Source organism: Flavobacterium enshiense DK69 (assembly GCF_000498495.1).
In the GTDB taxonomy this organism is placed as follows: Bacteria; Bacteroidota; Bacteroidia; order Flavobacteriales; family Flavobacteriaceae; genus Flavobacterium; species Flavobacterium enshiense.
The window spans coordinates 1-57,671 of sequence record NZ_AVCS01000002.1 but is presented as its reverse complement, the minus strand read 5'-3'; the positions used below and the strand labels follow the sequence as shown (position 1 = coordinate 57,671).

The 57,671-nt window shown below is 37.5% G+C and carries 57 protein-coding genes (1 of these 57 running past the window's edge); 36 read left to right on the top strand and 21 right to left on the bottom strand.

What is annotated here, in order from left to right:
• The 7 genes from FEDK69T_RS00450 to FEDK69T_RS00420 all read left to right on the top strand — a co-directional run.
• On the top strand, positions 1-179 hold the final stretch of the coding sequence (locus tag FEDK69T_RS00450; protein WP_023572157.1) for an acyl-CoA reductase. 880 nt of this gene lie to the left of the window's left edge; the window shows 179 of its 1,059 coding nt (coding positions 881-1,059); its start codon lies beyond the left edge, outside the window; it ends in the stop codon at positions 177-179.
• A 102-nt stretch (positions 180-281) separates the two neighbouring features.
• Positions 282-683 carry an LNS2 domain-containing protein gene (locus FEDK69T_RS00445; RefSeq protein WP_023572156.1) on the top strand — a complete coding sequence of 134 codons (402 nt, stop codon included), beginning with the start codon at positions 282-284 and terminating at the stop codon, positions 681-683.
• A gap of 3 nt (positions 684-686) precedes the next feature.
• Positions 687-1,760, top strand: a complete 1,074-nt coding sequence (serC, locus tag FEDK69T_RS00440; RefSeq protein WP_023572155.1) for a 3-phosphoserine/phosphohydroxythreonine transaminase — start codon at positions 687-689, stop codon at positions 1,758-1,760.
• An 89-nt stretch (positions 1,761-1,849) separates the two neighbouring features.
• Positions 1,850-2,806 (top strand): D-2-hydroxyacid dehydrogenase, encoded by a 957-nt coding sequence (locus FEDK69T_RS00435; protein WP_023572154.1) that lies wholly within the window; start codon positions 1,850-1,852, stop codon positions 2,804-2,806.
• Between the two features lie 58 nt (positions 2,807-2,864).
• A complete protein-coding gene (locus FEDK69T_RS00430; RefSeq protein WP_023572153.1) occupies positions 2,865-3,416 on the top strand; it encodes a hypothetical protein in 552 nt (183 codons plus the stop codon).
• Between the two features lie 103 nt (positions 3,417-3,519).
• Positions 3,520-3,987 carry a DUF6146 family protein gene (locus FEDK69T_RS00425; protein WP_023572152.1) on the top strand — a complete coding sequence of 156 codons (468 nt, stop codon included), beginning with the start codon at positions 3,520-3,522 and terminating at the stop codon, positions 3,985-3,987.
• Positions 3,988-4,015: 28 nt separating this feature from the next.
• Positions 4,016-4,345 carry a DUF6787 family protein gene (locus FEDK69T_RS00420; RefSeq protein ID WP_035629898.1) on the top strand — a complete coding sequence of 110 codons (330 nt, stop codon included), beginning with the start codon at positions 4,016-4,018 and terminating at the stop codon, positions 4,343-4,345.
• Positions 4,346-4,357: 12 nt separating this feature from the next.
• On the opposite strand, the gene FEDK69T_RS00415 is transcribed toward FEDK69T_RS00420, so the two are convergent.
• A complete protein-coding gene (locus tag FEDK69T_RS00415; RefSeq protein ID WP_023572150.1) occupies positions 4,358-4,657 on the bottom strand; it encodes a hypothetical protein in 300 nt (99 codons plus the stop codon).
• Positions 4,658-4,755: 98 nt separating this feature from the next.
• Complete coding sequence (msrA, locus tag FEDK69T_RS00410; RefSeq protein WP_035629951.1) at positions 4,756-5,298, bottom strand: peptide-methionine (S)-S-oxide reductase MsrA; 543 nt, start codon at positions 5,296-5,298, stop codon at positions 4,756-4,758.
• A gap of 251 nt (positions 5,299-5,549) precedes the next feature.
• Here msrA and FEDK69T_RS00405 point away from each other — a divergent pair, with 251 nt between their 5' ends.
• The 11 genes from FEDK69T_RS00405 to FEDK69T_RS00355 all read left to right on the top strand — a co-directional run bounded on the left by FEDK69T_RS00405 (position 5,550) and on the right by FEDK69T_RS00355 (position 17,215).
• On the top strand, positions 5,550-6,233 hold the full coding sequence (locus tag FEDK69T_RS00405) for an ABC transporter ATP-binding protein (protein ID WP_023572148.1): 684 nt from the start codon (positions 5,550-5,552) through the stop codon (positions 6,231-6,233).
• A 73-nt stretch (positions 6,234-6,306) separates the two neighbouring features.
• On the top strand, positions 6,307-7,071 hold the full coding sequence (locus FEDK69T_RS00400) for a TIGR02757 family protein (RefSeq protein ID WP_023572147.1): 765 nt from the start codon (positions 6,307-6,309) through the stop codon (positions 7,069-7,071).
• Positions 7,072-7,204: 133 nt separating this feature from the next.
• Entirely contained in the window at positions 7,205-8,419 is a 1,215-nt protein-coding gene (locus tag FEDK69T_RS00395; protein ID WP_023572146.1) for a HEAT repeat domain-containing protein, read from the top strand.
• Positions 8,416-9,849, top strand: a complete 1,434-nt coding sequence (locus FEDK69T_RS00390) for a glycosyltransferase family 2 protein (RefSeq protein WP_035629899.1) — start codon at positions 8,416-8,418, stop codon at positions 9,847-9,849. The genes FEDK69T_RS00395 and FEDK69T_RS00390 overlap by 4 nt, the downstream gene beginning before the upstream one ends.
• The gene (locus tag FEDK69T_RS00385; protein WP_035629900.1) at positions 9,846-11,099 is read left to right on the top strand and encodes a YaiO family outer membrane beta-barrel protein; all 1,254 of its coding nucleotides are present in this window, start codon (positions 9,846-9,848) and stop codon (positions 11,097-11,099) included. The genes FEDK69T_RS00390 and FEDK69T_RS00385 overlap by 4 nt, the downstream gene beginning before the upstream one ends.
• A gap of 18 nt (positions 11,100-11,117) precedes the next feature.
• A complete protein-coding gene (locus tag FEDK69T_RS00380; protein WP_023572143.1) occupies positions 11,118-11,489 on the top strand; it encodes a response regulator transcription factor in 372 nt (123 codons plus the stop codon).
• A 119-nt stretch (positions 11,490-11,608) separates the two neighbouring features.
• Positions 11,609-12,955, top strand: a complete 1,347-nt coding sequence (locus tag FEDK69T_RS00375; RefSeq protein WP_023572142.1) for a DEAD/DEAH box helicase — start codon at positions 11,609-11,611, stop codon at positions 12,953-12,955.
• A gap of 100 nt (positions 12,956-13,055) precedes the next feature.
• Positions 13,056-14,984, top strand: a complete 1,929-nt coding sequence (locus FEDK69T_RS00370) for a vWA domain-containing protein (RefSeq protein WP_035629901.1) — start codon at positions 13,056-13,058, stop codon at positions 14,982-14,984.
• Positions 14,981-16,234 carry a dihydroorotase gene (locus tag FEDK69T_RS00365; protein ID WP_023572141.1) on the top strand — a complete coding sequence of 418 codons (1,254 nt, stop codon included), beginning with the start codon at positions 14,981-14,983 and terminating at the stop codon, positions 16,232-16,234. Before FEDK69T_RS00370 ends, FEDK69T_RS00365 begins: the two co-directional genes overlap by 4 nt.
• 5 nt (positions 16,235-16,239) lie before the next feature.
• Positions 16,240-16,569 carry a DUF4870 domain-containing protein gene (locus FEDK69T_RS00360; protein WP_023572140.1) on the top strand — a complete coding sequence of 110 codons (330 nt, stop codon included), beginning with the start codon at positions 16,240-16,242 and terminating at the stop codon, positions 16,567-16,569.
• Between the two features lies 1 nt (position 16,570).
• The gene (locus FEDK69T_RS00355) at positions 16,571-17,215 is read left to right on the top strand and encodes an alpha/beta hydrolase (RefSeq protein ID WP_023572139.1); all 645 of its coding nucleotides are present in this window, start codon (positions 16,571-16,573) and stop codon (positions 17,213-17,215) included.
• A gap of 32 nt (positions 17,216-17,247) precedes the next feature.
• Here the strand turns inward: FEDK69T_RS00355 and FEDK69T_RS00350 are convergent, their stop codons facing one another.
• Genes FEDK69T_RS00350 through FEDK69T_RS00340 form a run of 3 tightly spaced genes read right to left on the bottom strand, consistent with a single transcriptional unit; the run spans position 17,248 to position 19,061 of the window.
• Positions 17,248-17,751, bottom strand: a complete 504-nt coding sequence (locus tag FEDK69T_RS00350; RefSeq protein ID WP_051385039.1) for a hypothetical protein — start codon at positions 17,749-17,751, stop codon at positions 17,248-17,250.
• Positions 17,752-17,790: 39 nt separating this feature from the next.
• A complete protein-coding gene (locus FEDK69T_RS00345; protein ID WP_023572137.1) occupies positions 17,791-18,294 on the bottom strand; it encodes a C2 domain-containing protein in 504 nt (167 codons plus the stop codon).
• A 2-nt stretch (positions 18,295-18,296) separates the two neighbouring features.
• Positions 18,297-19,061, bottom strand: a complete 765-nt coding sequence (locus tag FEDK69T_RS00340) for an MBL fold metallo-hydrolase (protein WP_023572136.1) — start codon at positions 19,059-19,061, stop codon at positions 18,297-18,299.
• Positions 19,062-19,150: 89 nt separating this feature from the next.
• Between FEDK69T_RS00340 and FEDK69T_RS00335 the strand changes: the two genes are divergently transcribed.
• Positions 19,151-20,623: a hypothetical protein gene (locus FEDK69T_RS00335; protein ID WP_023572135.1), complete on the top strand. Its 1,473-nt coding sequence runs from the start codon at positions 19,151-19,153 to the stop codon at positions 20,621-20,623.
• A 54-nt stretch (positions 20,624-20,677) separates the two neighbouring features.
• Here FEDK69T_RS00335 and bcp read toward each other — a convergent pair whose 3' ends face one another.
• A complete protein-coding gene (bcp, locus tag FEDK69T_RS00330; protein WP_023572134.1) occupies positions 20,678-21,130 on the bottom strand; it encodes a thioredoxin-dependent thiol peroxidase in 453 nt (150 codons plus the stop codon).
• A 34-nt stretch (positions 21,131-21,164) separates the two neighbouring features.
• Here bcp and FEDK69T_RS00325 point away from each other — a divergent pair, with 34 nt between their 5' ends.
• Entirely contained in the window at positions 21,165-21,818 is a 654-nt protein-coding gene (locus FEDK69T_RS00325; RefSeq protein ID WP_035629902.1) for an endonuclease III domain-containing protein, read from the top strand.
• A gap of 36 nt (positions 21,819-21,854) precedes the next feature.
• Here the strand turns inward: FEDK69T_RS00325 and FEDK69T_RS16000 are convergent, their stop codons facing one another.
• Entirely contained in the window at positions 21,855-21,998 is a 144-nt protein-coding gene (locus FEDK69T_RS16000) for a hypothetical protein (RefSeq protein ID WP_023572132.1), read from the bottom strand.
• A 51-nt stretch (positions 21,999-22,049) separates the two neighbouring features.
• Positions 22,050-22,634, bottom strand: coding sequence for an RNA polymerase sigma factor (locus tag FEDK69T_RS00320; RefSeq protein ID WP_023572131.1), 585 nt, complete (start codon positions 22,632-22,634; stop codon positions 22,050-22,052).
• Between the two features lie 308 nt (positions 22,635-22,942).
• Here FEDK69T_RS00320 and uvrA point away from each other — a divergent pair, with 308 nt between their 5' ends.
• Both uvrA and FEDK69T_RS00310 read left to right on the top strand, forming a co-directional pair.
• Positions 22,943-25,729, top strand: coding sequence for an excinuclease ABC subunit UvrA (uvrA, locus tag FEDK69T_RS00315; RefSeq protein ID WP_023572130.1), 2,787 nt, complete (start codon positions 22,943-22,945; stop codon positions 25,727-25,729).
• Positions 25,730-25,993: 264 nt separating this feature from the next.
• A complete protein-coding gene (locus FEDK69T_RS00310; protein ID WP_023572128.1) occupies positions 25,994-26,614 on the top strand; it encodes a porin family protein in 621 nt (206 codons plus the stop codon).
• A gap of 142 nt (positions 26,615-26,756) precedes the next feature.
• On the opposite strand, the gene FEDK69T_RS00305 is transcribed toward FEDK69T_RS00310, so the two are convergent.
• Positions 26,757-27,944 carry a M28 family peptidase gene (locus FEDK69T_RS00305; protein ID WP_023572127.1) on the bottom strand — a complete coding sequence of 396 codons (1,188 nt, stop codon included), beginning with the start codon at positions 27,942-27,944 and terminating at the stop codon, positions 26,757-26,759.
• A gap of 348 nt (positions 27,945-28,292) precedes the next feature.
• On the opposite strand from FEDK69T_RS00305, the gene FEDK69T_RS00300 reads away from it, so the two are divergent.
• Positions 28,293-28,997: a hypothetical protein gene (locus tag FEDK69T_RS00300; RefSeq protein ID WP_023572126.1), complete on the top strand. Its 705-nt coding sequence runs from the start codon at positions 28,293-28,295 to the stop codon at positions 28,995-28,997.
• A 67-nt stretch (positions 28,998-29,064) separates the two neighbouring features.
• Here the strand turns inward: FEDK69T_RS00300 and FEDK69T_RS00295 are convergent, their stop codons facing one another.
• The 4 genes from FEDK69T_RS00295 to FEDK69T_RS00280 all read right to left on the bottom strand — a co-directional run bounded on the left by FEDK69T_RS00295 (position 29,065) and on the right by FEDK69T_RS00280 (position 33,529).
• Positions 29,065-30,342 carry a glycosyltransferase family 4 protein gene (locus FEDK69T_RS00295; RefSeq protein ID WP_023572125.1) on the bottom strand — a complete coding sequence of 426 codons (1,278 nt, stop codon included), beginning with the start codon at positions 30,340-30,342 and terminating at the stop codon, positions 29,065-29,067.
• 1 nt (position 30,343) lies between these two features.
• Complete coding sequence (crcB, locus tag FEDK69T_RS00290) at positions 30,344-30,715, bottom strand: fluoride efflux transporter CrcB (protein ID WP_035629903.1); 372 nt, start codon at positions 30,713-30,715, stop codon at positions 30,344-30,346.
• Positions 30,716-30,732: 17 nt separating this feature from the next.
• A complete protein-coding gene (locus FEDK69T_RS00285) occupies positions 30,733-33,162 on the bottom strand; it encodes a YfhO family protein (RefSeq protein ID WP_023572123.1) in 2,430 nt (809 codons plus the stop codon).
• A gap of 103 nt (positions 33,163-33,265) precedes the next feature.
• The gene (locus FEDK69T_RS00280) at positions 33,266-33,529 is read right to left on the bottom strand and encodes a DUF4834 family protein (RefSeq protein WP_035629904.1); all 264 of its coding nucleotides are present in this window, start codon (positions 33,527-33,529) and stop codon (positions 33,266-33,268) included.
• A 127-nt stretch (positions 33,530-33,656) separates the two neighbouring features.
• Between FEDK69T_RS00280 and FEDK69T_RS00275 the strand changes: the two genes are divergently transcribed.
• Entirely contained in the window at positions 33,657-34,607 is a 951-nt protein-coding gene (locus FEDK69T_RS00275) for a transporter (RefSeq protein ID WP_023572121.1), read from the top strand.
• A 3-nt stretch (positions 34,608-34,610) separates the two neighbouring features.
• Entirely contained in the window at positions 34,611-35,729 is a 1,119-nt protein-coding gene (locus FEDK69T_RS00270) for a hypothetical protein (RefSeq protein ID WP_023572120.1), read from the top strand.
• A gap of 318 nt (positions 35,730-36,047) precedes the next feature.
• Here the strand turns inward: FEDK69T_RS00270 and FEDK69T_RS00265 are convergent, their stop codons facing one another.
• The 7 genes from FEDK69T_RS00265 to FEDK69T_RS00235 form a co-directional block, all read right to left on the bottom strand.
• Positions 36,048-37,307, bottom strand: coding sequence for an aminotransferase class I/II-fold pyridoxal phosphate-dependent enzyme (locus FEDK69T_RS00265; RefSeq protein ID WP_023572119.1), 1,260 nt, complete (start codon positions 37,305-37,307; stop codon positions 36,048-36,050).
• 171 nt (positions 37,308-37,478) lie between these two features.
• Positions 37,479-38,123 carry a GTP cyclohydrolase I FolE gene (folE, locus tag FEDK69T_RS00260; protein WP_023572118.1) on the bottom strand — a complete coding sequence of 215 codons (645 nt, stop codon included), beginning with the start codon at positions 38,121-38,123 and terminating at the stop codon, positions 37,479-37,481.
• 1 nt (position 38,124) lies between these two features.
• Entirely contained in the window at positions 38,125-38,790 is a 666-nt protein-coding gene (locus tag FEDK69T_RS00255) for a sigma-70 family RNA polymerase sigma factor (RefSeq protein ID WP_023572117.1), read from the bottom strand.
• Between the two features lie 53 nt (positions 38,791-38,843).
• On the bottom strand, positions 38,844-39,221 hold the full coding sequence (locus FEDK69T_RS00250; RefSeq protein WP_023572116.1) for a hypothetical protein: 378 nt from the start codon (positions 39,219-39,221) through the stop codon (positions 38,844-38,846).
• Positions 39,222-39,535: 314 nt separating this feature from the next.
• Positions 39,536-41,080 (bottom strand): carbon-nitrogen hydrolase family protein, encoded by a 1,545-nt coding sequence (locus tag FEDK69T_RS00245; RefSeq protein WP_035629954.1) that lies wholly within the window; start codon positions 41,078-41,080, stop codon positions 39,536-39,538.
• A gap of 236 nt (positions 41,081-41,316) precedes the next feature.
• Positions 41,317-41,856 (bottom strand): hypothetical protein, encoded by a 540-nt coding sequence (locus FEDK69T_RS00240; RefSeq protein WP_131494745.1) that lies wholly within the window; start codon positions 41,854-41,856, stop codon positions 41,317-41,319.
• A 244-nt stretch (positions 41,857-42,100) separates the two neighbouring features.
• Positions 42,101-42,778 carry a hypothetical protein gene (locus tag FEDK69T_RS00235; RefSeq protein ID WP_023572112.1) on the bottom strand — a complete coding sequence of 226 codons (678 nt, stop codon included), beginning with the start codon at positions 42,776-42,778 and terminating at the stop codon, positions 42,101-42,103.
• A 118-nt stretch (positions 42,779-42,896) separates the two neighbouring features.
• Here FEDK69T_RS00235 and FEDK69T_RS00230 point away from each other — a divergent pair, with 118 nt between their 5' ends.
• The 3 genes from FEDK69T_RS00230 to FEDK69T_RS00220 all read left to right on the top strand — a co-directional run bounded on the left by FEDK69T_RS00230 (position 42,897) and on the right by FEDK69T_RS00220 (position 46,310).
• Positions 42,897-43,469, top strand: coding sequence for a non-canonical purine NTP diphosphatase (locus tag FEDK69T_RS00230; protein WP_035629955.1), 573 nt, complete (start codon positions 42,897-42,899; stop codon positions 43,467-43,469).
• A gap of 99 nt (positions 43,470-43,568) precedes the next feature.
• Positions 43,569-45,461 carry a DEAD/DEAH box helicase gene (locus FEDK69T_RS00225; RefSeq protein WP_023572110.1) on the top strand — a complete coding sequence of 631 codons (1,893 nt, stop codon included), beginning with the start codon at positions 43,569-43,571 and terminating at the stop codon, positions 45,459-45,461.
• A 78-nt stretch (positions 45,462-45,539) separates the two neighbouring features.
• Positions 45,540-46,310 (top strand): carboxypeptidase-like regulatory domain-containing protein, encoded by a 771-nt coding sequence (locus FEDK69T_RS00220; RefSeq protein WP_023572109.1) that lies wholly within the window; start codon positions 45,540-45,542, stop codon positions 46,308-46,310.
• A gap of 250 nt (positions 46,311-46,560) precedes the next feature.
• Here FEDK69T_RS00220 and FEDK69T_RS00215 read toward each other — a convergent pair whose 3' ends face one another.
• Positions 46,561-47,229 carry a TrmH family RNA methyltransferase gene (locus FEDK69T_RS00215; RefSeq protein ID WP_023572108.1) on the bottom strand — a complete coding sequence of 223 codons (669 nt, stop codon included), beginning with the start codon at positions 47,227-47,229 and terminating at the stop codon, positions 46,561-46,563.
• Positions 47,230-47,286: 57 nt separating this feature from the next.
• Between FEDK69T_RS00215 and FEDK69T_RS00210 the strand changes: the two genes are divergently transcribed.
• The 8 genes from FEDK69T_RS00210 to FEDK69T_RS16050 all read left to right on the top strand — a co-directional run.
• Complete coding sequence (locus tag FEDK69T_RS00210; RefSeq protein ID WP_023572107.1) at positions 47,287-47,817, top strand: RNA polymerase sigma factor; 531 nt, start codon at positions 47,287-47,289, stop codon at positions 47,815-47,817.
• Positions 47,817-48,620 carry an anti-sigma factor gene (locus FEDK69T_RS00205; protein WP_035629905.1) on the top strand — a complete coding sequence of 268 codons (804 nt, stop codon included), beginning with the start codon at positions 47,817-47,819 and terminating at the stop codon, positions 48,618-48,620. Before FEDK69T_RS00210 ends, FEDK69T_RS00205 begins: the two co-directional genes overlap by 1 nt.
• Positions 48,621-48,722: 102 nt before the next feature.
• On the top strand, positions 48,723-49,406 hold the full coding sequence (locus FEDK69T_RS00200; protein ID WP_035629957.1) for an SIR2 family NAD-dependent protein deacylase: 684 nt from the start codon (positions 48,723-48,725) through the stop codon (positions 49,404-49,406).
• Positions 49,407-49,532: 126 nt separating this feature from the next.
• On the top strand, positions 49,533-50,414 hold the full coding sequence (locus FEDK69T_RS00195) for a polysaccharide deacetylase family protein (protein ID WP_162147230.1): 882 nt from the start codon (positions 49,533-49,535) through the stop codon (positions 50,412-50,414).
• 111 nt (positions 50,415-50,525) lie between these two features.
• On the top strand, positions 50,526-51,869 hold the full coding sequence (gene purB, locus FEDK69T_RS00190) for an adenylosuccinate lyase (protein WP_035629906.1): 1,344 nt from the start codon (positions 50,526-50,528) through the stop codon (positions 51,867-51,869).
• Between the two features lie 360 nt (positions 51,870-52,229).
• Positions 52,230-52,769, top strand: coding sequence for a YybH family protein (locus FEDK69T_RS00185; RefSeq protein WP_023572102.1), 540 nt, complete (start codon positions 52,230-52,232; stop codon positions 52,767-52,769).
• A gap of 143 nt (positions 52,770-52,912) precedes the next feature.
• Positions 52,913-55,162: a cation:proton antiporter domain-containing protein gene (locus tag FEDK69T_RS00180; protein ID WP_023572101.1), complete on the top strand. Its 2,250-nt coding sequence runs from the start codon at positions 52,913-52,915 to the stop codon at positions 55,160-55,162.
• A gap of 659 nt (positions 55,163-55,821) precedes the next feature.
• A partial coding sequence (locus FEDK69T_RS16050) for an immunoglobulin domain-containing protein (protein WP_035656263.1) occupies positions 55,822-57,671 on the top strand: 1,850 nt, incomplete at its 3' end.

The following is a 57,671-nucleotide window of genomic DNA, read 5'->3' as shown; positions in this document are numbered from 1 at the left end:
AATATTACGACGATTTGGAAGCCATAAAAAGTAGACTGTTAGAAGATTCGGAAAAAATCCAATGCATTGTGTCAAATAATTTGATAAATCGCAGTATTTTGTTTGGAAAATCACAAAAACCAAAATTATGTGATTATGCTGATAATGTCGATACTATTTCATTTTTATTAAAAATATAGCATTTTAGTCCCGAAAATGATAATAATTATCCCATTTGTGTTTTTTTATAAATAAATTCGTTTTTTATTTTGAAATTTGCTTGCATTAAACACACAACGCTAATGCAACTACAACACAAAGACAACATTAGTCCAGTTTTACCAAACGGGATTAAGAACTACCTCATTGACATTGACGGTACAATTACGGAAGACGTTCCCAACGAACAACCCGAAAGAATGGCAACCTGCGAGCCATTTCCCGATGCCCTGGAAACCATCAACAAATGGTATGATGAAGGCCATCAGATTTGTTTCTTTACCTCAAGAACAGAAGAACACAGAGAAGTAACCACGCAATGGCTGAATAAACACGGATTCAGATTCCACAGTATTTTATTTGGTAAACCAAGAGGAGGAAACTATCACTGGATTGACAACCATCTGGTGAAAGCAACCCGTTTTAATGGTAAATTTACCGAATTGATAGAAAAAGAAGCAGTAATCCAGGTTTTTAACGACTAAATAATGAAAAAACATAATTTCAGCGCCGGGCCGTGTATTCTGCCTCAGGAAGTATTTGAAAAAGCATCACAAGCAGTATTAGATTTCAACGGTATGGGATTGTCCATCCTTGAAATTTCCCACAGAGACAAGGCTTTCGTGGCCGTAATGGAGGAAGCCAGAGCCTTGGCTTTAGAGCTTTTAGGCTTAACAGGAAAAGGTTATCAGGCAGTGTTTTTACAAGGTGGCGCGAGCATGGAATTCTTGCGAGTTCCTTATAACCTAATGAAAGTTGACGGAAAAGCAGCCTATCTTGACACCGGAACCTGGGCAAACAACGCCATCAAAGAAGCAAAACCTTTCGGCGAAACAGTCGTAGTTGCTTCTTCTAAATCAGACAATTACGTTTATATTCCAAAAGAATATTCTATTCCTTCGGATGCAGATTATTTCCACTGCACCAGCAACAACACTATTTTCGGAACACAAATGAGGAGCTTTCCGGAAACAAATGTTCCAATAGTTTGCGACATGAGTTCGGATATTTTTTCCAGAACTTTAGATTTTTCAAAATTCGATTTGATTTATGCCGGAGCCCAAAAAAACATGGGCCCTGCCGGAACAACGCTGATTGTTGTAAAAGAAGAAATTCTTGGCAAAACCGGAAGAGCGATTCCAAATATAATGAACTATCAGCAGCATATTGAAAAGGAAAGCATGTACAATACGCCTGCGGTTTTTGCAGTATATACGTCGCTTCTTACCTTACAATGGCTAAAAAACCTTGGCGGAATCGCAGCAATTGAAAAAGTCAACGAAGCTAAAGCAAAACTGCTTTACGAAGAAATAGACAGAAACCCGCTTTTCAGAGGAACTACCGTAAAAGAAGACCGTTCGAACATGAATGCGACCTTCGTATTGAATGATGAAAATCATAAGGAACTTTTCTATTCGATGTGGAAAGCAGCAGGAATTTCGGGAATCACAGGGCACCGTTCTGTAGGAGGTTACAGGGCTTCTATGTACAACGCATTGCCGATTGGTAGCGTTCAGGTTTTAGTTGACGTGATGAAAGAGTTAGAAAAAAGTATTCAGTAATTAGATAGCAGAAGGCAGAAGGCAGAAGAAGAAGTGGTATTTGAAAGATCTCTTTTCCCATCTACCTTCATAAATTAATAAAATAATAAATGAAAATATTAGCAAACGACGGTCTATCAGAAAGCGGTATCATCGCTCTTGAAAAAGCCGGATTTGAAGTTATAACAACCAAAGTAGCACAAGAACAGGTTGCCAATTATATCAACAACAATGACATTTCTGTACTCTTAGTTCGCAGTGCAACCAAAGTACGCAAAGATATTATAGACAATTGCCCCTCTTTAAAAATCATCGGTCGTGGCGGTGTTGGAATGGACAATATCGACGTAGATTATGCCGTTGAAAAAGGGATTCACGTAATCAATACGCCGGCTTCTTCTTCGGAATCTGTAGCCGAATTGGTTTTCGCGCACTTATTCTCGGGAGCTCGTTTTTTACATGATGCCAACAGAAACATGCCTTTGGAAGGCGATTCGCAATTCAACAATCTGAAAAAAGCCTATACGAACGGTATCGAACTTCGCGGAAAAACCATCGGAATTATCGGTTTTGGCCGTATCGGGCGTGAAGTAGCCAGAATGGCGCTTGGCTTTGGAATGAAAGTTCTGGCAACAGACAAACACGTTGACGAAGCGGTAATCAAAGTAGATTTCTATAACGGCCAGTTCATCAATGTAAACATCGAAACAGAACCTTTGGAAGATATTTTCAAACATTCTGATTTCATCACCGTTCATACCCCGGCAGTAGGTGACCATTTAATTGGAAGCAAAGAATTTGCAATGATGAAAAATGGCGTAGGTATAATCAATTGCGCCAGAGGTGGTGTTATCGATGAAGTGGCCCTTATTGACGCTTTAGATGAAGAAAAAGTACTTTTCGCAGGTTTGGATGTTTTTGAAGAAGAACCGACGCCGGCCATTCAGGTTTTGATGCATCCGAAGATTTCCATGACTCCGCATATTGGTGCCGCTACATTGGAAGCCCAAGATCGAATCGGAACAGAACTGGCAACGCAGATTATCAGTTTGTTAAAGAACGATTAACTCAAATTTGTAAATATTTTTTGCTAAATTTGATATCCAACCTTTAAAATTTATTTCAATGTTAGATCAGATATCAGAATTAGTAAAACAATTTGGTGGTGATGCCATTGTTAGAAATCCGTCAGTTCCAAACGAGCATAACGAGGCCGTAATGAACGAAACCGGGAACAGTATTTTGTTAGGGCTCCAAAATATGGTAGCGCAAGGCAATGTAAACGATATTGCAGGACTTTTAAATGGCGGAAATATTGATGCTTCAAATCCCGTTGTAAAACAGTTGACCGAACAGCTTTCGGGCAATTTGGGACAGAAATTTGGTTTAAGTTCTAATGCTGCATCTGATGTCGCCGGGAATATGATCCCGAACGTATTGGGTTCTTTAATAGGCAAGGCCAATGATCCTAATCAGCCTGGATTTAATGTTTCTGATATTGTTAACTCTATCGGAGGCGGATCGGGATTAATGGATGCCATCACTAAATACGGCGGCCAGTTTGGATTGGATCAAAACAGGGACGGAAAAGTAGACATCAATGATGCCACTGCAGCCGTTTCCGGAAAAAGTGGTGGTTTTTTAAGCGGAATTCTCAGCAAACTATTCGGAAAGTAAAATAAAGCATACAGCTAGAAGCCAGACATAAACGTCTGGCTTTTTGTTAATTAGATATTTCTTTTACCTGAGTTTTAGTAACTTTACAGTAAATTCCGAAGTGATGAAAACCTTGATTTACATACTTGTCGTAACCTTGGTTACTATAATGTTCGGATGTAATTCGACATCGAAGCCCGTGGCTGAAAATAACCCGAATGCGAAGACTGTTGCTGAAAACAAATCTAATAATACTACAAGCGACTCCCTTTGGATTAAAAACCCAGAAATTAAATATGAGATATTAATTATCGACGGCGGTTTTAATCCGTGGCTGCAATCAACAGCTAAACCACGTGGGGTTTATACACAAAAACAACTGGAAAGCCGTAATGCTCCATGGATAATCGAATGGAACAATAGAGTACGTTCACCAAAAACAAAACTAGATTCACAATTGTTCAATCTGCATATTGATTATGATACCGGAACAGATTACGGTTACGAAGTAAATTATCTGCTTTATAATTATCTGGTTTATTTTCAGTTAAAAAATAATATTCGCTTAGGAGGTTTTACGCCTCGACCATAATTTGTATTTTTGGGCATATTTTTTAAAAATGTCTAATTTAAAACAACGTTGGGGTATAAAAAGTAACTGGCAGATGACGATTATATTTATCGTTTTTGCCATTACCGGAACCACTGCTTCCTTTCTTTCGAAGCCCATCCTGACATGGTTAGGTATTACCAGGGATAATTTGCATCCGGTATTTTATTGGGCGCTTTATATCCTGATAATTTTACCTGTATATAAAGTTTTGCTTGTTCTTATCGGAACAATATTCGGGCAACATACTTTCTTTAAAAATTTTGTTTTCAAAATGTTGCGCGGAATGAAACTTGGATTTATCGCCGACGCGTTCGAAAATAAAAAAGGAGACCAATAAGCCTCCTTCTGTTTACTTTTCCTCTTTCTTTATCAGATAAGTATATATCCACGTTAACGTAAATGTCGGTATGAAATCCGTTCCTGGAATCAATTCTTCCAGAAATTCCAAAAGCCCTCCTACTCTTCCCACCGTTCCTTTATACATACGTGACAACACAAACCCCGCTATCGGAGCCCAAACCACATCTGTAATTTCAGCTAAAAAAGGAACTCCGTAAGAAGCATATCCAACCAAATCGAAAATAATGCCTAAAATCAGGTTTCGGTTTCGTGAACTCTTTTCTGTTTTTACTATTCCTGTTTCTGTCATTTACTTTTTTTTTTCACAAATCAGGCACAAATCCGATGCAAAAATTCCAGTCACATTGCTTTGCCTACCTCAAATAAACCTAACAAATCGGTTTAGCTTTATTTCAGTTTCGATTTGTAGTTTTTTTTCAGTTTATCCAATTTCGGACTGATAACTGCCATACAATATCCCTGATTTTTATTTCGGCTGTAATAATTCTGATGGTAATCTTCCGCCGGGTAAAATTCCTTGGCAGCAGAAACTTTGGTCACCACTTTTTTACCATAGAAATTTTGTTCGTTCAACAACTGAATAAAATTCTCGACTTCTTTTTTCTGTGCTTCCGAATGGTAAAATACTTCACTTCTGTATTGCGTACCAATATCAGCCCCTTGGCGGTTTAACGTTGTAGGATCGTGTGTCCCGAAAAAAACCTCCAATAAATCTTCGTAAGAAACCAAATCCGGATTATAAATAATTTCAATAGCTTCGGCATGACCGGTAGTTCCTGTACACACTTCTTCATAAGATGGATTTTTAACCGTTCCTCCGGTATATCCCGGCATCACTTTCTCCACTCCTTTCAATTCCAAAAAAAGCGCTTCCGTACACCAGAAACATCCGCCTGCAAATGTTGCTTTTTCATGCTTTTGATTATCCATAACCGCAATTTCGTTTTCTTTATTTACACTACCAGCCTTGTCTTTGTCTTTACCTTCGCAAGACATAAAAACAAGCGCAAAACAACTAAAAAATAAACTTTTCATAGTCTCAATTTTGTTTATCAAATATACCTATATAACTAAACATCAAAGTCTCTTTAACTAAACTTTATAAACACACTTACGAATTTTATAGCCGCTTGGATTTAATAGTTTGTCAAATCTTCGTTTCTTTGTACAAATTGAGAATGATGATCAAGGTAAAAAACATCCATAAATATTTCGATAAACTGCACGTCCTTAAAGGAGTAAACCTTCATATCAAAAAAGGAGAAGTCGTATCAATCGTTGGAGCTTCGGGAGCGGGAAAAACCACTTTGCTTCAAATTATGGGTACACTTGATAAACCGACTGCAGAGAAAGAAACCGAATTGTTCATCAACGGTGAAAATCTTCTGAAGATGAGCGACAAAGCCATCTCCAAATTCCGAAATCTAAAATTAGGATTCATTTTCCAGTTTCATCAGCTTTTACCTGAATTTACGGCGCTTGAGAACGTTTGCATTCCAGCATTCATCGCGGGAAAAGACAAAAAAGAAATCGAAGAGGAAGCAAAACGTTTATTGGATTATTTAGGATTATCACACCGATACGACCACAAACCTGGAGAACTTTCAGGAGGGGAGCAACAACGTGTTGCCGTTGCCAGAGCTTTAATAAATAAGCCTGCAGTTATTTTTGCCGACGAACCTTCAGGAAATTTAGATACGCATTCAGCCGAAAATCTGCATCAGCTGTTTTTCAAACTCAGAGACGAATTCGGGCAAACTTTCGTAATTGTGACGCATAACGAGGAGTTGGCAAACATGGCCGACAGAAAACTGATAATGGTCGATGGCAACATCCGAAATGAAGTAATCCGACCTTTACATTAGCAATGAGCTTTGGGATGAATTTCCCATATTCTCTATAAACTTACTATCTATTGCCTCTTTATTCTATCAACCTTTGGATCACTCTGAATTAAAATCCTTCCTCGACGAGAAAGTCGAACTGTACAATAATCCGAATTTTATCGAAAGTGACCCGATACAGATTCCGCATTCCTATACTTTGAAAGAAGATATTGAAATTGCCGGTTTTCTGGCTTCGGTTATTGCCTGGGGCAACCGTAAGATGATTATCCGAAATGCCCAAAAGAAAATGGATCTGATGGGGAATTCTCCTTTTGATTTCGTCATGAGCCATACTGAAAAAGACCTGGAACGCCTTGAAAATTTTGTACATCGAACATTCAACGGCCAGGATTTTATCGGATTCATCAAAAGCCTGCAAAACATTTACAAAAACCACGGCGGACTTGAAGCTGTTTTTGCATTGCATCAGGAAGAAAACTCTATGCAAAAAAGCATATCCGAATTCAAAAAAATATTCTTCGAAATCAATCACTTAACCCGAACTGAAAAACATTTACCCGATCCTTTGAGCGGTTCAGCCGCCAAAAGAATCAATATGTATCTGCGATGGATGTGCCGGAAAGACAATAAAGGTGTTGATTTCGGGATCTGGAAAAGCATAGCTCCTTCCAAACTTTCATGTCCTTTAGACGTTCATTCGGGAAACGTCGCACGCAAATTAGAATTGCTGACACGTAAACAAAACGATGCCAAAGCCCTTTTGGAATTAGACAAAAACCTGAGGCTACTTGACCCGACGGACCCCGTAAAATACGATTTTGCTCTTTTTGGATTAGGCGTTTTTGAAGATTTTTAGTCAAATACAACATTTAACAAACTAAAAACGAATTTTATCTCTATATTTGCCGCTAATTTTGATTTTTATTCAAACATATTCCCAAATCTGTTATATAAAAACCTAAATAACCGTGATTTTGTGATTATTTTGTATGTTTAATCTTATTTTTTTCTTCCTTAAAGACAAAAATCAAACCATTACCGCTAAAACAGGGGAATTAGATTTCAAACCAGCTTCAGATTTTTTTAACAGCCTAAATCTTATTGATTTAACTACCTGTAATTCAGCTGAATGCATTTTCTTACTTTTGAAATTCGTTCTGATTCCACTTTTTATAGTGCTTCTGACGGTATTGATTTTTTTCCTCATTACTAACCGATACCGATTTGAACATTTAGCTTCCAAGAAAAAGGAAATCGATTCTTTGGTAAATGATTTTTTAACAGACATTATTTTTTCAGTTTACGATTCAAAAGAACTGAAGAAAAAAATTGCTGAGTTTAAAACCGTAATCCCTTTTCAGAAAAAATGGTGCCAGTATATGGTGCTTAACAAACTGATCCATTTCAAACAAAACGTTCACGGATTCGATCAAAACAGGATCTTATTAATTTATAAATATTTCGGTTTACAAAGCCATAGCCAAAAACTAATCAAAGATAAAAGATGGTATTATAAATCCTTGGGTATTTTTCATTACCAGGTTTTGGACTATAAAATCAAAAAAGGTCAACTAAAATCACTTTTAAAAGACAAAAACAAATACCTGCGTTCAAATGCATTAATAGCTACCATAGCGCTTTCAGATGAAAAGTTTGGGATTTTGGACAATTACACCGAAAAGATCTCAATGGCGGATGAACTCAAAATCTTAGATATTATCTATCAGAAAAAATCCAAACTTCCAAAAAACATAACGAAATGGATTTCCCATGAGAATAATTCCATTGTAATTCTGGCTTTGAAGCTAATGATTCGATACAAAGAAGCATTGACCATACCGCAAATAAAGCAGCTATTACTTAACACTGATGTTTTGGTGAGAAAAGAAACATTATTAGCCATAAGGGAATTAACCATTTATGAAGCCAATGACATCCTTATAAATCACTATCCGAAAGAAACAAATAAACGAAATAAGATTTCCTGCCTGAAAACATTGGGAATTATCGGAAATCAAAAAACCGTTGAATTTGCATCGCAAATCCTGACTCAGGAAAACGATTTGGAAATCAAGTTTGAAATTGTAAGCTGTATCAATAAAATAGATCAATCCTACTTTAAAAACTTCACCTCCGGTGACAGTAACGAGGACTACATCATTGATAAAATTGTGTTACACGCCACTAATCCATATTTAAATTGAAAACGTTAGAATTCTTTGTAAATCAATACGAAATTTTTGCAGGTTATTTTTCGGTAAGCTATGTAATAATTTATTTGGTTTTGGCAATAATGTCTTATCTGGCCATCAAAAAATATTACAACTCGAAATACTATTTGCACAAAGACGTATTGATTAAATCCAACCATACCGTTGGGGTTTCCATAATTGCACCTGCATTCAATGAATCTGCAACCATTGTGTACAATGTCAAATCGTTACTTTCCCAAGAATATCCGAAATTTGAAGTAATTATTGTAAACGATGGCAGCACGGATAATTCTCTGGAATTGCTTATATCCGAATTCAGTTTGGTGAAAGTTGATTTTTTCTATCAGGAAAAGATTCACACACAACCGGTAAAAGGACATTACAAATCAACCAATCCGATATATTCAAAATTATTGGTTGTTGATAAATTTAACGGAAACAGCAAAGCCGATGCTACCAATGCCGGAATCAATTCGGCCAAATATTCTCTTTTCCTTTGCACCGATGTGGATTGCATTTTGCGAAAAGATACTGTAGCTATTTTAGTAAAACCCTTTATTGAGAATACAGAAAAAGTTATCGCTACCGGCGCCACGATACGAACATCTAACTCCTGTGAATTCAAAGACGGCGTACTATACAAATCACGTTATCCGAGTAAATTGTTTGTCGGATTTCAGGAATTGGAATACATCAGAGCCTTCATATTCGGAAGGATGGCCTGGAGCAGAATTAACAGTTTACTCTTAGTGTCTGGCGGATTAGGAATGTTTGACAAGGAAACGGTGATCAAAGTGGGAGGCTACTTTCATAAATCATTAGGAGAAGATCTTGAATTAATTACCCGCATGAGAAAATACATGCATGAGAAAAATGAAAAATTCCTGATCAAATACATTCCGGAAACACTTTGCTGGACTGAAGTTCCTGACACTATGGAATTGTTCATGAAACAACGCAAAAGATGGTCAAGAGGCTTAATTCAGGCATTGTATATGCACAGAAAACTGTTTCTGAACCCGAAATACGGAAAAACGGGATTACTCGCCTTTCCTTATTTTGTTTTCTTTGAATTTGCCGTACCTGTACTGGAAGTTATCGGATTGGCTGTTTTGTTACTGGACTTTCTTTATTTCGACATCAGCTATAATTTACTTTTTACAGCGAGTGTGTTCATTTACCTGTTCTATACGACGATAACACTGTTATCGGTTCTTTTGGATCAATTGCTTTACAAGCATTATTCCGATGTCAAGGAGATATTCAAATTGATCGTAATGGTTTTTTTAGAACCTTTCATCTATCATCCGGTGAACGTTTTCGCCTCATTAAACGGGTATTGGAATTATCTGATACGAAGAAAACAAAAATGGGGAATGATGTCGCGAAAAGGATTTATTAATTCAAAGCAGTTACAGTGAAAAAAATAATACTTATAATCATAATAAACCTGCTGTTTGTTTTCAATGTTCAGGCACAAAAAATTGATACAGACAGCCTTTTGATAAAAGCGGCATACGAGTTAAACACGAAAAAAGATTACTCAAAAGCTATTGAATTATCACGATTGGGAATTAAAAAAGCACCCAACTATCTGGATTTTCATCTTCTTTTGGGAAGAGCTCATTGGCTTACCCAACAAAAAGACAGCGCACGCTATTATTTCAACCATGTTATCAATCAGAATCCAAAATATAAAGATGCGTTCAGTTATCTTTCAAAATTGGAAATCGAAGAAAATAACAGTACAAATGCGGTTACTGTTTTAAATAAAGCTATCTCTTTTTATCCGGAAGAAAAAGAATTTTATCTGCTTAAAGCAGATGCCATAGCCCTGGAAAATGATGATGAAAAAACCATCGGCTACCTGAGTAATTTATCCGAAAAGTATCCTGACGATAAGCAATTACAAAACCGTTTGGCCGAATTGAGGCTGAAATCGGTTTCAGACCGTATTGGTTTAGGGTACAACTATACCACATTTAGCCGGGCAGGCGTTGGTCCGTGGCATTTGGTCGGATTACAATATGTCCGAGAGCGAAAAAAACTAACGCTTATCGGCCGTATTAATTATGCTGACCGACGTTCCTACGGAAGCAGCGTAAACTCCGGTTTCCAATATGAATTAGAAACCTATGCTGCACATGGCAAAAAAAGTTATTCGTTTGCCAATGCCGCGTTCAGTGATGATATAATATTTCCGAAACTGCGTCTCTCCTATTCTTATTTCCGAAATCTTGGCAAAGGCTGGGAAGGTGATTTAGGATTCCGTTATACAAATACAGCCGATGCCGATTTATATGCCGGCGTATTGGGAGTAGGAAAATATGTTGGCCCCTATTGGTTTAACGTAAAATCGTATTGGCAATGGGAGAAGGATAACAAAATGTATCCGGCTTTCACGGCAACGGCCAGATATTATTTCAATACAAAATTCGACTATGTTACGCTTTTAACCGGATACGGAACGTCACCGGATGAAAGGGTGACTTTGGGACAGATAGAGCAAAGGGTCCAGCTAAACTCCTTCAGGTTTGGAGCCGGTTATTACAAACTTCTATGGGAACACTATTGCTTAGGAATACAGAGTGTTCTCAACCATCAGGAATATACTTCTGATAAATACCAGAACGAATTAGATATATTTTTTTCAATTCAGTATAAATTCTAACTTAAAATTCGATTACGCATGAAAAAAGTTTTAATTATTGAAGATGATAGAATTATCATCAACATATTGAATTTTCTTCTTAAAAAAGAAGGTTTTGAAATATCATTTGCCCAAGATGGTATTGAAGGTATCGAAAAAATAAGTGCCATTCGTCCGGACCTAATCATTTCGGATATAATGATGCCTTATAAATCAGGCCGTGAAATCACGTTGTTTGCAAAAACCAATTTCCCGGAAATCCCTATAATCATGATTTCTTCATTAGGTAAAGAAGATCAAACGGTAATTGAAGTTGCCAATTTAGGAGTAGACGAATTCATTGCCAAACCTTTTGATCCGAAAGAACTGATTGAAAAAGTAAAAGCATTACTTCATCCAGTAGAAGCGTAACGCCTTCACCTAAATAACACACTCTAATTTGCCGTGAATTTTGCCCCAATTCACGACATTAACAACCAATTGGCAATAACTTGCTCAGAAATCGTATCTTTGCACAAAATATACGTTTTATGAGTACTTTCGAGCAATTCGGTCTTCCAAAATCCCTACAAAAAGCCATAGACGATTTAGGCATAACTACGCCTACGCCTATTCAGGTAAAATCTTTTCCTGTAATTATGTCGGGCCGTGATGTAATGGGAATTGCACAAACCGGTACCGGTAAAACGTATGCTTATTTACTTCCCATCCTAAAACAATGGAAATTTACTCCGACGCATACGCCCAAAGTGGTTATTATCGTTCCCACACGTGAACTGGTAGTACAGGTGGCGGAAGAAGTGGAAAAACTAACCAAATACATGTCGGTTCGTGTATTGGGAGTTTATGGTGGCGTAAACATCAACACACAAAAAACATCAGTATATCAAGGGGTTGACATCTTAGTGGGGACACCTGGACGTATGATGGACTTGGCCCTGGACAATGTGGTTCGTTTCGATGAAATGCAAAAATTAGTAATTGACGAGTTCGATGAAATCCTGAATTTAGGCTTCCGTTTCCAGATTACTTCCATCCTTTCGATGATGCGACCAAAACGCCAGAATATCTTATTTTCGGCAACCATGACAGATGAAGTTGATGAGATTTTGGAAGAATTTTTCGATTTTCCTGAAGAAGTATCCCTGGCACAATCCGGCACACCTTTGGAAAAAATCGAACAATTGGCCTACCATGTTCCCAATTTCCTTACAAAAGTCAACATACTAAAGCATTTGCTTTCAGAGAACGAAAGCATGGAGCGCCTTTTGGTGTTCGTCAACAATAAGAAAGTGGCTGATATTCTGATGGACCTGCTGGAAGAAGATTTCCCGGGGCAATTCGGGGTTATCCATTCCAATAAATCACAGAATTACCGTCTGAACACGATGGCGACTTTCCAGGCCGGAGAAATCCGTGGTATCGTGACAACCGATATCATGGCGCGTGGTTTGGACATTTCCGATATCACACACGTAATTAATATGCAGTTTTCGGAAGTTCCGGAACAGTACATTCACCGTATCGGTCGTACCGGTCGTGCAGACAAAGACGGTGTTGCCATCAGTTTGATTTCTCCTTCCGAAGAAGAATTCCAGATGGAAGCCGAACTTTTAATGGAAAAAGAATTGGAAATCCTTCCAATTCCGGAAGAAGTAACTATCGAAGAGAAACGATTGGAATTTGAAAAAGACAAGAAGAAAGTCAAATTCCTTATGAAAAAGGTAAAACTAGAAGGTGGCGCTGCATTCCATGAAAAATCGGAGAAAAATAAAAAAGTAAATCTTGGCGGACCCGGAAAAACAAAACCAAGAAAAACTGCACCGAGAAACAGAGCGGTTGAGAAAAAAAGAGCGCAGAAGAGAAAGAAAAAATAGTTGGCAGAATTCAGTGATCAGTCAGCAGAAAACCAACAACACTATTTACTGTTTACTGATTACTAAAAAATAGTTATCTTTGAAAAATCTTTAAAAATAAATGCAATTCAAACATCCCGAAATTCTGTATTTCCTTTTTTTATTGGTAATACCAATTTTGGTGCATTTGTTTCAATTACGACGCTTTAAAACCGAATATTTCACCAATGTTCGCTTCCTGAAAGAACTCAGCATTCAAACGCGAAAAAGTTCGAAAATCAAAAAATGGCTTTTATTGGCAACCCGTTTGCTCTTGTTGGCATGTTTGATTATTGCTTTCGCCCAACCTTTTTTTAAGGCGAAAGACAGTCAGCATTCCGGAAACGAAATGATCATCATCCTGGACAACTCCTTTTCCATGCAGGCCAAAGGAAGCCGTGGTGAATTATTAAAACGTTCTGTTCAGGAATTATTGGAAGACACGCCCGGAGACCAACGCTTTTCATTGGTAACCAACACCGAAACTTTTTGGGATACCGATATCAAATCGATCCAGAAAGACCTGCAAAACCTGCAATACAGCTCCACTCCTTTTCAACTGGATTTTCTGTTGACCAAAATCGAAACCAAAAAGCACAATGTGCCCAAAGATATTTTCATCATTACCGATGCCGTTAACGTGCAATCAAAGAATCTTGAAAAGCTTAGTGAGAACTCTCCGGTTTATTATTGGATTCCATCCGCAGAACACAAAAACAATGTGAGTATCGAAGGGGTTTCCATATCAGGCCAATCGGAAACATTTTATGAAATAAAGGTTGATGTAAAAGGATATGGCGAACTAGAAAACGATATTCCGATGTCCGTTTACAACGGAAAGAACCTGGTTGCCAAAACAGTGGTAAAACTGGAGGATAATAAGAAATCAGTTCAGTTTAATTTACCCAAAAAGGACTTTCACGGCTATGTAGCCATTGAGGATAACAGCCTGAACTACGACAATTCCTATTATTTCAGCATATCCAAGCCTGAAAAATCAAACGTTATTGTCATCGGCGAAAACCAGAAAAACAATTTCCTTTCCCGAATTTATACTTCCGATGAGTTCAATCTCACAACAACAGAACTCAACGGACTCGATTACAACACAATAGAAAAACAGGATGTTATCATCCTGAACGAAATCAAGGACATTCCGCAGGCATTAACCACTACGCTGAAAGCTTTTTATGAAAAAGGCGGTAACGTAGTTTTGATTCCATCTGCAGAAAGCACAACCCAAAACCTGAACGCTTTCTTAGGCAATTTCAGTGGTATTCAGTTCGGTTCTTTACAAAATCAGGAAAAACAGATTACGAAAATCGCATTCAGTCATCCGTTATACCAAACCGTATTCGAAAAGAGAACTGATAATTTTCAGTATCCGAAAGTAAACGCAGCCTTTAGCGTGAACAGTAATGCTTCTCCCGTTTTAAGTTATGCCGACCAATCATTTTTCCTGGGTTCGGCAACCAACAAAATAGGGAACTTATACGTTTTTTCGGCTCCGATAAACAAGACGAACAGTAATTTCCAGAATTCGCCATTGATTGTCCCTACTTTTTTCAACATGGGACAAAACAACCAGAAAACAGGCATTTCAGCATTTATCATTGGTGAAAATCAAAATTTAGTTTTAGATGCATTGCTATCTAAAGATGAAGTTGTTACCATTGCTAATGACGACTCGGATTTCATCCCAATGCAGCAAATCCTGAACAACAAAATCAAATTGACATTTGGGGATTATCCGGAGCAATCGGGTAATTTTTCGGTAATGAAAGGCAAAGAAGTGTTGAAAAAAATCAGTTTCAACCATCCCAGGACCGAAAGTAACCTGAGTTTGACAAACGACAATATATTTGATAATTTCACTTCCGTTACTTCTGTGGAATCGGTATTTAACGACATCCATTCGGCTCGAACCGGCAACGAAGTATGGAATTACTTTATACTCGCAACACTACTATTTTTAGTACTCGAACTACTGATACAAAAATTCGTAAAATGAACGTAATTTTAAAAAACACAACCATTATCGATAAAGAAAGTGCTTTTCACAATCAGAAAGCCGACATCAAAATTATCGACGGAATAATCGCAAAAATAGGACAAAACCTTTCCAATGAAGAGAACCTTGAAGTAATTGAATTAAATGACCTTCACGTTTCCCAAGGTTGGTTTGATGCATCGGTTTCCTTTGGCGAACCCGGATTTGAAGACCGTGAAACTATTGCGAACGGACTTTCAACTGCGGCAAAAAGCGGTTTTACCAATATCGCTTTACAGCCAAATTCTTTCCCTGTAATCGACAATCAATCGCAGGTGAGTTTCGTACTGAATAAAGCGAACGGATTCGCTACACAATTACACCCTATCGGAGCATTCACCAAAAACAGCGAAGGCACTGATTTGGCTGAAATGTTTGATATGAAAAATGCCGGAGCTGTTGCTTTTGGGGATTATAACAAGAATTCCGACAATGCCAATATATTGAAGATTGGCTTACAGTATGTTCAGGATTTCGATGGATTAGTAGTTGCCTACTGTCAGGATAAAACCATCAAAGGAAACGGCGTGGTTCATGAAGGTTTGGTAAGCACACGCTTAGGACTAAAAGGAATTCCGGCTTTGGCAGAAGAACTTGAAATTGCCAGAAACTTGTTTTTATTGGAGTATACAGGCGGCAAAATGCATATTCCGACTGTATCATCAGCTCAATCAGTAGCAATGATTAAAGCTGCAAAAGCTAAAGGATTGAATGTTTCCTGCAGCGTTGCGGTTCATAATTTAGTTTTGACCGATGAAGTCTTAACCGGATTTGACACAAGATATAAAGTAACGCCGCCTTTACGTGACGAAAACCACAGAAAAGCTTTAATTGAAGGTGTTTTAGACGGAACGATTGATATGATTACCTCCGACCATAATCCGTTAGATATCGAGCATAAGAAAATGGAATTTGACAATGCCAAAAACGGAACTATCGGTTTGGAAAGTGCTTTTGGGGCTCTGCAGACCGTGTTGCCTTTGGAAATCATTATTGATAAATTAACCAACGGGAAAAACGTTTTCGGTATCGAAAAAATCGCTGTTAAAGAAGGAAACAAAGCCTCACTTTCCTTATTCACTCCAAACGGAAATTGGGAATTCGGTAAAGAAAATATCCTTTCAAAATCGAAAAACTCGGCATTTTTAGGACAGGCCATGAAAGGAAGAGCATTCGGAATCTACAATAACAGCCAATTAATTTTAAACTAGTCGCCATGGAAAACAATTCTGTAAAAGAAGGAAAAACTACCGCCATAATAAGTTACATCACTATTTTGGGAAGTATTATTGCCATTTTCATGAATATGGAACCTAAAAATCCTTTTGCCGGTTTTCATATCCGTCAGGCATTCGGAATTAATATTACTTTTTACGTATTGGGTTATTTTGTAGGCAATTTTGACAGTTGGATGGTTTCCGGAGCATTTTATATTTTCTTTTCCGTACTTTGGATTTATGGTCTTATTGGAGCCATTCAGGGGGAAATGAAAGTCATTCCGTTATTAGGGGAGTATTTCCAAAAATGGTTTAAAAATTTAGCATAACATGAATTTATCATTATATCATCTCGTTAGAGAACCGAAAGTTAAAAAAGAGAAAAATCCATTACTGTTACTATTGCACGGCTACGGAAGCAATGAAGAAGATTTATTCTCTTTTGCAAGTGAATTACCAGAAGAGTACTTTGTGATTTCGGCAAGGGCACCTTACCCGCTTCCTCCTTATGGGAATGCGTGGTATGCGATTCATTTTGATGCGGATGAAAACAAATTTTCCGATAATGATGAAGCAAGGGCTTCCCGCGAATTAATTGCCGGATTTATAGACGAATTAGTAGCTAACTACCCTATAGATGCGGAAAATGTTACATTGATCGGATTCAGTCAGGGTACCATTTTAAGTTATTCGGTAGCACTTTCCTATCCGGAAAAAGTACAACGTGTAGTAGCCTTGAGCGGTTATCTGAATTTTGATATCCTGCAGGAAAACTATCAGGACAACAATATAGGAAAGCTGAAATTCTTTATTTCCCACGGAACTGCCGATCAGGTAATCCCTGTCGATTGGGCGAGAAAAGCACCGGAATATTTAAAGAGTCTGGGACTTGATGTTGTTTATAAAGAATATCCTGTTGGCCACGGTGTAGCTCCTCAGAATTTTTATGACTTTAAAAATTGGCTGGAACAATAAAAAAATAAAAAAAGCTCCTTACGGAGCTTTTTTTATTCACCGGTATCACTACCTGTTATTTTCTTTTCTATAGCCATAGCCGAAACATATTCTATCTGACTACCTTTTTTAAGGACGTAGCCTTTTTGGGCTTCCAGTTTCCAATCATCTTTCACATATGGTTCTCCTTCATTTTCACGTTGCAACAAAATGGATTTTTTAGAATCCGGTAAAAACAATTCCGCAATAGATTTCTCTTCATTAAAGATAACATAAGCGTTTAATGTCGCCTGTTCTCCATCAACATCTATTGTATCTGCAGAAGAATGATAGGGAGTCAATCGGAAACCTTCTTCAAAAACACGAATGCAATTGTTTTTGGTTTGCGACCAAACATAGCCTGCCGAAGTAACACAACCTTTTTCATCTTTATCTGTTCCAAGCACAACAGGCTTTGGTTCCACTAAAATCTCATCATCTTTGGAATGATCCTTAAGAATAAGATCGCAGGAAGTAAACAGCATAACTGCAAAGATTATTGATAAAGCTGATTTCATATCAAAAAATAATTAAGTAAGAGCTAATTTACTACAAATTTATTGGACAGGAGCAGTATTGCTATGTAAAATCGTTTCGATGGTTTCGAAATCGGTTGGTTTGTTTTCGTTTACGAAATATTTGATTAAAATTTCGCCGCGGATCTTTCCGGAATAAAAATCGGCAATAATCCAACGATGATTTAACAATTTTATTTTATTGATAATAAACTTATTACCACCTATCGGATCATATGGAATCAAAGGATTACCGTTTGGTTTTTCATTTAAAGTCAGTAATTCATTTTTCATTTTTTCAGTCAATTCCGGAATGCTGTAATTCTCAAAATAATTCATCGATTCGTCGTCCATTTCCAGAGAGAAATAATTAGCATCCAGCATCTGATTGTAAACAATATTGGACGAATCCCTTACCATTTTTGTTTTTGCCTTCGCGCTTTCAATTTCTTTGCTTTGCGTTTTAAGGATTTTTGTTGAATTCATGTACTGAAAAACATTGAACAACAAGGATAAAATAAATAAATATAAGACTGCTCTTTTCATTATTAAATAGTAATTTCTAAATTATCGTAGGCCAAAAACACGTTTTTAGGCAATTTTTTCTCCACTTCCGCATGGAAACCCAACAGGTGGCTAATGTGTGTTAAATAAGCGCGTTCCGGCTGTATCAAATCTATGAAATCCAAGGCTTCCTGCAAATTAAAATGTGTCGCGTGCGGTTCTTCCCTAAGCGCATTGATTACCAAAACCTTAACCCCTTTCAGCTTATCAATTTCGGGTTCATCGATGGTTTTCACATCAGTCAAATAAGCAAAATCTTCTATTCTGAAACCAAAAACCTGTAAACTTCCATGCCAGACAGAAATTGGCTCTGCCATCTTATTTCCGATCAAGAAGGGTTTGTTATTTTCAATTTCATTTACAATAACCGACGGAGCTCCCGGATAACGATTTTCGGTTTCAAAAATATAGTCGAAACGTTTTTTCAAACTTTCAACTACTCTATCCTGTGCAAAAATTGGCAAGGCTCCTTTTCGGAAATTAAACGGGCGGATATCATCCAGACCAGCTGTATGGTCAGCATGTTCATGAGTGAACAGTATTCCGTCAATAGATTGGCATTTTGAAGCCAGCATCTGCTGTCGGAAATCAGGTCCGCAATCAATCACATAAGAGTAATCCTCCCAATGAATCCACACGGATACGCGCAATCGCTTATCTTTAAAATCATCGCTCAGACACACCGAATGATGACTGCCGATTACGGGAATACCCTGCGAAGTTCCGGTTCCTAAAAAATATACTTTCAAAATTGTATGGTTTTTTACAAAAATAGGATTATTTATCTTTTGTAAAAATAGCTATTTTACTAACTTTGTCAATATAACATGGAATCATTATGAATTTAAGCGGCGAAATTAAATTAAAAGGAGATCGCGAAATTGAAGTTATCCCCGCTAGTGCAGATAAAGCACTACGAATAAACCTCAACAAAAACATCTACGGGACCTTTGCTGAAATTGGAGCCGGACAGGAAACGGTGAGGCACTTTTTCCGTGCCGGGGGATCTTCCGGTACTATTGCGAAAGCCATGTCCGCCTATGATAAAGATTTCAGTGATGCCATTTACGGCGTGGAAGACGATGGCCGTTATGTTACAGAAAGCCGTCTGCGCAAAATGCTTTCACACGAAACTCGGCTAATAGAGGAGCGCTTGGATAGAGCAAAGCATCCGGACAAAATGTTTTTCAGTTATGCTAATACCGTAACAACCATCGACTTTGCAAAACAATTCAAAGGCCATGGCTGGGTTGGTATCAAATTCCAGGTCGAACCCAATGAAGAATACAACGAAATTATTCTACATATTCGATTTAAAGAAAACGATTCCAAATTACAACAGGAAACCCTTGGCATCTTAGGAGTAAACCTTATTTATGGGGCATTTTACAAATATAATGACCCAAGAAAGTTATTACGTTATTTATATGACCATTTGGACAAAGATCAATTGGAAATAGACACCATCAACTTCTCCGGCCCTCGTTTTAAAGATGTAGACAACCGAATAATGAGTCTGCAATTGGTTAAAAACGGAATGACTGATGCAGTTATGTTTGGCCCTGACGGAAACAACGTACTGCCAGCTGCCGTTCTGTACAAGAAAAACATTTTGGCACTTCGAGGAAGTTTCCGACCGGTTACGAAGGTAAACATGGACATGTATGAGAAATCATTGGAAATGTTCCTTCAGGAGAAAAAAGTGGAAAAAGAAAACGCTTTAGTAGTTTTTGAAATCACTTTGTCCAATTTACGTTCTGAAGGAGAAATTGACGAACTTGACTTTATGGACAGAGCCGAATTACTTTGTTCCTTAGGTCAAACCGTAATGATTTCCAACTTTCAGGAATACTATAAAGTGGTTGAGTACTTCTCAGAATACACCAAAGCCCGTATGGGATTAACCATGGGAGTAAGTAATCTGATTGACATTTTCGACGAAAAATATTACCGTCATTTAAGCGGAGGTATTTTGGAAGCGTTCGGTAAATTGTTCTATCGCGATTTAAAAGTGTTCTTATATCCGATGGAAGATGAAGATGGCGTAGTCCTCACCTCCCAAAATCTGAAAGTTCATCCGCGTATGAAAGAATTGTATAAATTCTTTGCTTACAACGGAAAAGTACTTGACATTACCGATTTCGACAAGGATCACCTTAAAATCTTCTCTCGTGAAGTACTGAAAATGATTAGCAAAGGCAAAAAAGGATGGGAAGATATGCTGCCGGAAGGTATTGCAGAACTCATCAAGAAAAAAAATCTTTTCGGTTACAACGAAGAAACCATTTTAGAAGAAAACACAAGCAAATAAAAAAAGAAAAGAGGAAGCCTTGCTTCCTCTTTTCTTTTATATCATAAAATTTGTCTAGCCTAAAATTTGGGCAGTATGTGCCTTTGTTTTAACATTGGAAATAACATCTTCTATTATTCCGTTTTCATCAATAATAAATGTAGTTCGGTGAATGCCGTCAAATTCTCTTCCCATAAATTTCTTAGGTCCCCAAACCCCGAATGCTTCGATTACTTTCCTGTCTTCATCAGCCAAAAGCGGAAAAGGAAAATTGAATTTATTCTTGAATTTTCCTTGAGCTTTCTGACTGTCGGCACTAACTCCTAAAAGAACATAATTATTTGAAATAAAACGGTCATAATTATCCCTTAAATCACAGGCTTCAGCAATACAACCCGGCGTATTAGCTCTCGGATAGAAAAAAACCACCAATTTCTTTCCGGTATAATCGGCTAATGAATGCAATATACCGTCCTGATCTAACCCTGAAAAATTAGGTGCCTTATCTCCTTTTTTTAATGTTGTCATAAATGTATCTTTGTTGGCCGTAAAAGTAATCAAAATGACTAAAGAAGAAAAGGTAGCCTTCGTTATAGAAACATTAAACGAAATTTATCCCGAAATCCCTATTCCTCTTGACCACAAAGACCCTTATACCCTACTGGTTGCTGTTTTACTTTCGGCACAATGCACTGATGTTCGCGTGAACCAAATTACGCCGCTTTTATTTGCAAAAGCAGACAATCCTTACGACATGGTAAAACTTTCAGTGGAAGAAATTAAGGAAATAATTAAACCTTGCGGACTTTCGCCAATGAAATCAAAAGGAATCCATGGCTTGTCACAAATATTAATCGAAAAACACAACGGAGAAGTCCCTCAAAGTTTTGAAGATTTGGAAGCTTTGCCTGCAGTTGGACACAAAACGGCAAGCGTGGTAATGAGCCAAGCCTTCGGTGTACCTGCATTTCCCGTGGACACGCACATCCACAGACTGATGTACCGCTGGAATCTGACCAATGGTAAAAATGTACAGCAAACGGAAAAAGACGCCAAACGTATTTTCCCACGCGAACTGTGGAACGATTTACATCTTCAGATCATTTGGTATGGAAGGGAATACTCACCGGCACGCGGGTGGAACTTGGAGAAAGACATCATCACTAAAACCATCGGCAGAAAATCGGTCCTGGGTGAATACTACAAGAATAAATAAAAAATGTCCCGAAACCTTCAGTTCCGGGACATTTTCCTAATTAGCAATGTTCTCAAAAGTTAAATCACCCACCTTTGTAATACTCAACGCCTTAGAATAGTTGAGCAAAAAATTAACAGTTTCCTTTTTAGGTGACATTTTTGGATTTGCTTTTTTCTTTTTAGAGTAGAGTTTTGCCATTGTTTCAATATAAATTATAAAACAATAACGCAACTCACCTATAAATATTGTTTAATTGGTTAAAATTATTTGATTTTTCTCAATCACTTTTCTCAAGTTCATTAAGGCATAGCGCATTCTGCCCAAGGCTGTATTAATACTGACTCCTGTCAGATCAGCTATTTCCTTAAAACTTAAATCATCATAAATACGCATTACCAAAACTTCTCGCTGATCGTCCGGCAATTCGCTGATTAAACGCTGCAAATCAACCTCAACCTGCTCCGTGATTATTTTACTCTCAATATTCGGACTGTTGTCTGTCATGAGTGAAAACACTGAAAACTCCTCGGTATCTCTGTTGAAAGGCATTTTTTTGGTTTTTCTGAAATAATCCACAATCAGATTATGAGAAATACGCATCACCCATGGTAAAAACTTACCTTCTTCGTTGTAGTTTTTTGTCTTTAAAGTCTTGATAACTTTAATAAAAGTGTCCTGGAAAATATCCTCGGTAACATCTCTGTCCATTACCTTTGAATAGATAAATCCGTAAATTTTAGATTGGTGTCTCTCAATTAATGTAGCTAAAGCATTTTCATCTCCGCCTACATAATTTTTTACTAGGACTGCGTCCGGAAGTACAACATTAGCCATAATAATACTTTTTAGTTTTTGGTTTGGGAATTAATTCTAAAAAAAGTATTTTTATACGATAGGCAAATGTTTTTATAAATTATTGTTAACCAAATATAGCAATAAATGTTTTTATCCTACAAATAATAATTTAAAATTTAACATTTGACAACACAATATTTTTCAAAAAACTGAAAACAAAAATTCAAATCATAGGCATCGAATCAATGTTCTAATAATAATCATATCGCTTTTAAGACTAATAATACCGAAACAAATCCCTTAAAATTTGGTTTTTAGTTATCTTTGCATTTCACCCACATTTTTCTATGAAAACTGACATCACAACATTAGAGCCAAAGAAAAATATTATCATAAAAGGAGCGCAACTTCACAACCTTAAGAATGTGGATGTGGCGATTCCGAGAAATAAACTTGTGGTTATCACAGGACTTTCGGGTTCTGGAAAATCAAGTTTGGCTTTCGACACGCTTTATGCTGAAGGACAGCGACGTTATGTTGAAAGCTTATCTTCCTATGCCCGTCAGTTTTTAGGACGACTTGACAAGCCAAAAGTTGATTATATAAAAGGAATCGCACCGGCCATAGCCATTGAACAGAAAGTAAACACTACCAATGCGCGTTCTACCGTTGGAACTTCAACCGAAATTTACGATTACCTTAAATTGTTATATGCCCGAATAGGCAAAACCTTTTCCCCAATTTCAGGCAACGAGGTCAGAAAACATACTGTCAGTGATGTTATTGCCGAAGTTCAAAATTTCGATTTGGAAAGTAAATGGCTCCTGCTCTCCCCTATCCATTTAGAAGAAGGAAGAGCGCTGGAAGACAAGTTAAAAGTATTGCTGCAACAAGGTTTTGCACGTATTTTGGTTGATAATGAAATGGTTCGTCTGGATGAAATCGACCAACACTCGCTTGATAACAAAGATGTGCTGTTAATCATTGACCGAATCATCGTAAAAGAAGAGGAAGAATTTTACAACCGATTGGCAGATGCCGTGCAGACAGCATTTTATGAAGGAAAAGGCGAATGCTATCTGCAGGAATTAAATTCAGAGAGACGATTTGTCTTCAGCAATAATTTTGAATTGGACGGAATCACATTTCTGGAGCCAAATATCCACTTGTTCAGTTTTAACAATCCGTACGGTGCCTGTCCGAAATGTGAAGGCTATGGCAATGTTATCGGAATTGATGAAGAATTGGTGATTCCAAACACAGCACTTTCCGTATATGAAAATGCCATTTACCCATGGCGTGGCGAAAGCATGGGCTGGTATCGCGATCAATTAGTAAACAACAGTCATCGTTTTGATTTCCCTATCCACAAGCCTTATTTCGAATTGTCACCGGAACAAAAAACCTTAATCTGGTCCGGAAACAAATATTTTGTAGGATTGGACGCTTTCTTCCAGGAATTGGAAGAGAAAAACTATAAAATTCAAAACCGCGTTATGCTGTCACGCTATCGCGGAAAAACCAAATGTACTGCCTGTAAAGGAAAACGCTTACGCCCGGAAGCCAATTACATTCAGGTAGGCGGAAAAACCATTTCTGATTTGGTTGATTTACCAATCAAAAATCTGATTGAATTCTTTAAAGGATTGACTTTATCCGAATACGATGAAAAAGTAGCCAAACGCCTTTTGATTGAAATCAATAACCGTTTGCGCTTTTTGGATGAAGTCGGACTAAATTATCTGACATTAAACAGAAATTCGGCTACCCTTTCCGGCGGAGAATCACAGCGAATCAATCTTGCTACTTCGTTAGGAAGCAGTTTGGTAGGATCGATGTATATTTTGGACGAACCGAGTATTGGTCTGCATCCGAAAGACACAGAAAGACTGATCAAAGTCCTTGAAGATCTGCGCAATTTAGGAAATACCGTAATTGTAGTGGAGCACGACGAAGACATCATGAAAGCTGCCGACATGATTATCGACATTGGCCCGGAAGCTGGAACTTTCGGAGGTGAATTGGTCGCTCAGGGAACTTATGACGAAATCCTGAAAGCCGACACGCTTACCGGAAAATACCTTAGCGGAAAAATGGAGATTGAAGTTCCGAAAATTCGCCGCAAATTTAAAAATCATGTGGATGTTATCGGTGCGCGCGAAAACAACTTAAAAAACATAGATGTTACTTTTCCTTTGGAATGCTTAACGGTAATTACCGGAGTTTCAGGAAGCGGAAAAAGTACGTTGGTTAAAAAAATATTATTCCCGGCCATCCAGAAAAAACTGGAAGGGGTTGGAGAAAAAGCAGGTCAGTTTACAGAATTGGCAGGAAGTTTTTCTCAGTTAAAACACATCGAATATGTTGATCAGAACCCAATTGGAAGAAGTTCGCGTTCCAATCCGGTAACGTATATCAAAGCTTATGATGACATTCGGGATTTATTCTCGAAACAGCAATTATCAAAAATGCGCGGTTATCAGCCGAAACATTTTTCGTTTAATGTGGAAGGCGGTCGTTGCGAAACCTGCAAAGGTGATGGTGAGGTAACCATTGAAATGCAATTTATGGCCGACGTACATCTGGAATGTGAAACCTGCGGCGGAAAACGCTTCAAAAAAGAAATTCTGGAAGTTAATTATGAAAACAAGAACATCGATGACATCCTTACGATGACCATTGATGATGCCATTGCGTTTTTCAGCGAGCATAAACAAACTAAGATTACTCAAAAATTACAGCCCCTTCAAGATGTTGGTTTGGGATATGTACAATTGGGACAATCCTCTTCTACGCTTTCTGGTGGAGAGGCACAGCGTATCAAATTGGCATCATTTTTAGTTAAGGGGGCAACAAAAGAAAAAGCCTTATTTGTATTCGACGAACCAACAACCGGATTGCATTTTCACGATATCAAAAAATTATTAGCTTCGTTTGATGCCTTAATTGAAAAAGGACATTCCATAATCGTGATCGAGCACAATCTAGATTTAATCAAATGCGCTGATTACATAATCGATATCGGTCCGGAAGGCGGTGAAAACGGAGGAAATCTGATTGCATTCGGCACTCCTGAAGAAATTGTCAAAAATTCCAAATCCATTACAGGGAAATACCTGAAAGAAAAGCTGTAAAAAGATCTTATGTACCATTCAAAACCGGGTATTCTTTAAAAAGTATCCGGTGTGATACTATTTCGGAAATATTTAAAAACTGGTTCAAAAGTATTTTGAGCGTTTTTACTGCTCTTTTATCAAAATTTATATTGTAAAAATACAACACAGGCACTCTTACTTTCTTTAAACCAATACTTTTAAAAATATTTTTTGAAAGAATTTACATTCATTAATGGTTATATTTTTATTATTTTCGCACGAAATTTTAAAAAATAAAACAGCATGAAAAAAATTGTTCTTTCACTTATGGCAGTACTTACATTTGGTTTTGCTAATGCACAAGAAAAATCAAAAAACAATGATACCTCGAAAGTAAGTGTAGGAGCCAAAGTAGGCCTAAATTTAGCTAACATTGTTGGAGATGATGCTGGTAACACTAGTATGTATGTAGGTTTTAATGCCGGATTGTTTTTTGAAATCCCGATAACTGAAAAATTATCAATACAACCGGAACTATTATATTCAACTCAGGGCTCAAAAAATAGCGGTACTATCAACGGAGTTAATTATAATGCTACAATGAAATTAAGTTACATGAATGTCCCAGTAATGGTCAAATATGAAATAGTTCCAAAATTCTCATTGGAAGCAGGGACGTACGTAGGTTTTTTGTTAGAATCCAAAATAAAATCAGAAACTTATTACGGTTCAAGAAGCCAAGACATGGATAACCTCTTAAAATCAGCTGATTTTGGTTTAGCTTTCGGCATGAACTATGAATTATCTGAAATTATTTTTGCCAACGCCAGATACCAGGCAGGATTAACACAAATTGGAGACTCAGGAGAAGGAGATGACATTAAAAACTCGGTAATTCAAATTGGTTTAGGATTCCGATTCTAACATGAAAATCCCTCAGAGCGCAGTACATAAGCTATATTAAAAGGCTTTATACAAAAAAACAAGCGATTGAGAATCCTATTTTTCGATTCAACAAACGCTTGTTTTTGTATGTTTTAGATACTTTTTCTTAAAAGAACAACCGCTACTCTATCACTATCTTTTTAGTGATACGGTTTTCTTCCGACTCCAACACCCCCAAATACACCCCTTTACTAAAACGGGAAACATCAATGGTTTCGATTTGTTTCGCATTGGGAATGGAATCCTTATAAACTTGTTTCCCTTGAATATCAATCAGTGAAAACGTATAATTGTTTATCGGCAATGTTCCTAAATTAATATTCAGTCTTCCCTTAGTAGGGTTTGGAAAGAAACTAATTTGAAAATCGGCATTATAATCAATATTTGAAAGAGTCGCACTTGCTTTTGCAAAATGCATCATGGCACCCGTTGCCGCTTTAGAAATCTTATACACATAAACCGGATCCATGTTAACGAGTAAATCAGTAGCCGTATGCCTATGTGAGCTTTCATTCTTTTCAAAGAAACCAGTAATCACTTCATTGTTATTCTCAAACGGCATATAATCGGAAGCGTAAGCATAATTTAAAAACGTATTTAACGTGGAATACAATCCAACACACGTAATTAGTTCGTTAGTGATAGTATTAGATGCCGCATTGTTTGATGTTGGACTTCCAGTATCGCGTTCGCAGGTAATGGTATTATTCACCATGCCCGCTACACCCCCTACTTCATCAATATTGAACACTAATTTAATATCCATTTTTGGAGTAGTTCCATTTACGACTGAAGACACATAATGCTGACTTCCATACAAACCATCTTCTTCCCCACTGAAATTGATAAATTTAATAGAATATTCTGTAGGGATACTTTGCAGTAAACGTGCAACTTCAAGAAGAACGACTGTACCACTGCCATTATCATTTGTACCGGTACCGGTAATCGAATCATAATGCCCACAAATGATTACATAGGTGTTCGGATAAACGGTCCCTACTTTTGTCAGTACCAGATTTTTACAGGTAAAACCGGAATACGAATAGGAATCTTCCATCATTTGCCCAGCAGTGTATCCATAACTTAAATACTTGTTCTTTAACCAATCTAAGGTATTTTGCAGTGCAACAGTTCCTTTTCGCTTCACCCCAAGGGCTTCATATTGTGTCAGATTATTGGTAATATTGGCCTGAGATGCTTGATTGGCAACATCTGCATATCGTTGAATGAAAGTCTGCGCAGTGGTGGTTTGCAAACTTCCAATCGCCAATAAAAAAAGTACGATTTTTCGTTTAAAAAAATTCATTTTTCTATCAGTTTCAGTTAAGTTAGTTAGTTTTGGCTCACGAATTTATAAAATTTTAACTAATTAGCTTGATTTTTTTATATTTTTTCGTTCTATCCTTAAAACCCACAAAAAATCATACCGTCTAATTCGGGAATTTCTTCCATAAACAAGAAAAACAATATTTTTTAATAAATACAAAAACTTAATAACCAGCAACTTACAACAAAATTACTCATTATTAAAAATACCACCTCCTTTTTTGGCACGTAAATTGGATATCGCTTATCAAATAAAAAACTGAATAAAATCAGAAACGTGGAAACCGAAAGACGTTACGAGTAGGTAAACTATTAAAATTAATGTATTATGAAGAAAATTACTCTTTTAGTAGCCAGTGTACTTCTGGTAGGAAGTATGGCATATGCGTCAGAAAACCCTGCTTTTTATGATACAAACGAAAAAAAACCTCGCCACACTGCAGATTACAGAAATGCGGAACCAATCATGTTTATGGAGCGTGGAATAGAGTTTTATGTTTTCCCTGACGGACAATTTGATTTCAACACACGTCCATCAGGTCCAAGACATGCAACAGCATATACAACCTATGGAGCACCTGGTGTACGCACCTCAAGTTATTATGGACCGGCAAACTATGGCATTCGAGTAGAGCATGACAACTTCGGCAGGGTAAGACGTATCGGAAACGTATTCATCAATTATGATGGGTTCAACAGGGTAAAACGTGTAGGTAATGTATATATGAGATACAACAGCTTTGCACTTACTCAGGTTGGTGGTCTTCGGATCCTATACAACAGAAGAGGTCACATCATTGATGTAATCGGGTATGTAAACGGATGGAGCCATGGATATGCATACAATCCTTACACATACAGCGAAAACGGGTATAACAATACGGATTACGGATACGAAAGTGGTTCAGGATATAATGAGGATGATTATTATTACTACAAAGCAGATGGCACAAAAGCTAAAATGACTGAAGAAGAAATCGATGCCGCTAAAAAAGATGAACAATCTGTAATGGAAAAAAACAAGAGAATATAGTTGAATAAATTTGGTTGGTTAAGTTTGGTTAAATTTCCCGCTAAGCAGCAATGTGAAGCGGGATTTTTTATTGCAGCAAACCGGCCAATTCTTTAGTCAAGTTCTTGCGGCTGTATTGCTGCAGCCCCACAGGATACACTTTTAAATTATTCTCCAAAAACAAATTGAAAAAACTTAAAATGGTTTCTTTTACTTTCTCTTTTTCATCATAAAGAGCAAAAACACCTGTATTGGTTTGTTTGAGAATTACAGAGAAATCGGCATCTTTTGGTCCGATGGCTAAAATTGGCCTTTCAGAAACCATATACTCAAAAAGTTTTCCGGGAATAATACTTTTTGTTTCTTCCGAATTAATTTCGACAAGCAATAGAACCTGGGATTTTCGTTGATGTTCTAAAGCTTCCTGATGGGAAACATAACCAAGATTATTTACATAATCAGTCAACCGAAATTCTGCAATAGCATCTAAAACTTCTTGGCTCACTGCTCCGATTAACTTCAGTTCGAAGTATTCCCTGAACTTATCATTTTCACGGATCAATTCCTTAAGTGCCTTCCATAAAATTCTCGGGTTCCGATCGGATAAAAACGAACCGATATGTGCTAAAGTGAACTTTTCATCCAAAGTTTGCCTGCTCACATTCTCAACATCATATCCATTGGTGATAACATGAATCGGTTTTGAAGTGATGGCCTCAAACTCTTTTTTTGTGGTCGGGCTCGTTACCAGAAGAAAATCGGCTTTATTCATAACTTCAGACTCCAACATTTTATGCTTTTTTGCCGAAGAAACCGATAATTTCAATGCTTTATGATAGCCAATGGTTGTCCATGGATCACGAAAATCAGCAATCCATTTTACTTTTAGTTTTTCTTTTAATTCTAAACCGATTAAATGCAAACTATGAGGTGGCCCCGTAGTAATTATAGTCTCAATCTCATTTTCCTGAATGTATTTTGACAAATAGTTAACTGATGGTTTCACCCACAAAACCCTTGCATCAGGAATAAACAGATTTCCTCTAACCCAAAGCAGCATTTTTTGAAGAAAGGATTGCTTTTTTTGATTCGGAATGATTCCAGAACTGATTTTTTTAGTGCTTTTTTTCGAGAATAACGAAGCCCATGCATAAGGCTCTACAATTTTATTTTTTAGAATCGTAACTTTTTCAGAAACGTCCGCCAATAGTTTTTCGTCCAATAAAGGATAGGTGGGATTCTCCGGAACGTAAACGATGGGTTCGATTCCAAAATCGGGTAAATACTTCACAAACTTTAACCAACGCTGAACGCCGGGTCCACCCGCAGGCGGCCAATAATACGTTATGATGAGTACTTTTTTCATATTACAGTTTTGAAATCATCAGGCCTCCCCAAGTAGCGGTCAATCCAACAACGACACTTAAGCCTATGTACAAAAAAGCTGTTCCGTACTGATTAGCTTGAAACAAACTTATATTTTCACTTGAAAAGGTCGAAAAAGTCGTATAACCACCACAAAATCCGGTTATCAGAAAGAATTTCAAATTTGGATGGGCAACATCATGTTTTTCCAACAACCCTAAGAATAACCCGATCAGGAAACATCCTAAAATATTTGCCACGAATGTCGCATATGGAAAATACAACTGGAAATGCTTATTAATAAATAACGTGGTCAGGTAGCGTAAAACACTGCCCAAAGCACCTCCTATGGCTATTAATAAAATAGTTCTCAATTTATTTTCGAAACTAATTAAGCGGCATCTTTCTTCTTCATTTTCGTAAAAATTCCGAAACCTACCAACACTAACATTCCAAAGAAACTGAACAGTGAAATCATACTTCCCGTTTGTACCACTTTTGGTTGGAATTTGAATTCAATCGTATGTTTTCCTGCCGGTACATTTATCGCTCTCAACACATAATCAGCGCAGAAAATATTGGTTTCTTTACCGTCAATAGTTGCAATCCAACCTTTAGGATAATAGATTTCAGAGAAAACCGCTACCCCATTGTTTGTATTGTTTGACGTATATTTTAAGTAATTCGGTTTATAAACATTCAATTTAACTGCAGCCAGACTGTCTTTTGTAAATGAAGCCGTCTTTACTGCACCAGCAAAATCCTTCTGATTTACAATCGCAGCATTCTTAGTATCCAGTTTATCCAGACCTTTCATTTCCTCATCAGCTGAATTCACCAGTTTTACTTCGCTTACAAACCATGCATTTCCATTTACATTCGGATTCTGCATCGGAACATCCTGACCTTGTTCGTCTTTCTGAATGATGTATTTTACATTCAGCATGTTCAATACACCGATATTATTTTTGGCAATCTGATAATCAAACAGCTGCTGCATTTTTCTTGGTTTGGCCGCATGATAGCCTCCAATCGATTTATGGAAATAAGAAGCTCTTGCGCTTGACATATTTCCATCTACTTCAAACACTCTGAAATGAGTTGTGTCACTCAAAATCTGTTGATCTGCTGGAGTCGCTTCAAACGGAATATCCGCTTGACGGGCAGAAACAAAACTATCGTTGTTTACATAATTTTTATCTACAAAGAACAAATCTCCGACCATTAAAACCCCAACAATAATCACGGTTGTCAGTTCCGATACTTTATTTTTGATGAAGAACCATAACGTTCCGGCTGTCAAAACAATCAATATTGCCGAACGCATTAAATCGGAAGAGTACATTTCCTGACGCTGCTCTTTCAACGCATTGATAAATGGTGGTCCCATCTCACCATACATTTGCAGGTACATACTGTCACTTCCTCCTGTAAAGCTGAACATTCCTTTACATATAAACAGTAAAATAACAATCCCCAACACAGTTGCTGCCGACATCCAAAGTGCCTTGAAACGGGCTTTTTCTTCTGAATTAAAGAAAGCCTGCATTCCTAAAATTGCCATAACCGGCATACACAATTCCAAAATTACCTGAATGGAGGAAACTGCTCGGAATTTGTTGTACATCGGCACGAAATCGATGAAGAAATCGGTTAAAGCCGGGAAATATTTTCCCCAAGACAATAGCAATGAAAGTACGGCTCCACCTAAAAAGGCATATTTAATTTTACGTTTGTCGATGAACATTCCCAAAACAAACAGGAAGAATACAATCGCTCCAATATAGGCCGGTGCCGCAACAATTGGCTGATCTCCCCAATAGGTTGGAACTGCTGATGCGAAATCTTTAGCTTCGGTTGGAGATGCTCCCTGCCCTAACACGAATTCATACATAGGAGAACCTTCTCCCACACTCTCATGATTGGAACCTCCAAATAAACGCGGTGCGATTAAATTCAAGCTTTCTGCAATTCCGTAACTGTATTCAGTAATGTAGTCATAAGACATTGCATTGTTGTTTTCTGCTTTTTTTCCATCTGCAGAAAACGTTAACTCACTATCATTACGGGTTGAATATTTTGCATATTCCGAAGTAGCCATTAAGTTGGTCGCATTGGCTCCAACAGCAAGAATCCCCGCAAGAATAAAAATCCCGAATGCTTTCCAAAGTCCTTTAAAATCTTTCTCTCTTAAATATTGAATTTTATAATATACGGTAATCACCAACAACAAAAACAACAGATAATAGGTCATCTGGAAGTGGTTCGCATTGATTTCAAAAGCGGCAGCCATCATGGTAAGCAACCCACCGGCAATATATCGTTTCTGATAAACCATAATCACGCCTGCAACAACCATCGGCATATAAGCAATCGCGTGGGCTTTAGCGTTGTGCCCTACCCCGAGAATGATTATCATATAGGTGGAAAAACCAAATGCGAGTGCGCCGAAGAAGGCTTTGAGATTATCAACCTTTAAAGCTTTTAGTAAAATGAAAAATCCAATAAAATACAGGAAAAGATAATCAGCAGGACGCGGTAGAAAACGTATCAGATTATCAAGTTGTTTGATATAATTATGCGGATAATTAGCCCCCAGCTGGTAAGTTGGCATTCCTCCGAAAGCGCTGTTGGTCCAGTAAGGTTCTTCCCCTGTTTCTTTTCTGAAATCGTTTTGCTCTTTGGCCATTCCGGTGTATTGAGCGATATCACTCTGAAACACTTTTTTACCTTGCATCACAGGATAAAAATAAAGAACGGAAATTACTGTAAAGCCGATTACGACTAATAAATAAGGGTAAATCTTGCTTAGGTTTTTCATGTTATTTTGCTTCAATTGGCTTAAAAATCAGGCTAAAGTAACAATAAAAACCCTTTTAAAAAAAGAAAACGAATAACTCGGTTGTTATTCGTTCTGTTTTAAACTATTCAATTTCTTCAAAATCAATATACTCGCCCACTTTCTTCCTCTCTTTGGGCATTTCGGCCTGAGAAGACGACTGCGTATTCGTTTGCGAATATTGCTGCTGGTAATTTTGCTGTTGTTGTTTGAAATTCTCCTCAGCTTTTTTAACTACCTGTTGTAAAAAGTAAGGAGCTAGCAATCGCATAACGAATTTTAATGCATAGTATATGAAAAGTATCCAAAGTAATGCTCTTATCAAACCTGTAAATGATGCTGTTTCCATCCTGAAATAAATTTTGTCAAATTTAAGCAAAGCTACATTTAAAAATAAGATCTGTTTCTTAAAATAATAATAAAATACTATTTTTGGAGGACTGATATACGTTCAAATTAAAACAAAAAAAGCAATCATGCCCCAATTAAAAACGAAACTTCTTGGTTTATTACTGATTACGTCAGGAATAGCAATCGCTCAACATACCGACGAAATTAATTCCAATCGCCCAGGAAAATCTTTTGGCGCCTTTTCGGTAGGAAAAAAGGTCATTCAGGCAGAATCCGGTATTTATTACACCAAAGAAAAACATGATTTACAGGAATGGGAAGCCAAAGGTTTCGGATTAGACCTGGTGGTGCGCTATGGTGCTTTTTTGGAGCAGCTTGAGTTTATAGGTGAAATGCAATACCAGACAGATAAATACTCTTCCCCTGTTTTGGACGAAAACAGAAACGGATTCAGGCAGCTGACTGTCGGTGCCAAATATTTATTTTACGATCCGTGGAAAAATTATGAAGAAAAAGTAAACGTATACAGTTGGAAGGCCAACCACAAATTCAAATGGAGAAAGTTACTGCCTGCGATTGGAGGATACGTGGGTGCAAATTTCAATGTTGGGGACAATCCTTATACATTCCCTACTGATCCCACGGTAAGCCCGAAAGTAATGTTGTTACTGCAGAACCACTTTGGTAGCCGAACCGTGTTAACCACAAACCTTATTGCTGACAAAATCGCAACCGATTACCCAAGCTACGGCTACATCTTGACATTAAGCCATGGCATCAACCAAAACTGGTCGGTGTTCATTGAAAATCAAGGATATAAAAGCGACTGGTACTCCGATTGTATTTTCCGTGGAGGAGCCGCTTACCTGATAAAGAAAAACATGCAGGTAGATGCTTCTGTAGGAGCAAGTATTAAAGACACCCCTTCCATTTTTACCGGAGCTGTAGGGTTCTCATGGCGTTTTGACAAAAGCTACAAACCGGTTGAAATCAAAGGCGGTAAAGAAGTAAAGGGCGATACAAAAGGCAAAAAAGTAGAAGAAGAGAAGAAGAAACGTTCCGACGAAGTACAATAATTTATGATTACAATAAAAGAAGTCAGTTCCCAAAAAGAACTAAAAGAGTTTGTTTTATTTTCTTTTGAAATTTTTAAAGACAACCCCTATTGGATTCCACCTATAATTGCTGATGAACTGGAAGGTTTTGACCGCACTAAAAACCCTGCTTTCAAAAATGCCGATGTACACTTTTATCTGGCGTACAAAGACAACAAAATTGCCGGTAAAATAGCAGTTATCATTAATTGGGATGAAGTAAACCAATTAGGTAAAAAGAAAGTACGTTTTGGTTGGTTTGATGTTATTGACGATATTGAAGTAACCAAAGCCTTGCTCGAAAAAGCCCGTGAACTGGGACAAAAACACCATATGGACCACATCGAAGGCCCAATGGGATTTTCAAATCTGGACAAGGTTGGCGTTCTGACCGAAGGCTTTAATGAATTAGGAACCATGATTTCCTGGTACAGCATGCCCTATTACAAGGAACATTTTGAAAAACTCGGAATGGTTACCGAAAAAGAATTCTTCGAGAGTTGGTTCACAATGGACGCCATCAACCCGGAACCTTTTCAACGAGCAAGCAAAATGATTAAGGAACGCTACGGGTTAAAAACGCTTCATTTCAAAAAAAACTCAGATATCTTTCCTTACGTGGATCAGATGTTCGACTTATTCAATGAATCCTATGCCGATTTACAATCCTTCGTTGCCATAAATGATGAAACCAAAGAATATTTCAAGAAAAAATATGTAAGCTTCATTAATCCGGAATACATAAAATTCATTGTCGACAGCAACAATAAGATGGTTGCCTTTACCATCGTAATGCCTTCGTATGAAACGGCTTTACAAAAAGCCAAAGGCAAATTGTTTCCATTCGGTTTTCTACATTTATTAAAAGCGAAAAAGAATTCCAGAGAAGTGGTTTTCTATTTAATCGGGGTACACCCAGAGTATCAAAACAAAGGAGTAACTGCTATCATTTTTGATGATTTTTATAAAGTCTTCAAAGAGAAAAAAATCAAAAAGTTTATCCGAACTCCTGAATTACTCGAAAATAACGCAATGCATAATCTTTGGAAAAACTTTGATCCAAAAATTCACAAAAGAAGAAAAACTTACAGAATGGATATTTGATCCCTTGTAATGATAAAAGAGAGGTTAAAATAATGAAACCAAGACTGAAAAAACAACTATTACATAGGCTACAAGTAACATGGTTTCAGTACGGTCTTTTTTGAAAATGGTTTTCATAGTAGGTAGATTTGTTCAACAAAAGTAGAATAATACATATTGTTATTTTTTTCAAACTTCTGAACAGCAACTTTAAGTTTACGAAACATAACATTCAGTTAACATAGAAAAATCACCCATTGTTAAAAAACTATCCATTTGCTTAAAAATAAAAACCCATCCGGCAGCGGATGGGTTTTTATTTATCTAACTAAGAAACAATTACGATACATCTACCGTTGTTTCCTGAGCAATCTGCTTATAAGTTCCGTTTACAAGTTTCTCACGGATTGCTTCGAAAGCTGATAATGTTTCCTCTATATCCTGCAGAGTATGAGACGCTGTTGGAATCATACGCAACAAAATAATACCTTTCGGAATTACCGGATATACTACAATAGAAAGGAAAATACCGTAGTTTTCACGTAGGTCATTTACCATTACCATTGCTTCCGGAATAGAACCCTCAAGGTACACTGGCGTGATACAAGTATTAGTATCTCCGATATTGAAACCTCTTTCTTTTAAACCGTTTTGTAATGCGTTTACATTCTCCCAAAGCTTGTCTTTAATCTCAGATGAATTACGCAATAACTCCAAACGTTTTAACGAACCGATTGTCTGAATCATTGGCAATGCTTTAGCAAACATTTGCGAACGTAAGTTGTATTTCAGATAATCGATAACATCTTTATCTGCTGCTACGAAAGCTCCAATGTTAGCCATTGATTTTGCAAACGTCGAGAAATAAACGTCGATTCCGTCCTGACAGCCTTGCTCCTCTCCTGCTCCGGCACCTGTTTTACCAAGTGTTCCAAAACCGTGTGCATCGTCAACCAACAAACGGAAATTATATTTCTCTTTCAAGGCAACGATTTCTTTCAGTTTCCCTTGTTGACCGCGCATTCCGAAAACACCTTCTGTGATGAATAAGATTCCACCACCAGTTTCTTCAGCCATTTTGGTAGCACGCTGAAGGTTTTTCTCCATGCTTTCCAAATCGTTGTGCTTGTAAGTAAAACGTTTACCCATGTGTAAACGAACACCATCAATAATACACGCATGTGAATCAACATCATAAACGATGATATCATTTTTAGACACCAACGCATCGATGATAGACACCATCCCCTGATAACCAAAGTTCAACAAATAAGCCGCTTCTTTCATTACAAAAGATGCCAATTCGTTTTCCAGTTGCTCGTGGTAATTTGTATGACCGGACATCATTCGGGCCCCCATAGGATAAGCTGCTCCGAATTGCATTGCAGCCTCAGTATCTGCTTTACGCACTTCAGGATGGTTAGCCAATCCCAAATAATCATTAATCGACCAGTTTAAAATTTCTCTTCCGTGAAATTTCATTCTTGGCCCTAATTCACCTTCCAATTTTGGAAACACATAGTAACCTTCTGCCTGTGAAGCCCATTTTCCTAACGGACCTTTATTATTTTGTATTCTTTCAAATAAATCCTTAACCATAATTCAAAAGTGTATAATTCTGATTTTTAATCGCACCAAAAGTAATTATTTCTGTTTTGGTATCATAATAATTTAAAGCAGAATTTTCAAAAATAAAAGCAATCAATTATGATTGAAATACTCTTAATAAAATCAGGATGTTACTATTTTAAATTGAGCAAAAAAGGCTTATTATTTTATTAAATTTATAAATTCCATTTTGGTTTTTTCCTCTTTAAATTTCCCGGAATAACTTGCGGTAATTGTACTGCTGTTTGTATCTTTTATTCCTCGGGAAGCAACGCAAAGATGAACAGCATCAATAACTACAGCAACATCATCAGACTGCAACACTTCTTTCAAACCGTTTGCAATTTGATTTGTCAATCTTTCCTGTACTTGTGGTCGCTTGGCATAATAATTTACCAGGCGGTTAATTTTAGATAACCCGACAACTTGCCCGTTAGAAATATAAGCCACGTGCACTTTCCCTATAATTGGCACAAAATGATGTTCACAATAAGAATACAATGTGATATCTTTTTCAATTAGCATCTCATTATACTGATACTTATTTTCAAAAAGTTTCACATCGGGTTTGTTGGCCGGATTAAGTCCGTTAAAAACTTCTTTTACATACATTTTTGCTACCCGATGCGGTGTCCCTCTCAAACTGTCATCCGTTAAATCAAGCCCTAAAATGTGCATGATCTCTTTGAAATGATGTTGAATATGTTCAATCTTCGTTTCATCACTCATTACAAATGCATCTTCACGAAGCGGCGTTTCCAATGAAGTACCAATATGTTCTTCACCGATTATATCAATTATATTCATTTTATTTATCCATCTTTTTGATTTGATTCATCACCCGGCTAACCATAGTATCACAATAAATCAGATTAAATTCGAAAATATCGTCCGGGGTATAACTTTTTTCTATTTCTTTTCTCAGCAATGCTTTGGCACGATTTAAGCGAACTTTTACATTGGCTTCACTGATATTCAGTACTTCTGCGGTTTCAGTAACATTTAAACCGTTGATTTCCCTGAGTGAAAATACAATTCTGTAATCTGAAGGCACTCGCTGAATTGCATCTTCAATGACCGAATGAAGTTCCCGGTTAATAATGTTCTTTTGAGTATCCGATTGCTTGTTATTGGTAAACATAGGTTGTGCTTTTTCATTAATTTCCTTTGGAGATTCATTTTTAAAACTCATTTTCTGTCGTTTCTGAAAACAGTTATTCAACATGATTTTTATAATCCACGTTTTAAACGATGCCCTGTTCTCAAATTTTGACAGATTTATATAAGCCTGAATAAAGGTTTCCTGCATCAAATCCTGAGTATCTTCATGATTGTAACTGTAAGACCGCCCTGTTTTGTACAAATAAGGATTATTTCTTCTGATAAGGATTTCAAACAATTCAATTTCCCCTCCCAAGACTTTTTGGATTATTTCAAAATCGGAATATTGCTCTAACAATTTCATTGTTTTCATTTAATATGAAGTTTAAAACACTTTAAAGTTACCTTTTTTCGATAACAACAGTTTTATTTATGAACTGCTTTTGCCATTCTTGCCAATGAAAAAGCACCGATTGCCATTACCAAATCACGCACGGCCACATCGAGAAATGTACCGCTTGCCAATAACGTTAATGCTATTGAAGTAAGCCAAGCGGCAACAATATACCCTCCAACGGACGGACGGACTAAAACGATAATTCCCGCTACAATTTCTATCACACCGACAATCATCATGAAAGTTCCCGCTTCAAAAGGAAGCATCTCTTTCATAAATGGAGCTAAATAGTCTTCCCACTTGGTCAGTATGTTAGTGAATTTATCCAACCCTGCCACAATTGGAACAAGACCATAGGTTAAGCGCAATAAATTTACAGTTGATGTAAATACTTGATTTGTTTCCATGACTCTTTATTTTTAGTTGATTTTTAATCGCTTCTAATAATATAGAGTGAATGAACTACCAAAAGGTTACAAAAGAGTTTTACTAATTTCAAAATGAGGCATTTTCCAGGCAGTAAAAAATATTTATAAATAAATAGTTGCCATCTCAGATGTTTGACTTATATTTGCACCTGAATGCACAGAAATGTGGTTACACATTCAACCAAAAAGTCGGGGGCTCCACCTCGACTTTTTACTTTTATACAAGTCCGCTTTTGCAGTTCTTTTCCGCAGAACTGATTTTTTCTTTTACCATAAGAACAACTTTATACTAATTATTCACTTGGGGGTGTTTGCGATTTCATATTGAATTTTGTGGAATACAAATCGTTTCTTTTGTCCAATAGGTTTTTAACACTGCCATGAAAGTGCAGGTTTTCAAGCAGACTCAAATCGACATCAGATATGAGTATCATTTCAGTATTGGCAGTGGCCTCACTTTTGATTCCGTTAAAAGGAAATGCGAAATCACAGGGGGTAAAAACAACAGCTTGTGAATAATGCAGGTCCATCGCTTCCACTTGAGGTAGGTTCCCTACACTTCCCGTAATTGCTACGAAACACTCGTTTTCTATGGCACGCGCGGCAGCACAATGACGAACTCTCATATAAGCATTGTGCGTATCGGTCAGATAAGGTACAAACAAAATCTGGATCCTGTCTTCAGATAGCAATCGGGCCAATTCCGGGAATTCCACATCATAGCAGATCAATATACCTATTTTACCGGCATCAGTATCATAGGACTGAATCATATCTCCGCCTTTCAATCCCCAGTATTTTTCTTCATCGGGTGTGATGTGAATCTTTTCGTAGTAATCTATTTTACCGCTGCGATGGCATAAAAAACCAACATTTTGAAGTCGGCCATCTTCCACAAAAGGCATACTTCCGGTAATGATATTCACATTATATTTAATGGCCCATTCGCTGAACTGATCTCTGATTTGCACAGTGTATTCCGAAAGCTGACGCATGGCATCCGCTTCGTTTTTACTGTCCAGCAAAGCCATCATTGGAGCGTTAAAAAACTCTGGAAACATAGCAAAATCCGCTTTATATCCCGAAACAGAGTCTATAAAATATTCCGCCTGCTTGAACAATTGTTCTAAGGTAGTATAATATCGCATCTCCCACTGAATCAAACCTAAACGCACATTGCGGGTAATTCTTTTGGATTCGAGAGCCTCTATGTCTTCATAATATACATTGTCCCATTGCAAAAGGGTTGCAAATTCCCGGCTTTGTGAATCTCCGGGCATATAATTGGTAAGCACTTTTTTTACGTGGAAATCATTGCTTAACTGAAACGTCAGTACCGGGTCGTAAATTTCTTTGTTCTTTACTTTAGCTATATATTCCCTGGGCTTCATTTCCGTCACATGCTTATAATAGTTTGGGATTCTGCCTCCAAAAACCACAGCTTTTAAGTTCATCTTTTCGCACAATTCCTTACGGACGTCATACAGCCTTCTCCCCAATCGTCTACCCCTGTAATCTGGATGAATGAATATTTCAATACCATAGAGTACATCCCCTTCCTTGTTATGTGTGGAAAAGGTATAATCACCGGTGATATCCTTATAGGTATGACGATCACCAAAGTCGTCGTAATTCACGATGATGGATAATGCACAGCCTACAATTTTATCGTTGAAACAAACCACCAGTTGCCCTTCTGGAAATTTTTGGATAAGGGTATCGATATTCGCGTATGTCCACATACCCCCTGCCCAGTTTGTATAGGCGGCTTCCATGGTTTCAATGAGTTGTTTGTAGTCCTCCAGTTTCAGCTCCCGTATTTCAACTGTATCATTCATGATTTCTCTATTTTGCTGATTTGAAAGGCCAACAATAACATTATCTATTGAAAATCGCATTGCAGCCAAACGGTCGCAGCTTCATTTTGAGGCGCTTAGCCTTACCGAGATGAGGAATAACAAATTTAAGAAATCTTACTCATTTTATGAAGAAATCCTAATGGCTAAAAAAAGCAATTCGTTAACATATTTTACTTGTAACAAATTCAACAATAGCACCTTACACCGAATCTTACTTATTCAGATATTGTATCCTTCTTTTTATAATTCTTGACTTCATTAAGATTGACCCTTTGAAAACAAACCTTTTTATCTGGAATTAAAGCATCAACCAGAAAAACCGGAGGCACTACAACAACTGCAAAAATACCTGCATAACCATTAAGCGAGAATTCCCCAGCCTCTCGGTAAAATCCTTTAACCTTCGAATAATAACGAGGCACTAAAAATAAATTTCCATCTTTAATTTCGGCATTTTGAAATCTTCTACCCACAACCTTTTTTTTAAAAATAGGGTCTTTTTCTAAAGAAGGATCACTTATAACCACTATAAACTCCATCTTTATTTTATTTTTTTTCACTTTATACCTGCCATAGTTAGCAACCGCAGTATCCTTAACTGTTGAATCGACCGGGTCGCCACTTAATACAACTTCATAAACCACACCATCAGGCATAAAACGGTAATAAAGATCTGAAACTTCCGGCTTCATCCTCCTAAAAGCCGAATTAATATAAATTGCATTCGTATCAACAACCAAACTAACATTTGCCATTGATTTGTTTTTATCCACCTTAAATTTGAACTGAGAGGTTGGTCGTGGCTTCAAATGAGTATTCAATACATAATGTTTTGTTCCACAGGAAAGTAAAAAAATGGAAGCCAGTAATAAAAAGAGGACTTTTTTCATACCACATATTTTCGTGTTAGACTAAGAAGCATTTACACTGCTTAAATTTTGTATATTATCTCATAAATTAAATACCTTAAACCACATTTTTATTTTCAAAACATCTGTCTTACTCGGACAAAACATTCTTTTTCGTACAATTTTCAGCATCTACAAGATTCATTCTATAAAAGCAAACCTTTTCATCAGGAATTACCAAATCGACCAAGTAAACAGGAGTTACTACCATAACTGCAAATAGGAATAGGAAAGGGTTACCTCCGATTTCCCCTGCTTTTTTATAAAATCCTTTTGGTTCTACATAATATTTATCAGGTACCATAAATAAATTTCCTTCTTTAATTATTGCCTTGCTAAATTTCTTCCCTACAACTGAAGGCTTATAAAGCGAATCTTTTGGTACACCAGACTCAACTGTAACAACCATAAATTCCATTTTAATTCTATTTTTTTCAACCCTATATTTTCCATAATCCCCCATCGCGGTATCCTTTACAACAGTTTTCATAGGCTCACCTTTCAACGTCACTTCATAAACTACTCCATTTGGCATAAAACGATAGTAAACACCAGTAATTCCTGGTGTCATTCTTTTGAAATTGGAACTAAGATAAATTGCATTTGTATCAATAACAGAATTGATATTGGTGGTGGATTTATTTTTATCAATCTTAAACTTATATTGTGAAGTTGGCCTTGGGTTAAAATGCTTATTTAACACATAATATTTTGTCCCGCATGAAAATAAAAAAACGGAAAACAACAATAAAAGGAAAGCTTTTTTCATAACAAATAATTTATTCGTTTAAAACCAAGCGGTATTTTTCTTTACTTAAAGTTACGAAAATTCAACTTTGCATTTATTTACTACCTTTGAAATTCTAATAAAACATGACAATCTAATGCTGCAACTCGTTTTCGCCTCCAACAACAAGAATAAAATAAAAGAAATCCAGCAATTACTTCCGGATAGCATTTCTATTTTATCCCTGGAGGATATTGGCTGCAATGTAGACATACCTGAAACAGCCGATACTATTGAAGGCAACGCCATACTGAAAGCCAATTATGTAACTGAACATTATGGATACCCTTGCTTTGCCGACGACAGCGGTTTGGAAATCGAAGCCTTAAATGGAGCTCCAGGTGTATATTCAGCCCGATTTGCGGGTCAGCAGCGAAATGACAACGACAATATCAATAAAGTGTTGGATCTTCTGAAAAACGAAACCAACCGAAAAGCAAATTTTAAAACTGTTATTGCTCTAAATCTTAAGGGCGAACAACACCTTTTTACAGGAATCATCGATGGAAAAATAACAAATGAACCACTTGGAACCAATGGTTTTGGTTATGATCCTATTTTTATTGCAGAAGGTTTTTCTGATACTTTTGCTCAAATTTCACTCGAAGAAAAGTCCACCATAAGCCATCGCGGCAGGGCTACTGCTCAGTTAGTCGCTTTTTTAAAACAGTAACTTATTGATTTTCAATTCATAATAAAATTTTAATATTGAATTTTGTATTAGTTTATTCCATTAATAAACAATACCTTTGCACCCAATTTAAAATATTTTATGAATAAATTTGAACAATTAGGATTGAATGAGTCGCTACTGCTGGCGATTAAGGATCTAGGATTTGAGAATCCGTCAGAAGTGCAAGAAAAAGCGATTCCAGTACTATTGGAACAAAACACAGATTTAGTTGCCTTAGCGCAAACAGGGACAGGGAAAACAGCCGCTTTTGGTTTCCCACTAATTCAAAAAATTGATGCTGAAAACAGAAATACGCAAGCATTAATTTTGTCGCCAACGCGTGAGTTATGCTTACAAATCACCAACGAGATAAAATTATACTCAAAGTACATAAAGGGGTTACATACTGTGGCTGTTTATGGTGGTGCAAGCATTACAGAACAAGCTAGAGAGGTAAAACGTGGCGCACAAATTATTGTGGCTACCCCAGGTAGAATGCAGGACATGATTAACAGAGGTCTTGTAAACATTAAAAACATCGATTTTTGCATCTTAGATGAGGCAGATGAAATGTTGAATATGGGATTCTACGACGACATTTGTTCCATATTATCGGACACACCAGAAGAGAAAAACACATGGTTATTCTCTGCAACAATGCCTGCTGAAGTAGCGCGCATCGGAAAACAATTCATGTCAAACCCGCAGGAAATTACGGTAGGACATAAAAACTCAGGTTCTGCAACGGTTTCTCACGAATTTTACATTGTAAATGCTCGTGACCGTTATGAAGCTTTAAAACGTTTGGCGGATGCTAACCCGGATATTTTCTCGGTGGTTTTCTGTCGTACGAAAAGAGACACTCAGGCAATTGCCGAAAAACTGATCGAAGACGGATACAACGCTGCTGCTTTACACGGTGATTTATCCCAGGCACAACGTGACGGGGTAATGAAATCGTTCCGTGGCCGTCAGATCCAGATGTTGGTAGCTACAGACGTTGCTGCCCGAGGAATCGACGTAGACAACGTAACTCACGTAGTAAACTACCAGTTACCAGATGAAATCGAAACCTACAACCACCGTTCAGGCCGTACAGGTCGTGCCGGTAAGTTAGGTACTTCCATCGTTATCGTAACGAAGAGTGAATTAAGAAAAATTCATTCGATTGAGCGAATCATCAAACAGAAGTTCGAAGAAAAAACAATCCCTAACGGAATTGAAATCTGCGAAATTCAGCTATTACACTTAGCAAACAAGATTAAAGACACAGAAGTTGATCACGAAATCGACAACTACTTACCGGCAATTAACGAAGTTTTGGATGGTTTATCTAAAGAAGAGTTAATCAAGAAAATGGTATCAGTGGAATTTAACCGATTCATCAGCTACTACAAAAAGAAAAGAGACCTATCAAGCCAATCATCCGGAGAAAGAAGTTCTGAAGGAAGAGCTCCTCAGGAAGGCGATGCGGTTCGTTATTTCATCAACATCGGTTCGAGAGACAACTTCGACTGGATGTCATTGAAAGATTACCTAAAAGAAACATTAGAATTGGGGCGTGATGACGTATTCAAAGTAGACGTTAAGGAAGGATTCTCTTTCTTCAATACTGATGCTGAGCATTCTGATAAAGTAATGGAAATCTTAAACAACGTTCAATTGGAAGGAAGACGTATCAACGTTGAAATTTCTAAAAACGACGGTGGCGGAAGACGTGATCATAACGGAAGAAATTCAGGCGGAGAAAGAAGAGGTGGCTTTGGCGGTGAACGCAGAGGCGGTTTCGGAGGAGAACGCAAAAGTTTCGGAGGAGATCGTGACAGAGGATCTAGAAGCGAAAGCCGTGGTGGTTTTGGCGGAAGAAGTTCTGACCGTTCAGAAAGAAGAGGCGGATCTGATGACAGAGCACCTAGAAATGAAAGACGTTCCGGAGGCACTACTCCGAGACGTTCTGACAGTCCAGCACCAAGAAGACCAAGAAGAAGCTAATTCTTTTTGTTAATTTTCTTCAAATAAAAATTAAAAGCTACAAAATATCTAGTACATTTAGACCTTTCTAAAAGCAGTATGAAATATTTTGTAGTTTTTTTATTAGCCTTATTTTCTCTTACAGGTTTTGCACAGGAGGGTGAGTATACTAAAATTTCGGGGGTAGTTGTCAATGAAGCCAATCTACTGCCTAAGAGCGACGTCAATGTTATCAACCTAAACACCGTACGGGGAACAACAACCAACGGAAGAGGAGAATTTGAAATTGAAGCTAAGGTAAATGACACGCTGCACTTTTCATACATAGGTTTCCAATCGATAAAAATCCGTGTTTCTGCTGATTGGGTTAAAAACAAAACTGGTTTCAAAGTAAAACTTACCGAGAAAGCCCATGCACTTGAGGAACTCTTCATCCCAAGATACTTACTTACAGGATTCATCGAAGTAGACACGAAGCTGATTGCGCTTAATGACGCATACCGTTACAGTATTTCCGGATTGCCATACGGTTATGAATCAGGAGGCAGTTCTTCATCACAAATTGGAAAAGTTATGCAATCGCTTTCAAATCCTGCTGATGCCTTGTACAATGTCTTCGGTAAGAAATCGAAGGAAATGAAGAAACTCAAGGAATTCAAAAAAGATGAAACCATCCGAAATGTACTGGCTTCCAAATACGACCGCGAAACTGTATCCGCCATTTTAGGCATCGAAAAAAAAGAAATCAAGGAGATTTTAAAACGATGTAACTACTCAGACACATTTATTGAAACTGCCAACGACCTTCAAATCATGGACGCCATCAAAGGGTGCTATGAGGATTATAAGTTGTTGAAGAAGAATCAGTAGACAGTTATCAGTAATCAGTATTCAGTACGCAGTTGTCAAAACGCAGAATTCAGAACGATGTATTCAGCAGACAGATTCCAAACTACATGTCTCGATATTGATTAACAAATTCCTCCTTCTATAGAATTATTTCTTAGCTAGAACACTTATCAATGGCTTTTGCTGCCTTTTACCAGCCATCCACGTTTTGCTATCCGCTATCTGTTACCTGTTACCTGCTACCTGCTACCTGCCATCTGCTACCTGAACATTAAACCCTCTCCAAATACTTTTTAGTAATAAAATCAATATCCTTGATCGATTTTCGGGTCCAGTCGATTCTTTTTGCCAGTAATTCCGATTCCGCAAGCTGCCAGTCAATATCCGAATGACGTAAACGCGTGGATATGTTTTGAAGAATTATTGCAGCGGAAACCGAAATATTGAGGCTCTCCGTAAAACCTACCATCGGGATTTTCAAAAAACCATCAGCTTGTTGAAGCACCTCATCCGAAAGCCCGTGTCTTTCCGTACCAAAAAAGATAGCAGAAGGTTTTGAAATATCAAAATCCTCCAACATACAGTCATTTTCATGAGGCGTAGTTGCAATAATCTGATATCCTCTGCCCTTCAGATTATCGATACAATCCTGATTGTTACTGAAACGATGTATATCAACCCATTTTTCGGCACCCATCGCAATTTCCTTATCGATTTTTTTTCCGAACCGCTGCTCTACCACATTCAACTCCTGAATACCAAAAACTTCACAACTGCGCATTACAGCACTGGTATTATGCAGCTGATAAACATCCTCAAGGGCAACTGTGAAATGTTTTGTACGGTTTTGAAGCACTTTTAAAAAACCTTCTTTTCGGTTTGGTGTGATAAATTCTTCGAGATAATTCAAATAATCAGGATCTGACAAAAGGTTTTCCATTAAAAATGCGGATTTTTAAATATTGTTTATTAATTTAGATGGAGTTAATTCTTACGTATGACTCAAGACGAATTATTGCCGCTAATTTATAAAAAAGACGACAAAGCTTTCACTCTTTTATACGACATGTATGCCAAGAGTCTTTTTGGCGTAATTTACAATCTTATAAAGGACAAGGAAGAAGCAGAAGACGTACTTCAGGAGACTTTTATAAAGATCTGGAAAAATATTGAGACGTATAACGAAAGTAAAGGACGCTTTTACACCTGGATTCTCAATATCGCACGCAACAGCGCCATAGACAAACTACGCTCCAAAAATTTTAACAATAACCTGAAAAACTTATCAGCCGATAATTTCGTACATATCTTGGATGACCCTGCAAAAGCGAGCAATAAAATTGACGCCATAGGTCTACATGAATTTGTCAAAAAATTAAAGCCCAGATGCATCCAGTTAATCGATTTGCTGTTCTTTAAAGGCTATACGCAACAAGAGGCCGCCGATGAACTTGAAATTCCGCTTGGCACTGTAAAAACACAAAACAGAAACTGCATCAACGAATTAAGAAACCTATTGAAAGCATAATGAACAGTAAAGAATATATAGAGAGCGGTATTTTAGAGCTTTACGTTTTCGGAAAACTTTCTGAAGAAGAAGCCCGTGACGTGCAGCAAATGGCATCCGACAATCCCGCAGTCCGAACTGAAATTGCAGCCATTGAGTATGCGGTAGTCAATCTTTCCCATAGTGTTTCACCTAACATTTCATCGGAAACCTACGATAAAATCCGCAGGGAATTACTTGGCGATGCCCCTATAGAAGTTCATAAAAAATCTAAAACCACCAATTGGGGGCAATATATGGGTTGGGCGGCAGCTGTAGTTATTCTTTTGGGAGCTGCTTCCATGTACCTGCTGATGAACAGCCAGATGAATGACAGCATCAATTCGGAAATCGACAAAAACAAATCCGAATTCAAGACCATGCAGAAAACCATCATCAGCCTTGAAGACCAAAACAAATCCTCCCAAAAACTACTGAAAATCATCCGCGACAAAAACAATATGGTCGTAACATTGGAAGGGCAACCCGCTATGCCTGGCGCAAAAGCTAAAATCTACTGGAACAAAGCCACCCAGGCGGTTTACGTAGACGTACAGGGATTACCTACTCCTCCGCAAGGAATGGTTTATCAGGTTTGGTCTTTAAAAATGGATCCGTTAACCCCAACAAGTATTGGAATCTTAAATAAAATAACGGCAGACACCTCCAAAATATACCAGGTCGAAAGCACTGTAGACGCAGAAGCCTTCGGAATCACACTCGAACCGGAAGGAGGAAGCGCCATACCTACCATGGAACAATTGTATGCTTTAGGAAAAATGTAAATTCTTTTGGAGCGTTCCGACAGCTATCAGGAAGGCTTGGCGTATTTAATGCCCATCTTTGTGTCTGCAGATTTTTTAAAACAACTTCATTTGTCCGTAAACATGAAAAAGAAACTCGTTATCCTCTCCGGGGCCGGAATGAGTGCCGAAAGCGGTATTAAAACCTTTCGCGACGCCGATGGCCTTTGGGAAGGTCATGACATCATGGAAGTAGCCTCTCCCATCGGCTGGGACAAAAATCCTGAATTGGTTTTGGATTTCTACAACAAACGCCGCGCACAACTTTTGGAAGTTCAACCCAACCGTGGACATGAAATCATAGCCGAACTGGAAAATCAGTTCGATGTTCATGTTATCACCCAAAATGTGGACGACTTACACGAACGTGCCGGAAGCAGCAATGTTTTACACCTGCACGGCGAATTACTAAAAGTACGCAGTGTAGCCAACGAAAACCACATCATCGATTGGAAAACCGATCTGTATTTAGGCGATACCGATAAACACGGCCACCAACTCCGTCCGCATATTGTCTGGTTTGGAGAAGCTGTTCCCGCCATAGATGAAGCCATCGAAATTGTACAGGATGCCGATATTCTAATTGTAATTGGCACATCGCTACAAGTCTATCCTGCGGCAGGTTTAATAAATTTTGCAAACAATGAAGTTCCGATTTATTACATCGATCCAAAACCTGCGACAATGTATGACGTAATCAATCCGGTAACAGTGATCCCAATGTCTGCCAGTGAAGGAATGGAGAAAATAATGAGTGATTCATTATAAGTTAATCATTCGTAAATCACAGTATTTCCTTTTTCAAAATTTTGCAATCCCTTTCCATTTAAATTTTTTATATACTATTTTACACTAATGAACGAAATACTGAAGTCCTTCCAAATCATTTTTCTATTGATTTTAATATCCCCTAATTCATACGGACAATCAGTAGCCATAACCATTGATGATGTTCCCAATATAAAAAACAATCTGCTCAGCAAATTAGATTCGCTTTCCATCCCCATAGCTATATTCATAAACGAAGGAAAAATTTATAAATCTGAAACGGTTGATAAAAACCATGCCATTTTGGAAAATTGGATAAAAAGGCATTACATCACAATTGGCAACCACACCTTTAACCATTCCAGATACTCAGAAGTAGGTATCAATTCTTTTAAAATTGATATCGAAAAAGGAACACTAATCAGCCTTGAATTAGCAAAAAAATACAACAAAAAATTAAAATATTTCCGGTTCCCCTACAACGATTTAGGGCACGACAGCATACAACATAAACAAATTGCCAACTATCTGATTTCAAAAAAATACATCATTACTCCGTTTACTATTGAGAGCATAGATTGGATGTATAATTCTGTTTATGAATATTATTTGAAACAAGATGACAAGACCAATGCTGATAAAATTGGAAATGCATATGTTCAAAAAACATTGGAATTGTTCAACTATTTTGAAAAAATAGGGTTTGATAAATACCATCGAAATATCAGCCAAATCTATTTGTGTCACGATAATCAGCTAAACACTGATTACCTGCCCGTTCTGATAAATGAATTGAAGAACAAAAAATATAAGTTCATCAGTTTAGAAAAAGCCTTAAAAGACAAAATCTATTCTCAAACTGACAATTACAACAAGAAATGGGGAATTTCATGGATGTATCGATGGCTGCATTCTAAAGAAGAACTAAAATCATTACAAACTCAGGAACCCTCCACTGAGGAAATTGAAAACATATACCATAAAACAATTGAAAAAAGCAAAAGTTAAAAAAGCAGACAGCATAAAATCGAATCTTGAGTTTAAAAAAGTTCAAATTCATAATTTATAACTCATAACTTATAATTATTTTTGCAGCTTCAAAAAACAACACGAAAAAACATGCAACTAACTGAATTGAATGCTATTTCGCCAATCGATGGACGTTATAGAAATAAAACTGTTTCCTTATCACAATATTTTTCTGAAGAAGCACTAATCCGTTACCGTGTTTTAGTGGAAGTGGAGTATTTCATTGCACTTTGCGAATTGCCTTTACCGCAACTTGCCGGCGTGGATAAAAACCTGTATCCGGAATTACGTAAAATGTATGAGAACTTCTCAACGGAAGACGCTCTTTGGATAAAAGAAACTGAAAAAACGACCAATCACGATGTGAAAGCGGTGGAATATTTCATCAAAGCGGCATTCGATAAATTAGGATTACAACAATATAAAGAGTTCATCCATTTCGGATTGACTTCTCAGGATATCAACAACACCGCCATTCCGCTTTCTACGAAAGAAGCGTTCGAAAAGGTATATATGCCTAGCTTGATCAGTGTAATTTCCAAACTGAAAGAATTAAGCATCGAATGGGCAGCCATTCCGATGTTGGCCCGTACTCACGGACAACCGGCTTCCCCTACCCGTTTGGGTAAAGAAATACAGGTTTTTGTTGAGCGTTTGGAAGAACAGATGCGTTTGTTGTTCAATGTGCCATTTGCAGCTAAATTCGGTGGCGCGACAGGAAACTACAACGCTCATGCGATAGCCTATCCCAACAACGACTGGAAAAAATTCGGAAATAAATTTGTGGAAGATATTTTAGGCTTACACCACTCTTTCCCAACTACACAAATCGAGCATTACGATCATTTCGCGGCGTTTTTCGATGCTTTGAAACGTATCAATACTATCCTGATTGATTTAGACCGCGATATCTGGACGTATGTTTCCATGGATTATTTCAAACAGAAAATCAAAGCAGGAGAAATCGGTTCATCGGCTATGCCACATAAAGTAAACCCGATTGATTTCGAAAACTCAGAAGGAAACTTAGGGATTGCCAATGCGATTTTCGAACATTTATCGGCTAAATTACCAGTATCAAGATTACAGCGTGACTTAACCGACAGTACAGTTTTACGTAACATCGGAGTTCCAATGGGACACACTATCATCGCTTTTGAAGCTACTTTGAAAGGATTGAACAAATTGCTTTTAAACGAAGAAAAATTCGCAGAAGATTTAGAGAAAAACTGGGCGGTTGTCGCTGAAGCAATTCAAACAATCTTACGTCGTGAAGCCTATCCAAATCCTTATGAAGCGCTTAAAGAATTAACCAGAACCAATTCGGTTATCAACAAGGAAGCGATTCACAGCTTTATCGGAACTCTAAACGTTTCTGATGACATCAAAGCTGAATTATTGAAAATTACGCCTAGCAATTATTTGGGAATTTAATTTCGATACTAAAACCTGAAAAGGTTCAAAAATAACAATCCGTAACTTGAATGAGTTGCGGATTTTTTTTGCTTATAACTTTGGTTTATCTGTAAAAGGAATCACTATCCCATAACGGTAAAAGTGAGCAAAAATAAATTTAAACAATACTAATCGAAGTGGTTATGAAGACAATAAAGCACAAAACAAACTTTAAAACTTGTAAGATTTTCTCCAAAAAATAAACCAAAATCATTTTAACGAGAATATTATATCGTTCAAAGAATAAAAACAATTCAATTAAAAAAAGACGTTAACTTTATTTCCCTGCTCAAAAAATTAGTCAGATAAATAGAGATATTAACCTAAAACCAAAAGATTATGTTGAGAAGAAAATTACTTTTAGTCTACGTCATTTTACTTGCTACCCTTGTGGTTATTATCGGTTGTGACAAAATGAAGGACAAACCCATGGGAGATGCTCCAAAAGCAGAAGCTTCCTTTGATCCGGAGTCGGCTCGTGCAGCCATTGATGCCAGTAACGCCGAATTCAGTAAAGCCATGATGGCCAATGACAGTATTGGCTTGATTGCTCGCTATGATGACAATTCAAAAGTGTTTCCCCCGAATATGGAACCCGTTGTAGGAACAAAGGAAATTAAAAAGTTTATGATGCATCCTATGGACATGAAAATGACCGATTTCAAAATCGAAGCCGTTTCGCTTTCAGGTACCGAAGACAATCTCATTGAAATCGGAAACTATTCTATTACTGGAGAGAAAGGAGCTATGGACAAAGGAAAATTTATCGCTATTTGGAAAAAAGCCGGCGACTCCTGGAAAATCCAAACAGAAATTTGGAACAGCAACATGCCATCAATTCCAATTCCACCTCCATCTGCTCCAGCCGAAAAAAAATAAGATGCTGTTTTTACAATACGTTACAATCACTGTAAAAAACAGTTCCAAAAAGCCCGAATTCAATCAAAAAACTTGAAGATTCGGGCTTTTTTCACTATTTTACCCCTGGATATTTTTTCAGAACAACAAATAGTTACCCGCCCATGTTTTTAACCGCTGCCGCACCATCCGTTACACCTCACCTTCAGCCCTTAATCAGCGATTTGGGCCTGATTCTTATAACTGCTGGATTTGCGGTACTTCTGTTTAAAAAAATAAAACAACCTTTGGTTTTGGGCTATCTTATTGCCGGTTTTCTTGCCGGGAATCATTTTGATTTCTTTCCTTCCGTAAAAGACACCCACAGCGTAGAGATTTGGGCGCAAATCGGCGTTATTTTTTTACTGTTCAGTCTCGGACTTGAATTCAGTTTCAAAAAACTGGTAAAAGTAGGTGGTACCGCTTCCATAACCGCGATTACACAAATTATCACCATGGTTGCTTTGGGTTTTATTGTTGGGAAATTAATGGGCTGGAAAAATATGGATTGCCTCTTTTTAGGTGTCATATTATCCATATCTTCAACAACAATCATCCTTAAAGCCTTTGATGAATTAGGCGTAAAAGCACAGAAATTTGCCGGAAATGTTATTGGAGCACTCATCGTTCAGGATATTTTGGCAATCTTAATGATGGTGCTATTATCGACTATTGCCGTTAGTCAGCAGGTATCCGGAAGCGAATTATTTTATTCCGTATTAAAATTGGTTTTCTTCCTGACCATTTGGTTTGTGGGAGGAATCTTCTTCGTTCCGACCTTACTTAAAAACGCGAAGCATCTGTTAAGCGATGAAATGCTTTTGATACTGTCCATTGCCTTATGCCTGGTCATGGTAACATTAGCTGCCAATGTAGGATTTTCACCGGCATTAGGAGCTTTTATCATGGGTTCCATTATAGCCGAAACCACACAGGCGGAACATATCGAAAACCTTGTAAAACCTGTCAAAGACTTATTTGGAGCCGTTTTTTTCGTGTCGGTGGGTATGATGATCAATCCTGATACACTTGTAGATTATGCTTTCCCGGTTGTGATTTTAACACTGGTTGTAATTATTGGGCAATCAACAAGTTCAGCAATAGGGTCATTACTTTCAGGACAACCTTTAAAACAAGCGGTACAGGCAGGTGTTAGTTTATCACAAATCGGCGAATTTTCATTCATCATAGCTACGTTAGGCTTGTCATTGGACGTAACCAGCGATTTCTTATATCCGACTATAGTTGCAGTTTCGGCAATAACCACCTTTACCACTCCTTACATGGTAAAATTGGGAACACCGCTGTCTGTTTTATTGGAAAAAAAATTACCTAGAAAATGGATCAAGAATATTCAAAACTATAGTGCCAATGCCGAAGCTATTAAAACCGTAAGTACCTGGCAGATCGTTTTACAAAGCTTCCTGTTTCAGATAATATTGCATTCAATCATTATCATCGGTATAATCGTACTTTCAACGCGTTACATTTTACCTTTGGTGGAAGGCTCAAAATTTGGTCACGCTGTGGGCGCATTAATCACTCTTGTAATCGTTTCACCATTCTTATGGGCACTGTCATTGAGAAAAATTGCAGTTGATGAAGTCAGCGAACTGTTTGAAAGACGAAAGCAGCGGGGACCGATTGTTGTATTGATTTTCTTCAGAATGGTATTAGGATTGTTTTTCGTCGGATTTATTCTGAACAACTTTTTCTCTCCCGGAATTGCATTCCTTGCCCTGATTGGGGCATTACTAGCCTATTTTATCTTCCCAAAACAACTGCACGCCCGTTATCACAAAATTGAACGCCATTTCTTAAGCAATCTCAATGATCGTGAAATTGCCAAAGAAAAGAAAACCCGTCGTGATTTAACACCTTGGGATGGGCACATGGCAACTTTTGATATTGCCGATGCTTCCAATCTTGCAGGCAAAACACTGGAAGAACTACAAATGCGTGAAAAAATAGGAATTAATATAGCCTTTATTAAACGAGGTGAAATCACAATTAATGTCCCTAGCCGTAATGAACGCTTGTTTCCAGGTGATGAAATTTGCGTAATCGGAACCGATTTCCAGGTGAAAAAATTCAAAAAGTATCTGGATCAGAACGAAATTGAAGCTCCGGAATCCGTTGAGGAAAGCGATATAGTGCTACAACATCTGGAATTAAAAAATGAATCATTCATCGGAAAAAGTATCCGCGAATCCCAAATAAGGGAAAAAACAAGCGGATTGGTTGTGGGCATCGAACGCGAAGGACGCCGAATGCTCAACCCCGATTCACATTTGATTTTAGAACAAGGCGATATTCTTTGGGTCGTAGGCGATAAAAAACTCCTGGCTAGTTTGGCTAAAGGAAAGCTTAATTAATCCATTTTCCTTACTGATTTTCATATTATTTTTTAGAGATTTATCACAACTCCTTTCCTAGGAACATATCTTTTGTAGCTATTCTCTACCTACTCTTCATCGCTTTTCATGAATTGTTTTGAAGGTTCTGACACACAAAATCTTATCTAAAATATCTCGTACGTAAATCCTTGTGTCAAATTTTACAATACTCACAAATTGTATAAGTTTTTTCTTTCTAAAATATTAACAGCTTTTTGTTTTTTTGTTTAATACTCTCTTCTGTATAACGACCAAAAACCCTCGCAAGTCAATCAATAAAAAACATTATTAACCATTGATAATCAGTAAATTAAATACATATTTAATCAGATAAATAATTTTAAAAAAACATTGTTTTATAAATAAAAACCTACATTAATAAAAAAGAAGGTTTTTTGTCATCATCGATAGTTTTATATTTTTGACTTAACACATATTTAACATTTTAACAAAATATATCATTTGACTCTAATTATTTAATCTTCTTTGATGAATAAATAATATAGTATCAATTTAAAATTTATTCACCGAGATAAAGAGTTTAACAAAGCAATACTATTATAGTAGAAATAGTAATGATTAATTGAAAAAGAGTCAACCGTATAAAAACTAACACCCTTAAAAACCAAATAATAATTATGAATCTGAAAATTTTGAAAGTCAAGAGTTCCGAAATCTTGTGTAGTGCCTTTTTGGCATTAACAGGATTGACTTCTTTTGCTCAATCTCCCGGCGGTGTATCTGGCAACTTAACATTATGGTTAAAGGCCAATAATCCGGCAACAATTACCGGAAACCCTGTTCAGACATGGTCTACCAGTGGCGGTAGTGCGGCTGGTTATAATGTTACACAGGCATCGGCAACTAACCGGCCTACCCTTGTGAGTGGAGCAACCAATTCCTCTAAATACAATTATAACCCAACTATAAAATTCACCGCAACTTCCAGTACAAAATTGACCAAGACAACCGGTTCACCTGATTTACTTGGAAACAATGGAACCGCAATTATCGTTACTACACAGGAAAGTCCTAACGGAAGTGGCTTTACATTCTATTCGGGCACTACAGGACGCTACCAGTTAAAACCGAATTTTCGTTTCCAAACCGGGCTTTCCGGAACAGGTTATACCTTCGATTGGGGAGCTCCAACGGAGTATTCCAGCACTTCGGCTTCCATGATTGCCAGCTATGGCTGTGGAACAAATGCATCCATGCGAAAAAATTCCGTACAAGCTTCTACGCCAAATAATACGGCACCTTTGTACAACCCTTCTGTTTCGACAGGGTTATATTTAGGAGCTAACAATACTTCCGAATACAGCAGCAGTGCTATAGCAGAAGTAATTTTATTCAATACCAAGCCAACAATTGCCGAAATGGACAGAATTGAAAGTTATCTGGCAATTAAATACGGAATTACCCGAGGCGGTAATACGAATACCACGGGAACATACAATTATATAGCTTCTGATGGATTTACCATCTTATGGAGTAAGGTATTAAATACTGGATTTAACAATGATATTGCAGTTATAGGAAGAGACGATAACAGCGGATTAGCTCAAAAACAATCTATTAGTGTAAATAACGGTGAAGCTTTAACCATTTCGTTAGGTAATGGAGCAATACCAACAGAAAATGCTACCAATTCAGCTGCTTTTTCCAGCAACCTTTCTTTCTTGGCATGGGGAAATAACGGATTAACAAAAGTATTTAATACCGGAGCCAGTAAGCCTACAGGTGTATTGGAGCGTTTAAACCGTATTTGGAAAACAAATGCGACCAACTTTAGTCAGCAGACCACTTTCGGATTCGAGAACTCACAAATTACAGGTTTGGGAACTACCGGAAACTTATGTTTGTTGTTTGACGACGATGGCACCAATTTTTCAAATGCTGTCGTGGTTGCAGCCTGTTCAGCAGTTAATACGGGAACCCGCACTGAATTTAGTGGAATAACTATTCCGGCAGGGAAGCCTTATTTCACTTTAGCAAGAATGGCAACACCAACGCTAATTACAAATAATGGTCCGATTTGTGAAGGAACCACTTTGAATCTAACTGCAGAAACCATGACTCCGTCAACCACTTATTCGTGGACCGGACCTAACGGTTTTACTTCTACTGATCAAAACCCGTCAATTCCTTCCATCACTGCGGCTGGAAGCGGTAATTATTCCGTGACTATAACAACACAAAACTGTACGCCTACAGTTTTAAGTACGACAGTTACCGTTAACCCAGGCCCAACCCCAACCTTTGCAGCTGTAGCTCCTATTTGTTCAGGAGACACATTAGCGCCCCTACCTACAACCTCTAATGAAGGTGTTACGGGAACATGGTCACCTGCTTTGAATAATACAACAACAACAATCTATACTTTTACCCCAACGGCAGGTCTTTGTTCAAGTTCGACTACGATGACTATCACTGTTAACCCTGTTGTGACACCAACATTTACACAAGTTGCGCCAATTTGTTCAGG

Bases quoted from the DNA above. Each gene is read 5' to 3' on its own strand.
- FEDK69T_RS00345 (WP_023572137.1), bottom strand. From the start codon at position 18,294: ATGAAAAGAGCAGTCTTATATTTATTTATTTTATCCTTGTTGTTCAAT.
- FEDK69T_RS00285 (WP_023572123.1), bottom strand. From the start codon at position 33,162: ATGAAAAACCTAAGCAAGATTTACCCTTATTTATTAGTCGTAATCGGC.
- FEDK69T_RS00205 (WP_035629905.1), top strand. From the start codon at position 47,817: ATGAACAGTAAAGAATATATAGAGAGCGGTATTTTAGAGCTTTACGTT.
- uvrA (WP_023572130.1), top strand. From the start codon at position 22,943: ATGAAAACTGACATCACAACATTAGAGCCAAAGAAAAATATTATCATA.
- FEDK69T_RS00225 (WP_023572110.1), top strand. From the start codon at position 43,569: ATGAATAAATTTGAACAATTAGGATTGAATGAGTCGCTACTGCTGGCG.
- FEDK69T_RS00245 (WP_035629954.1), bottom strand. From the start codon at position 41,080: ATGAATGATACAGTTGAAATACGGGAGCTGAAACTGGAGGACTACAAA.
- FEDK69T_RS00180 (WP_023572101.1), top strand. From the start codon at position 52,913: ATGTTTTTAACCGCTGCCGCACCATCCGTTACACCTCACCTTCAGCCC.
- FEDK69T_RS00270 (WP_023572120.1), top strand. From the start codon at position 34,611: ATGATTACAATAAAAGAAGTCAGTTCCCAAAAAGAACTAAAAGAGTTT.
- FEDK69T_RS00425 (WP_023572152.1), top strand. From the start codon at position 3,520: ATGAAAACCTTGATTTACATACTTGTCGTAACCTTGGTTACTATAATG.
- FEDK69T_RS00435 (WP_023572154.1), top strand. From the start codon at position 1,850: ATGAAAATATTAGCAAACGACGGTCTATCAGAAAGCGGTATCATCGCT.
- folE (WP_023572118.1), bottom strand. From the start codon at position 38,123: ATGAATATAATTGATATAATCGGTGAAGAACATATTGGTACTTCATTG.
- purB (WP_035629906.1), top strand. From the start codon at position 50,526: ATGCAACTAACTGAATTGAATGCTATTTCGCCAATCGATGGACGTTAT.
- FEDK69T_RS00375 (WP_023572142.1), top strand. From the start codon at position 11,609: ATGAGTACTTTCGAGCAATTCGGTCTTCCAAAATCCCTACAAAAAGCC.
- FEDK69T_RS00365 (WP_023572141.1), top strand. From the start codon at position 14,981: ATGAACGTAATTTTAAAAAACACAACCATTATCGATAAAGAAAGTGCT.
- FEDK69T_RS00335 (WP_023572135.1), top strand. From the start codon at position 19,151: ATGAATTTAAGCGGCGAAATTAAATTAAAAGGAGATCGCGAAATTGAA.
- FEDK69T_RS00295 (WP_023572125.1), bottom strand. From the start codon at position 30,342: ATGAAAAAAGTACTCATCATAACGTATTATTGGCCGCCTGCGGGTGGA.
- FEDK69T_RS00280 (WP_035629904.1), bottom strand. From the start codon at position 33,529: ATGGAAACAGCATCATTTACAGGTTTGATAAGAGCATTACTTTGGATA.
- FEDK69T_RS00220 (WP_023572109.1), top strand. From the start codon at position 45,540: ATGAAATATTTTGTAGTTTTTTTATTAGCCTTATTTTCTCTTACAGGT.
- FEDK69T_RS00240 (WP_131494745.1), bottom strand. From the start codon at position 41,856: ATGGCAAATGTTAGTTTGGTTGTTGATACGAATGCAATTTATATTAAT.
- FEDK69T_RS00380 (WP_023572143.1), top strand. From the start codon at position 11,118: ATGAAAAAAGTTTTAATTATTGAAGATGATAGAATTATCATCAACATA.
- FEDK69T_RS00350 (WP_051385039.1), bottom strand. From the start codon at position 17,751: ATGAAATCAGCTTTATCAATAATCTTTGCAGTTATGCTGTTTACTTCC.
- FEDK69T_RS00420 (WP_035629898.1), top strand. From the start codon at position 4,016: ATGTCTAATTTAAAACAACGTTGGGGTATAAAAAGTAACTGGCAGATG.
- FEDK69T_RS00275 (WP_023572121.1), top strand. From the start codon at position 33,657: ATGCCCCAATTAAAAACGAAACTTCTTGGTTTATTACTGATTACGTCA.
- FEDK69T_RS00395 (WP_023572146.1), top strand. From the start codon at position 7,205: ATGTTTAATCTTATTTTTTTCTTCCTTAAAGACAAAAATCAAACCATT.
- FEDK69T_RS00325 (WP_035629902.1), top strand. From the start codon at position 21,165: ATGACTAAAGAAGAAAAGGTAGCCTTCGTTATAGAAACATTAAACGAA.
- FEDK69T_RS00250 (WP_023572116.1), bottom strand. From the start codon at position 39,221: ATGGAAACAAATCAAGTATTTACATCAACTGTAAATTTATTGCGCTTA.
- FEDK69T_RS00310 (WP_023572128.1), top strand. From the start codon at position 25,994: ATGAAAAAAATTGTTCTTTCACTTATGGCAGTACTTACATTTGGTTTT.
- FEDK69T_RS00405 (WP_023572148.1), top strand. From the start codon at position 5,550: ATGATCAAGGTAAAAAACATCCATAAATATTTCGATAAACTGCACGTC.
- FEDK69T_RS00370 (WP_035629901.1), top strand. From the start codon at position 13,056: ATGCAATTCAAACATCCCGAAATTCTGTATTTCCTTTTTTTATTGGTA.
- FEDK69T_RS00235 (WP_023572112.1), bottom strand. From the start codon at position 42,778: ATGAAAAAAGCTTTCCTTTTATTGTTGTTTTCCGTTTTTTTATTTTCA.
- FEDK69T_RS00215 (WP_023572108.1), bottom strand. From the start codon at position 47,229: ATGGAAAACCTTTTGTCAGATCCTGATTATTTGAATTATCTCGAAGAA.
- msrA (WP_035629951.1), bottom strand. From the start codon at position 5,298: ATGGATAATCAAAAGCATGAAAAAGCAACATTTGCAGGCGGATGTTTC.
- FEDK69T_RS00360 (WP_023572140.1), top strand. From the start codon at position 16,240: ATGGAAAACAATTCTGTAAAAGAAGGAAAAACTACCGCCATAATAAGT.
- FEDK69T_RS00320 (WP_023572131.1), bottom strand. From the start codon at position 22,634: ATGGCTAATGTTGTACTTCCGGACGCAGTCCTAGTAAAAAATTATGTA.
- FEDK69T_RS00355 (WP_023572139.1), top strand. From the start codon at position 16,571: ATGAATTTATCATTATATCATCTCGTTAGAGAACCGAAAGTTAAAAAA.
- FEDK69T_RS00305 (WP_023572127.1), bottom strand. From the start codon at position 27,944: ATGAATTTTTTTAAACGAAAAATCGTACTTTTTTTATTGGCGATTGGA.
- FEDK69T_RS00185 (WP_023572102.1), top strand. From the start codon at position 52,230: ATGTTGAGAAGAAAATTACTTTTAGTCTACGTCATTTTACTTGCTACC.
- FEDK69T_RS00300 (WP_023572126.1), top strand. From the start codon at position 28,293: ATGAAGAAAATTACTCTTTTAGTAGCCAGTGTACTTCTGGTAGGAAGT.
- FEDK69T_RS00430 (WP_023572153.1), top strand. From the start codon at position 2,865: ATGTTAGATCAGATATCAGAATTAGTAAAACAATTTGGTGGTGATGCC.
- FEDK69T_RS00255 (WP_023572117.1), bottom strand. From the start codon at position 38,790: ATGAAAACAATGAAATTGTTAGAGCAATATTCCGATTTTGAAATAATC.
- FEDK69T_RS00210 (WP_023572107.1), top strand. From the start codon at position 47,287: ATGACTCAAGACGAATTATTGCCGCTAATTTATAAAAAAGACGACAAA.
- FEDK69T_RS00265 (WP_023572119.1), bottom strand. From the start codon at position 37,307: ATGGTTAAGGATTTATTTGAAAGAATACAAAATAATAAAGGTCCGTTA.
- bcp (WP_023572134.1), bottom strand. From the start codon at position 21,130: ATGACAACATTAAAAAAAGGAGATAAGGCACCTAATTTTTCAGGGTTA.
- serC (WP_023572155.1), top strand. From the start codon at position 687: ATGAAAAAACATAATTTCAGCGCCGGGCCGTGTATTCTGCCTCAGGAA.
- FEDK69T_RS16000 (WP_023572132.1), bottom strand. From the start codon at position 21,998: ATGGCAAAACTCTACTCTAAAAAGAAAAAAGCAAATCCAAAAATGTCA.
- FEDK69T_RS00415 (WP_023572150.1), bottom strand. From the start codon at position 4,657: ATGACAGAAACAGGAATAGTAAAAACAGAAAAGAGTTCACGAAACCGA.
- FEDK69T_RS00445 (WP_023572156.1), top strand. From the start codon at position 282: ATGCAACTACAACACAAAGACAACATTAGTCCAGTTTTACCAAACGGG.
- FEDK69T_RS00200 (WP_035629957.1), top strand. From the start codon at position 48,723: ATGAAAAAGAAACTCGTTATCCTCTCCGGGGCCGGAATGAGTGCCGAA.